The following is a 57671-nucleotide window of genomic DNA, read 5'->3' on the forward strand; positions in this document are numbered from 1 at the left end:
ATGGCTCCGTGGTCAAGCGGTTAAGACACCGCCCTTTCACGGCGGTAACACGGGTTCGAGTCCCGTCGGAGTCATTTTACATAATGGAGGATTAGCTCAGCTGGGAGAGCATCTGCCTTACAAGCAGGGGGTCGGCGGTTCGAACCCGTCATCCTCCACCATTTTGAATAATACCTTGGAGGGGTAGCGAAGTGGCTAAACGCGGCGGACTGTAAATCCGCTCCTTCGGGTTCGGCAGTTCGAATCTGCCCCCCTCCACCATTGATGGGCTATAGCCAAGCGGTAAGGCAACGGACTTTGACTCCGTCACGCGCTGGTTCGAATCCAGCTAGCCCAGTTTTTTGAGCCATTAGCTCAGTTGGTAGAGCATCTGACTTTTAATCAGAGGGTCAGAGGTTCGAATCCTCTATGGCTCACTCATTAATGAGACTCGGATTAACCAGTTACTAACTAGGTTAATCCGAGTTTTTTGTGTTTATCGTGTAATATGATTTGTGAGGTTTTCTAAATTTGAATATTTTATTTAATTAATCGTTGTATTTGTTTTTAATAGTGATAATTTATTAGTAGGGAATGAATTACTTTTACAGAATTACGATACAAAGGAGTCATTTTCTATGAATGATATGATCGTAGTGATATGTTGTGGGTTAGCAGCACTCGTTGGAGGTCTTATTACAGAAGTGACCTTAAAAAATAAACCTATACTTATTAGATTGCTATCTATTTTAATCATTTACATTGTTGTTTTGGTAATTTTATTATTGATGTGCTTTAAGTTATTTTAATATTGCCTCTTTATTCATTGCGTTTTAAACTATCAACTTCTAAGTCTAATGTTAGTGTGTCGTATCTATCTTACATTAGACTTTTTATTATTTTAAAACTTGATCCATTCTTTTCCATAAACTCTGATTGATCTCATTAACCACATATATTAAGTGGGCTATATCTTTATATCTTTTTGCTGTTTCATCCTCAAATACAAGTGCATAAATAATTCTCTTTAAAAAGCGCTATTATGCTTCTATAAGTTGTACTTAAAGCTATTATCCTTCTTACTTAAAAATTTTTCTTTTGAATAATCATACAGTTTATATTGTGTGAGTAAAGGTTTATATTAGAAAGCGCTTACATTTATTCTGTGTCTCATTTTTGACAATTGTATGTTCAATAATATTTATGGTTTTTTATGAATTTTGTATTGTTATATAATTCTTATTATAACTTGATATATAAAGTTAATTACCTTACTATAAATTTAATTGAGTATAAAAGGGGTTTTAGACATGAATAAAACAATAGACATCATCGGTGCACCTGTTGCATATGGACAAAGAAAACTAGGCGTGGACTTTGGTCCTGATGCGATTAGATACGCTGGATTATTAAATAGATTAAAGGCTTTAGAGCTTACATTTAATGATAAAGGAAATATTCCAGTCCCTAATATAGATTTAGAACGCTATTTAAGTGAACAAGAGGGCGCACGCAACTTACCTGAAATCATCGAAGTTTCAAAAACTTTAAGTGAGGCAACTTCAGAAAGTGTTGCTCAATCTCACTTTCCACTCACACTTGGTGGAGACCATTCTTTAGCGATTGGTTCTATTTCCGGTATTAGCCAACATTATGAAAATCTCGGTGTCATTTGGTATGACGCACATGGTGATTTAAATATTGCGGAAGAATCACCTTCTGGGAACGTACACGGTATGCCATTACGTACATTATTAGGTGAGGGCGATGAACAACTCGTTAATATAGGTAGTGAAGGTGCGAAACTTAAGCCTGAAAATGTTGTATTGATTGGTATGCGAGATTTAGACAGTGGTGAACGACGTTATATTAAAGAACAAAACATTAAAACATATACCATGGCCGATGTGGATCGCTTAGGCATCCAACAAGTCATTAAAGAGACGCTCGAATATTTAAAAGATAAAACAGATGGTATTCACTTATCATTTGATGTGGACGGCTTAGACCCATACGAAACACCAGGAACAGGCACACGTGTACCAGGTGGCTTAACATATAAAGAAAGTCACTTTGCGCTTGAACTGTTAAGTCAATCTAACTTAATTACATTTATGGACTTGGTTGAAGTGAATCCATTACTAGACCAAGGAAATAGTACTGCAGAACAAGCAGCCGTTTTATTAGGTAGTTTCTTCGGAAAAACATTACTTTAAAATATGCATATCCATTTTTAGCTGGAGCTCATATGGGCTTCAGCTTTCTTTTTGTGTTTTAAAAAGTTGAGTAACTTTTTGTCACCACATCACAAAAGATGAAAACACTAAAATATTCTCGTTAAAACCTGCTACAAAACTTGCCATCCATATTTTAAAAGAATCCGCATTTTCTCTCTGTTTTGTGTTTAAATTAATATGACAGGCGCCCTTGAGATTGGTATAATAAAAGAACGTGGGAACAGATTACCGGAGGAGATGCTATGGATTTATCCAATTTATTTGATAACTGGAGTACGCTTAAAATTATAACAACCGTACTCGATTTAATCATCGTTTGGTATGTACTTTATCTTCTCATTACAGTTTTTAAAGGTACGAAAGCCATTCAATTATTAAAAGGGATCGTTGTTATTGTAATCGGACAACAAGTCAGCAAAATGCTGGATTTAACTGCGACAGCTCGACTATTTGACTTAGTTATCCAATGGGGTGTACTCGCACTCATCGTCATCTTCCAACCTGAAATTCGTCGGGCTTTGGAACAATTAGGACGAGGTAGTTTATTTAAACGTTATACGGGTACAGTCAACGATACTGAGGATCAACTCGTTGAAGCTGTAACGAAAGCAGTACAATATATGGCTAAGCGTCGTATTGGTGCCTTGATTGTATTTGAAAAAGAAACCGGTCTACAAGATTATATTGAGACAGGGATTTCGCTAGATTCTGATATTTCGCAAGAGCTTCTAACGAATGTCTTTATTCCTAACACACCATTACATGATGGTGCGATGATTGTACAAGGTAAGAAAATTGCAAGTGCAGCGAGCTATCTACCACTATCAGACAGTGCGAAAATAGCCAAAAGCTTAGGTACTAGACACCGTGCCGCAGTTGGTATATCTGAAGTATCGGATGCGTTCACGGTCGTCGTTTCAGAGGAAACAGGTACCATTTCAGTCACATTAGATGGTAAATTACGTAAAGATATTTCAGCTGACGCATTTAAAGAATTATTAGCTGAACATTGGTTTGGCTCACACTTGAAAAAGAAAGGTGTGAAATAATATGATAGAGAGTAAATGGGGATTGCGCTTTATCGCTCTAGTCCTAGCACTTTTGTTTTTCTTATCAGTGAATAACGTATTTGGTAATATATTTGATATTGATAACATAGGTCAAAAATCAAACGAAACCGTAGAGGATGTACCTGTACAAGTTAAATATGATTACAAAACGTTATATGCAAGTAATGTACCTGAAAGTATTGACGTTGAGTTATCTGGTTCACATTCTCAAATTCTTAAAAATGCGAACAACGAAAACATTAAAGCCGTGTTAGATTTGACCGGCGAAGAAAAGGGTATACATTCTTCAAAATTTAAAGTAAGCGGACTAGAAGACGATATTAAATATTCAGTGAAACCGAAACAAGCTACTGTAAATCTAGAAGAAAAGGTAAGTAAAAATATTAAAGTCACACCCGATGTGAGTTCCAAACACATTGATGATAGATACAAAATCAGCGATCAATCAGTTTCTCCGGAAAATGTTAAAGTAACTGGTGGTCAAGAACAAATTGATAAAATTGCTTATCTTAAAGCAACATATAAAAACGACAGTAAAATCACGCAAGATACTACAGATGTAGCAAAAATCACCGCATTTGATAAGAATTTAAATAAACTCAATGTAGCGGTTGAACCTAAAGAGGTTAATCTGAGCGTTAAATTAGAACCTTACAGTAAAAAAGTTAAGCTCAAAACTAAAACAGTAGGTAGCTTATCTGATGGAAATAAATTAGATAACATTAAATTGAGTGATAAAGAAGTAGAAATTTTTGGTAATCGTGGGGACCTAGAAGATATAGATTCAATCACCGCTAAAATTGATTTAGATGACATTCACGAAACGACGGAACAAGATGTCGACTTAGAATTACCAGATAATGTATCAAAAGCAGAGCCAGACGAAACGACTGCTACGATAAACTTAAAATAACAGGAAAACGATAAAGGAGACATAGACAATGGGAAAATATTTCGGTACGGACGGCGTTAGAGGCGTTGCTAATAAGGATTTAACTCCTGAACTTGCCTTTAAATTAGGCCGTTTCGGTGGTTATGTACTCGCACATAATGAAGATAAGGATCACCCTAAAGTATTGGTAGGTAGAGACACACGTGTTTCTGGTGAAATGTTAGAATCAGCATTGATTGCCGGACTCGTTTCTATTGGCGCAGAAGTGATGCGTTTAGGTGTCATTTCTACACCAGGTGTTGCTTACCTTACAAAAGAGATGGAAGCAGAATTAGGTGTAATGATTTCAGCTTCGCATAATCCAGTAGAAGATAATGGTATCAAATTCTTTGGGTCAGATGGTTTTAAACTCTCTGACGAACAAGAATTAGAAATTGAAAAACTACTCGATGAAGAAGATCCTAATTTGCCACGTCCAGTAGGTGAAGATATCGTCCATTATTCAGATTACTTTGAAGGAGCACAAAAATACATCAGTTATCTTAAATCTACAATTGATGTTGATTTAGAAGGTATGAAGATCGCTTTAGATGGCGCAAATGGTGCTACATCTTCACTTGCACCATTCTTATTTGGTGATTTAGAAGCGGATACGGTTACAGTAGGTTGTAATCCAGATGGCTACAACATCAATAAAGAAGTAGGATCAACACATCCTGAAACACTAGCTGAGGCAGTCGTTGAAAATGAATGTGACTTCGGTCTTGCATTTGATGGAGATGGTGACCGTCTCATCGCAGTTGACGAAGATGGTCAAATCGTCGATGGTGACAAAGTCATGTTTATTCTTGGTCAAGCGATGGCAAAAAATCAAGAGCTTAATGATAATATGATTGTCTCTACAGTTATGAGTAATTTAGGCTTCTATAAAGCACTTGAAAATGAAGGTATTGAATCTTCTAAAACTAAAGTAGGTGACCGTTACGTTGTCGAAGAAATGCGTCGTGGTGGCTACAATTTAGGCGGCGAACAATCTGGTCACATCATTATGATGGATTACAATACAACAGGTGACGGACTTCTCACAGCGGTTCAACTTGCGGCAGTGATTAAAATGACAGGTAAAAAATTGAGTCAACTTGCTGACCAAATGAAAAAATATCCGCAATCATTAATCAATGTGCGTGTGACAGATAAACACGGTGTCACAGATAACATTGAAGTCCAAGCTGAAATGGAAAAAGTTGAATCCGAAATGAACGGTGAAGGCCGCACCCTCGTACGTCCTTCAGGCACAGAACCACTCGTTCGTGTTATGGTAGAAGCTTCCACAGATGAAGAAGCAGAATCTTATGCACAACGTATCGCAGACGTGGTTGAAGCACAAATGGGTCTAGACTAATAAAAACAAAAGCACGGCATTCCAGTTGTAGGGATGCCGTGCTTTATTTATTAAAGCGATTCATAAACATTTACAAAACACACAACTTATTACGGTAATTTCTCACTTTCATTACAATATTGTAAAAATGACACTATAAATAATTTGCAATGCGCATCCGAAACGTTGTAGAATTAGACATAATTAATGAAAGGAGGATAGGGGTATAAAAATAAAGCGCCTGTACAAGTCTCAAAGAGCTGTTTAACATTTAAAGTTTATAACAGAAACTTTAATAGACATCTCCGAGGAGCTTGTAGACGAGGAGGATAGTGATCGAATTTATCGGCGGATGCTATCCCGGATGTGGCTCATCCGAAATCTTATTAAGTAAAACATTGAGGCAACTCAGTGCACAAAGTTAATAAGTTAGCCGAAAGTAAGTAACAAATATAAAGAATTTGAGTAAAAGGGTGCAGTATGCCTTTTTAAGGTTTGTGAATTCATATGCATCTTGGGAAATTTAATCGAGAAACTTTGCATTTATGACTACATCACTTATATATAAAGCGCATATTGGCCGTTTTACCTAACTATTGGAGGTAAATTACTTATGTGTGGAATTGTCGGATATATCGGCTATGAGAATGCGAAAGAATTATTATTAACTGGATTAGAAAAATTAGAATATCGCGGTTATGATTCAGCAGGTGTGGCAGTTGTCAATGATGACGGCACACACGTATTTAAAGAAAAAGGCCGAATTGCAGAATTGAGAAAAATCGCTGATGAAGATGAAGCAGATGGCACAGTAGGTATTGGTCATACACGTTGGGCAACACACGGTGCACCTAACTATGAAAATGCTCACCCACATCAATCTTCTTCAGCAAGATTTACACTTGTACATAACGGTGTAATCGAAAATTATGAAGAATTAAAATCAGAATATATGCCAGATACAGAAGTGGTTTCAGACACTGATACAGAAGTCATTGTCCAATTAATTGAACACTTCTCAAACGAAGGCTTATCAACAGAAGATGCCTTTACAAAAGTCGTATCATTACTTGATGGTTCATATGCTTTAGGCTTACTAGATAGTCATGATAGAGACACATTGTACGTTGCAAAAAATAAATCTCCGTTACTTATCGGTGTAGGAGATGGCTTTAATGTGATTGCTTCAGACGCATTAGCTATGCTTCAAGCAACCAATGAATATAAAGAAATTCACGACCACGAAATCGTACTTGTCAAACGCGATTCAGTTACAATTAAAGACCAACAAGGTAATGTGCAAGACAGAGAAACTTATATTGCAGAAATCGATGCATCAGACGCTGAAAAAGGTGTTTATGATCACTATATGTTAAAAGAAATCCACGAACAACCTGCTGTTATGCGTCGCATTATTCAAGAATATCAAGATGATAACGGTAACTTAAAAATCGATCAAGAGATCGTAGATGATGTTGCGGAAGCGGATCGTATCTACATCATTGCTGCAGGTACAAGTTACCATGCAGGATTAGTCGGTAAAGAATTTATTGAAAAATGGGCAGGCGTACCTACAGAAGTACACGTGGCTTCAGAATTCGTATACAACATGCCACTTCTATCAGAAAAACCATTATTCATCTACGTTTCTCAATCAGGTGAAACAGCAGACAGTCGTGCCGTATTAGTTGAAACGAAAAAATTAGGCCACAAATCATTAACTGTCACAAATGTGGCTGGTTCTACGTTATCTAGAGAAGCAGACCATACACTACTCTTACATGCAGGTCCTGAAATTGCAGTAGCTTCTACGAAAGCTTACACTGCACAAATCGCTGTTTTATCTATTCTTTCACAAGTGGTTGCACAAGCACGTGGTAAAGATGTAGACGTAGAATTACTTCGTGAACTTGCAAAAGTGACTACAGCGATGGAATCTATTGTCGATGACGCAGAGTATATGGAACAAATTGCGAAAGACTACTTAGCTACAACGCGCAATGCATTCTACATTGGTCGTACAATCGATTATAATGTCAGCTTAGAAAGTGCGCTTAAACTCAAAGAAATTTCATATATCCAAGCAGAAGGATTTGCGGGCGGTGAATTGAAACACGGTACAATCGCATTAATCGAAGAGGGTACACCTGTCTTTGCGCTTGCAACACAAGAAGGTGTAAATGGTTCAATTCGCAGTAACGTGCAAGAAGTCGTCACACGTGGTGCCCATACATGTATCGTTTCAATGGAAGGACTCGATAAAGAAGGAGACACTTACGTGATTCCTCATGTCCATGAATTATTAACACCACTTGTTTCTGTTGTGGTCTTCCAATTAATTGCATACTATGCAGCTTTACACAGAGATCTTGATGTGGATAAACCACGTAACTTAGCAAAATCTGTAACTGTAGAGTAATTGCGAAACAACGTATTTTTTGATGATGAGCGATAAAAAGTTCAGCTTAAAATGATAAGAAAGGTCCAGTTGGCGTATCTTCGCTTTAAACTGGACCTTTTGATATATCAGCATTTTTTACAACGATAAGCTATAATAAAAATCAATATGCATCATAGAACAAAGGGGAGTTACACATGTTGATTAATCTCGCACATCTTTCGAAAACAAAAAGAGGTAAACAAATCTTAAAGGATATATCTTGGCAGATTCAGCCCGGTGAAAAGTGGTTACTATATGGTTTGAACGGTGCAGGAAAATCGACACTACTGAACATTTTAAACGGCTACGATTTCGCGACGACGGGTACTGTAGAATTGTTTGAAATGGAGCCAGGAAAAGTAGGATATTCTGCGGATCGTGTCAGACAACATATTGGCTTTGTGTCACATCAATTGATGGATCGCTTTCAAGAAGGTGAAAGTGTGCTTGACGTCGTGATTAGCGGTGCATATCAATCTATCGGTGTATTTCAAACGGTGACAGCTGAAGTTGAAACACAAGCACAACAGCGTTTAATAGAAGTCGGTATGGGAGATTTTGCTGAGGCATATTACGGGACCTTATCTACGGGTGAACAACAACGTGTACTCATCGCACGCGCCCTCATGGGTCATCCAGCGATGTTAATACTCGATGAACCAGCGTCAGGATTGGATTTTATCGCTAGAGAAACATTATTATCAGCATTGGAACAACTCTATATCCATCGACCTGAACTTTCAATAATTTATGTGACGCACTTTGTAGAAGAATTGACGCCCCATATGACACATGCGTTGTTATTGCGAGAGGGTCAATGCTTTAAACAAGGAGTAATACATGACGTCCTTAATGACACAGTATTATCTCAATTCTTTAAGCGCCCAGTACATTTAAAGCAACATGAAGATAGATTTGCTTTATTTTTACAGTGACAAAGATTGCACATACAGGTATCACGTGCCATACTTTATATAAACGACCATGAATGATAACGGAGGGAAATGAGATGGACGATGTTAAAGCAATATTTTTAGATATGGACGGGACATTACTCCATGAAAATAATCAAGTGAGCTTGTATACGAAGGAGATTATCGATCAATTACGGACTAATGGCTATAAAGTTTTTTTAGCGACAGGTCGATCACACGATGAAATTCACTTTCTAGTACCAGAACATTTTGAAGTGGATGGTATCATTAGTTCAAATGGGACATGGGCATACACTGGATGGTGTTTTGTTCAAACACACGTTGTCACAGACCCAAGTATTGGACATTGTTCAACGGGCAAAAGCAGACAGTATTTATTATGAAGTGTTCCCATTTGAAGGAAATCGTATCGTATTAAATGAAGATCGCACATGGATCGAAACAATGATTGAAGGGGAAACACCACCAAACAACGTCAGTGAGAGTGAGTGGTTATCTCGTAAAGATGCGTTAAATGGTAAGATCAATTGGCAAGATGCATTTTCAGGTGACGGTTACTCGAAAATATATTTATTTGCGCCTGATTATGATCGAATTGCTGATTTTCGTAAGCAATTACAAGAAGATCAAGATACATTACGTATCTCTGTGTCTAATTCTTCACGCTATAACGCTGAAACTATGGCTTATGGGATTGATAAAGGCTCAGGAATTAAAGAAATGATTGAGCATTTTGACATCAAACAACATGAAACGCTCGTTATGGGTGATAGTGACAACGATCGTGCGATGTTTGAATTCGGTCATTATACGGTAGCTATGAAAAATGCGCGCCCTGAAGTTCAAGCATTAGCCAAAGATATTACTTCATTTACGAACGAAGAGGACGGCGCAGCTAAATATTTAGCGCAGAATCTGTTAGGAGAAAAATAAGCAGAGATATTAAAAATCTAAACGAGGCGTTTTGAAGTATAAAAAAGGGCGGGAGCTGTATGTTCCCGCCCTTAAATTTATGATTATTGTTTTGGTTCATCTGATTCTGAAGTATCACGGTTTGATTGGGTTTGTGACTCATCTCCATTTGATTCTGTTTGATGGTTTGCTGTGTCGTCATTGGATGGTGTTGCATAATCTTCAGCGTTAAGACCTGATGATTGAATGTTTGAAGGTCCAACTGATGATTGTGCTGTTGTTGTATCATCACCACCGTTTAGTCGTCCGTTACGGTTGAAGTATTGTACGATTGCGATGATGTTGAAGTAGTAAATTAAGATACGTACAATGACTACGATGACCATAAAGATATTGATCAAGATAGACGCAACTGTTTGTGAAATACCACCTGTAGAGATTACAAGTGCTTGGTTAACAGGTCCATCTAAGATGAGTACGATTAAGTTAAGTAATAGGATACCGATAAAGAATGTGAACCAAGTTTTATTTCCGTTTTTAATACCTTTGAATCCTAATTTAACATCTTTCCAAGCGCCTCTTTTTGGATCTTCTGTATAAGCTGTAGTGTAGTTAACAATCACTATAGTGAAGAACCAAGTAATGATAGATTGGATGAATGCTAAGATTAACACTAAAATGACATTTAGTGTGAGTGCATAACCAATAAAGTGCTCAGATGTAGCAAGTTTAGCTTGGATTGCGCTGAATAAATGAGATACGCCTAAATTAGCGAGTTGTACTACGATGTATGTAATGACACCGAGTATAACTAGGAATAATAAAGTAAATAATGAAAGTTTTAAACTTTTACCATATCTACCTTTTCTAAAACTAGCTATGATATCGCTAAATGATACTTTTTCTTTATTGATTGCTTTTCGAATCGCATGAATGATGCCTGCTATTAATGGATAGCCAATGAAAACGTAAAGTAAGATTGGCAACAAAATAGCTAAAGCAATTAATGCGATCACTTTACCAGTAATTTGCTGCATCATGAGAGATAGGAAAAATGTTTGTACTGCAGCTGACACTGGAATGACAGATACAAACGCTAAAACAAATAAAATCACAAGACCAATCAACGTGATAAGTAACGTTTTGGCGTGTTGTGGTTTCATATTTTGTATAGCAAGCTTATGAAATTTAAACACTTTGCACACTCCTTTTTAGTGATATAAACACGATACCAAAAATTTTAGGATTTTAAAATAAATAGGTAGCCAAATAGCAAATAAATGTTATTATAATAAGAATGGAAATAATTTTAAAAGGGAGGTTTCATCATGAAATTCGCAGTTATCACTGATATACATGGTAACTTTGATGCTTTAGAGGCAGTATTGGATGATATTGATAGTAGAAGTAATGTCAAAAAGATTTATAACTTAGGCGATTTAGTCGGTATTGGTCATGAAACGAATAAAGTATTAGATGCTGTATTCGATAGAGATGATATGGAGATCATTGCCGGTAATCATGATGAGGCTGTGATGTCTATTATTAATGACACACCGTATCCCAAAGATTTGGAAGACAAATTTTATGAACATCATCAATGGATAGAAAGTCATATGGACGAAGATTATTATGAAGAACTTAACGCACTACCAAGAACAAGAGAGCTCACAGTTGAAGGTAAGAAAGTGCTTTTCATTCATTATGAAATACCGAATGATCAATTAGAAGTATCTATTGATGAACAACCATTTAGTCCGATTGTAACACCATCATTAGAAAATATGTCCGAGCTCTTTAGCGATAAAGATGCAGATCTTATCGTCTTTGGACATAATCATACCGTGCATATGTATGATGACAAAGAAACAGTGTACTTCAATCCTGGTTCAGTTGGTCTGAATAATGGGGCTTATGCTAGCTATGGTTTGGTGACTATTGATGAAAATGAATTTTCTATCGAACGTGTCAAAGTACCGTATGATAATGAAGAATTTATTGCAGGTTTTGATGAAAAACAAGTACCAGCAAAATCACTGATATTTGATCAATTTTTATAGCACGACAAAGTAAATCTGCAAAATGTTCAAGCACAAAAAATGATACAAAGAAAGACGTATTGATTTAGTCAACGCTACTTAGTCAGGCAATATAAGATTTGCCCATGTAGCTGCGAGATATCAATACGTCTTTTTATTGTTCACGGAATTCATCTACATTGTATTTAGTGATGGTGATGTGCATGTTTCGTATTATTAATAACAGAACAAAACGTTTCATCACCGTGATCATGGTTGGCCGTTTCTAACTGAATGGTCATGTGTTGGATATTGCGTTTTGCGAGTTTATGTTCGATGGATTTCAGTATCGCATCACATGCTTCAACCGTCAAACGTGGATCAATGACTGCATGACAGCTTACAGCGTTAATCCCATTTGAAATGGTCCAGACATGACAGTCGTGTACGTGTGTGACTTGAGGTTCAGATTTAATTGCATGGATGACTTGTTTAATAGATACATCTTCAGGTGTGCCCTCCATCAGTACATTGATTGAAGCGGCGATGATACCCCAACTGCTGTGCAAGATGAGTAAGGATACGATGATACTAATGATAGGGTCGAGGAAGTTCCATCCTGTAAGCCAAATACCCATTGCTGCAATCATTGCTCCGACAGATCCTAATAGATCGCCCATTACATGAATAAATGCGCCACGCATGTTAATGTTATGATCTGTATCGCCACTTTTAAACATTAACCAAGCGACGACGATATTTACGATTAAGCCGATTAAACTGATGAGGAACATCTCTATTGATTGAACCTCTTCCGGTTCGATAAAGCGTTGGATGGCTTCAATAATAATGATGATGCCTACGATGAACAAAGTAACCCCATTAAATAAAGCCGCTAGAATCTCAAAGCGTTTATAGCCAAATGTTTTATGGAACGTCACACGTTTTTCTGAGAAGTAGAAAGCAACGAGGGCAACTCCGAGTGAAACGGTATCACTGACTATATGTAGACCATCTGACATCAGCGCCAAACTGTTAGAAAGAAAACCACCGATGATTTCAACAATCGTAAATGAAAGAATAATAATAAAACTAATCGCTAAAATTGTTTTATTATCTGTATGCACATGTTGATGCATGTGATGATGTTGGTGATTACTCATAGTCGTCATCTCCAGTTATATTAATGTTCAGCATGATGTATTGCCTGATAAAGTAAATCAGTGACGTGGTGATCATCTACTTCGTAAATCATTGATTGACCTTGTCGTGTTGACTTAATCAACTTAGCTTGTTTTAAGGTGCGTAGTTGATGCGAAACGTTGGATTGCGTCATGTCGAGTGTCGTAGAGATATAATTGACACTCGCTGAACCTTCATCGAGTAAATGTAAGATACGCACTCTATTTTGATCACTCAGTGCTTTAAAAATTTCAGTTACTCGTGCAAGCGTGGTTTCGTTTAACACGTGGGATTGCTTTTTCATGATATCACCTTTTTAATATATTAGTATATGTTCATATATTAATCTTTATGTATGAGAAGGTCAAGTTTCAAAGATCGTCGTGTTTTATAAAGTGATAGCCGGGTAGAAAAAGGATAAATGATTGATGAAGGGAAGAGATATAAATGAGTATATTAGTCATAGGTGCAAATGGCGGTGTAGGTAGTAAAGTATTAGCTAAGTTACAAGCAGATGGTCAAGACGTCACTGCAGGTGTGAGAAGTGAAGAACAGTTAAGCGCATTAAAAGATAGTGGTCGTAAAGCAGTATTAATCGATGTAGAACACGATGATATCGATGCACTTACTGAAAAAATAAAAGGGTTCGACAAAGTGCTCTTCTCTGTAGGTTCAGGAGGTAGCACAGGCGCAGACAAGACAATTATTGTTGATTTAGATGGCGCCATCAAGACGATAGAAGCAAGCAAAGCGAACCATGTTTCACAATATGTGATGGTTTCCACTTTCGATTCAAGACGCCAAGCATTTGATGATAACAGTAATTTAAAACCATATACGATTGCAAAACACTATGCAGATGAATACTTGAAACAATCCGGTCTCAATTACACAATCGTACATCCGGGTACGTTAAAAGATGATCCAGGTAGCGGCAAAATCGAAAGTGAAGCCTTCTTCGATAAACATGGTGACATTAGCAGGGAAGATGTTGCTACAGTGCTAGAAAAAGTATTGACTGATTGGCAAGGTAAAAATAGTGAATTTCAAATTATCAACGGCGATAAAGAAATAGATACTGCACTTGAACCATTTAATAAATAATATTGTACGAATCATATGATGCCCACTAGTTATGTCTATGAGATGACATATTTAGTGGGCTTTTATAATGGAAAATTAAATGAAGGACTATAATTATAGGAAGAGAGTTGATATAATTAGGGGAGGTATATAGCTTAATTTTAATCATGTGAAATCTATTGATATGAAGGCTATAGCTCGTAACGCAATTAAGATTGCTCACATCATTCACAGACGACAGAAATTTTTATGATACATAAACGAGCTAAAAATCGTTTTGGAGGTGCGGTAATGCCGTTATTTTTGAAACCAGTATTACACGAAAAAGTTTGGGGCGGAAGAAGACTAGAGGACTTTGGTTATCGTCTACCCAACGATCATATAGGAGAGGCATGGGCAATATCTGCACATCCAAACGGTAAGTGTGAAATTGTGAACGGTCCTTATGCTGGTCATACACTGGATCAAGTATGGGAAGAGCATCGCGAACTGTTCGGTGATTTTCCTAGCAAAGATTTTCCATTATTAGTGAAAATGGTGGATGTACAGTCACCACAATCTATTCAAGTGCATCCAGACGATGCCTATGCGTATGAAAATGAAAATGGACAATATGGTAAGTCTGAAAGTTGGTATATCGTAGATGCAGAGCCGGGCTCTGAAATTGTTTATGGTGTGACTTCTGAGGATCGAGATGAAGCGATAGACAAGATTAAGCAAGATGATTACGAAACGGTGCTCAATAGAGTGACAGTAACACCAGGAGAGTTTTATTTTATTCCTGCTGGTACGATCCATTCGATTGGAGCAGGTGTTATCGCATATGAAACGATGCAATCATCTGACGTGTCTTATCGCATCTATGACCATGACCGAGATGCAGAAGGACTCGGTCGTGAATTAAATAAAGAAAAAGCATTGGATGTCATTGAAACCAATCAAAACTTAACCGCTGCAACGACAGATGTTGAATTCGTTGAAAATCACAAACGGACGAAACTCATCGCCAATGATTTCTTTACAATGGTGAAATGGGAAATATCAGGTACTTTAAACTATATGAAACCGAGAGAATTTGTATTGGTTTCTGTCATTGATGGTGGTGGAGAAGTTGTCGTCGATGGTGAGATATATAATGTGACGAAAGGCAGCAACTTTATTTTGACATCCCATGATTTAGATACTGTATTTGAAGGAGATTTTGTTTTACTCGTGAGCTTTTTATAGAAGAGAGAGGAAGGGTTCATCGTGGAAAAATTTTTATACGTCGCACTGTTTTGCGGAATTGTATCAGGTGGCGGGGTGTTTATGGGCATGCCTCCATTTCCATCGGTTGCATTGCCAATTATCATCAGTTTAATTGGAATTATATGTAGTTTGATTACGATCAAAGATAAAGATGTGAACGGCTTCTTAAAATTAGGTGGCGTGCTCATTAATATCATGCCGTTATTCGGTGCCTTCACCTTAATGAGATAAATAGCCCCAAGTACGCATTAGATGTTTAGAAAATGCACATGTAGCAGAATATGAGGTAATGATGTGACAAAATTAAAAGGACTGACGTTAACAGTAACTATTGCGGTAATTGCGACATTATTGGGCATGGTTTTTCCAGTGATTGGTAGTGCTATTTTCGCTATTATAATCGGTATGGTTGTGAATCATTTTATTCGATTACCTGACTCATTGACACCAGGAATTAAGTATAGTGGCAAGAAAATACTCCATTACAGTATTATTGTGCTTGGCTTTACATTGAGCTTTCAGGCCATTGGTGAAGTTGGGTTGCACTCATTACCAATTATTATAAGCACATTGATTGGCGCATTTATTTTAGTGTATGTTGTGATGAAATTATTGCGTCTTGATTCAAAGCTCAGTATATTAATCGGTGTAGGTACTGCAATTTGTGGAGGGTCTGCTATCGCAGCTACGAGTCCTGTCATTAAAGCCAGAGAATCACAAGTAGCTTACGCGATTTCAACTATTTTTCTCTTTAACATCATCGCAGTGTTTATTTTTCCACCGCTCGGACATTTATTACATATGAGTCAGACAGCATTCGGTTATTTTGGTGGCACAGCCATCAATGATACATCTAGTGTGGTGGCTGCGACAGCTAATTATGGCGAGCATGCATTAGCAACAGGAACTATTGTGAAGTTGACACGAACACTGATGATTGTACCAATCGTACTATTTTTTACATATTTGACCGTCAAGCAAGAGAAAGAGCGAGAAAGCAATGTTTCAATCGGTCACATCTTTCCATGGTTTATCGTCTGGTTTGTCTTAGCTTCACTCATAAGTACAGTGTTGAATTTTCCACCGATGTTAATCCAAGTTTTTCATCACATTGCGCTTTTTTTAATTACGATTGCGATGGCAGGTATCGGTTTAACTGTAGATATCAAGCAGTTTAAACAAGCGGGTGTTAAACCGATGATATTAGGCTTATTCACTTGGTTGGTCGTCATTGTAATCAGTCTCGTAATGATGAAATTTTTACAACGCTTTTAAAGGGAACACGTTCACGTGAATAGTTAAAAAGATTAGAAATAAAATTTTGTATAAAGGTAAGGGAGTATCCAAATGACAGAGGAAATCAATTATTTTTGGTTGAATTGCGGCTATAATCGTTGGGATCATCAATCGCAACTAGAAGGACAGACCACACTGTTTGAATCGGGTGCACATTTTAATCCGAGCCAAGGATTTCGTGCTTTTAAACATGCCAAAGTAGGAGATCAGGTGATATTTTACCAAGTACAAATGGATACGGGCCTCTTAGGATATGGTGAAATCACGTCAGTTCAAACCGGCGCTCAAAATAAAATTCGTGTGCAGTTTGAATTAAAAAAACAATTAAAACCGCTCACAACGGATTACTTAAAACGGAGTGAAACGTTAGAGTTTCGCATCAATAACATGAAAGAAACATTATTCAATCAAATAACGAAAGAAGAATTTGATTTAATTGTTCAACTTGGTGAGGGTGAAACGAAAATACCAAGATATTTCTTCTTAGCTGAATCCCAAGAATTTGAACCTGAAACACATTATACGATTTATACACATACGTATAATGGCATTAAACGTAATGGTTATCACTATTATACACAGCTGGAAGTGGGAGATCAGCTTGTGTTTTTCGATCGAAATGCGAACCAATCTGTCATCGGATTAGGTGAGGTGAGTGCGCATATTCACGAGAAAGCTCCAATACCTGGACGTACCAATAGCACAGCGATTGAAGTTTACTTTGAACGCGAAATCCCGCCTGTATCACTCGCAACATTAAATCAGCATCCTAAGTTGAAGAACTTGTATTTCTTACAAGAAAATGCAAAACAGGCCATCGCAGGGTTATCTTCGGCCCAGTATGAAGCTATTTTAGAGATGAGTGAAAATCAAGGCGTTAAGCCACAGTTTAAAGCTGTGAAACCGAATGAACAAGTCGTTGAAAATAATTCGGATGACGTTAAACCGTTTATTTTACTCGTGGTGGACAAAAAAGAAGAAGGACTTAAGTCTGCAGAAGATTTATTACAATCTACTAATGCGAATCCTGTTTTAACGACAGGTCATCCCGATTTTAGCGAAGACATGTTATATGGCAAATACTTACCAAATGAAACGGGTGCATTATATTACAGAGAAGGTTTTATCACGAACTTAATGCCAAGCCGTGATAAACGTTACTTAGTTATTGATAACTTTAATCGCATTGATCCAGATATATTTCAAACATATATTAACGTATTAGAAGGCTATGAAATGACATTGCCACGTTATAATAAAGACGGTTCTATGGTTAAATGGTCACGTAATAAAGATTCTTTCTATCATTTTAATCCGAACTGGCACATCATCGGCATTACCTATGATGATTTAGAAACGATTAAGTCTAAGTATTCTTCTCAATTCTTGAAATATACACGTATTGTCCGTGTGAATCAAGATTAATTAAATCAATCGAATCCAAGTGAGAGTAAGATATATCATCGCTGAGGGCGGGTGAATACACGCTGAATGATACATGATGACATTCAGTCGTGACACCTGGTTGATGAGTGAATGATATATTTCGCTCTCATTTTTGTTTGTAGAGGTATGAATTAGGTTATAGTAAGGATGAAAGTGATGTGTTAAAGCATAAGGAGTGAATCAAGATGCCAATTATTTATTATGATGGCAATTGTGTTTATTGTTTTAATTATACGATTTGGCTCATTCGTCATGGATTACCAAAAACGTACCAATTTGCACAATTACAAGGTCGCATCGGTCAACAGTTAGCACATAACTATCCAGAGACACAACAGTATGACAGCGTAATTTTACAAGAAGGTTCAGATTTTAAATATTATTCTGATGCCATTAAATCCATTTTACTTGTGTTACCTGTAGACTATAAAGGTCTGGGTCTCGCATTATCGCTATTTCCAAAAACTGTTCGCGACGTAGGATATAAGACCTTTGCGAATAACAGAGATAAAATGTGGAAAACGCACTGGCAACACGCAACACCTTATGAACAAACATTTTATTTAGATCGAGACGAAAATACAAACTTGAACAATTAAAGCATACAGGATGCATTGTTACATGTAGCACAAAGCGTTTAAAGTCAGACAGCTCAGCTAATTTGAAGGTTTGTATGGCGTCGTCAGTACTCGCGCATTTGAGCGAGCGATTGCTGATGTAAATGCATTTCATTATCAATTAGATGATATATATTATCAATTAGAGGGCAGAAAAATGTAGGTTGATTGTTTAAGTGTAGTATCATCATTAAAGTATAAGTATGTTTATACAAGCTGATATGAAGCACTATACACAGCTTTATAAAGTTTCTTAAAGTTATTGCTCAAAAAGCTTTACTTTCGATAATTATTATAATATAATAATTATTGTAAAGAACACAGATAGTGAATTAAAAATTTGAATTGGTATAAGGAGAGATTTTTAATATGGCAAATAACAGCGAAGTAGTACGCGTATTAAATCAACAAGTTGCAAACTGGACAGTGGCATTCACTAAAATTCATAACTTCCACTGGTATGTAAAAGGACCTAACTTCTTCTCACTACACGTTAAATTTGAAGAATTATATGATGAAGCAAGTCAATACATCGATGATTTAGCTGAACGTATTTTAGCAATCGGTGGTAACCCTGTTGCAACATTAAAAGAAAGCTTAGATATTTCAATCGTTGAAGAAGCAGGCAAAGGTTATACAGCTGCTCAAATGGTTGAAGAATTATCAAATGACTTCACTAACATCTCTAAACAATTAGACGAAGCAATTGAAGTGACTTCTGAAGCAGAAGACGATGTAACTGAAGATATGTTTATTAGCATGCAAAATTCAGTGGATAAACATAACTGGATGTTAAAATCTTTCTTAGGTGAATAATTCATCCAAGTTAAATAAGACCGGTGATTTTAATATTGCCGTAGCATAAAAGTGCGGGACAGTACCTCTATTAAAGAGGTGGCTGTCCCGCTTTTTTTCTAGATATGTGCTTGAACTTTCCAAAACAACTTTATACATAATGAAAGCACCGATTGAAGATGCTTCTCAACCGGCGCTTTGAACGATTCAACTGGTTTTTATCATTATTCAGCGATTTCTAATGCGATTTCCATCATTTGTGTAAATGAAGTTTGGCGTTCTTCAGGCGTTGTTGATTCATCGCGTAGTAGGTGGTCACTGACAGTAAAGATGCCCAGTGCTTTTTTACCTGCAGCTGTCGCATTGAGATATAACGCAGCTGATTCCATTTCAACGCCTAAGATGCCCATGCGTGTCCATGGTTCATTAAATGATTCATCTGCGTTATAGAATGTATCTGATGATAAGATGTTACCCACATGTGTTGTTGCACCGATTTCGTCTGCTTTCGCTTTAGCTTGTGTGATCAAATCAAAATCAGCTAATGGTGCGAAGTGTCCTGGGATATGATATTGATCAACATAGTTTGAATTTGTAGATGCACCTTGAGCAATGATGATGTCATAGAGGTTTACATTTTCTTGTAGCGCACCGCATGATCCAATACGGATAATTGTATCGACGTCAAAAAAGTTAAAGAGTTCATATGAATATATACCAATACTAGGAATTCCCATACCTGAACCCATCACTGATACGGGTTTGCCTTTATATGTACCTGTGTAACCAAACATGTTACGGACTTCATTAAATTGAACGACATCTTCTAAATAGTGTTCAGCGATGTATTTTGCACGGAGGGGGTCTCCAGGCATTAATACTGTTTTAGCAATTTTTGCGCCATTCGGTTGTATGTGTGGTGTACCTGTTGTCATTTGTATCGACTCCTTTAATTATTTATCAAAATAAAGATAACATTTGTTTATATTTTTTGCTAATTTTTGTAGTATTACTGTGAGGAACGTTTTAAAAAGACGAACTTTAATAAAACAAAAGACGTACTCATTTTTGAAAGTACAGGAGGCAAATGATTAATGAATATCGCAAAATATATAGATCATACGTTATTAAAACCTGAAACAACACGTGAACAGTTAGATCATGTTCTTGAAGAAGCAAAGGAATATAATTTTAAATCTGTATGTATTAACCCATCACACGTTAAATACGCAGCAGAAGCACTGAAAGATACAGATGTATTGGTATGTACAGTAATTGGTTTCCCACTCGGTGCTACCACTACAGCGTCAAAACAATTCGAAACCGTCGATGCGATTAAAAACGGCGCAAGTGAAGTCGATATGGTCATCAATATCGGCGCGTTAAAAGACGGACGTTATGAAGATGTTCAACAAGATATCGAAGGTGTGGTTGCATCAGCAGAAGGACATACGGTTAAGGTAATTATTGAAACATGTTTACTCACTGATGAAGAAAAAGTAAAAGCCTGTGAATTGAGCCAAGCCGCTGGAGCGAACTTCGTGAAAACATCCACTGGTTTTGCTTGCGGAGGAGCTACGCCTGAAGATGTAAAATTAATGAAAGATACTGTTGGGGATGCATTAGAAGTAAAAGCATCTGGTGGTGTGCGTACCGTTGAAGACTTTAATCAAATGGTTGAAGCGGGTGCTACGCGTATTGGCGCAAGTGCAGGTGTAAAAATTATCCAAGGATTAGAAGCAGATACGGATTATTGATTGAACAATAAAATAATCAATCAACGACTACATCTTCATAAGACGTGATCACGTCTAAGATGGGACGTTTGAAGGAGGCAACAATGATGAGAATGGTTGATATCATTGAGAAAAAACGAGACGGTAAAGCATTAACCAAAGAGGAAATAGAATTTTTCATTGAAGGATACACACAGGGAGACATTCCGGATTACCAAGCTTCTAGTTTAGCGATGGCGATCTTTTTCCAAGACATGGATGACGAAGAACGTGCAACCTTAACGATGGCAATGGTTAACTCAGGTGATTATATAGATTTATCTCACATTCAAGGCGTCAAGGTAGATAAACACTCGACAGGTGGCGTAGGGGATACGACCACCCTTGTACTCGCACCACTTGTAGCTGCTGTGGGGGTACCTGTTGCGAAAATGAGTGGTCGTGGATTAGGCCATACGGGTGGCACGATTGATAAATTAGAATCGATCGAAGGATTCCATGTCGAAATTTCTGAAGATCAATTTACGCAACTTGTGAATGATGATCGTATTGCAGTCATCGGTCAAACAGGCAACCTCACACCCGCAGATAAAAAATTATATGCCCTACGTGATGTTACTGGCACGGTGAATTCTATTCCGCTTATTGCTTCATCAATCATGAGTAAGAAAATTGCTGCCGGTGCTGACGCGATTGTCTTGGATGTAAAAACGGGTAATGGTGCTTTCATGAAAACGGTCGAAGATGCAGAAGCACTTGCACAAGCGATGGTGCGTATCGGTAATCAAGTAGGTCGACAAACGATGGCGATTATTTCAGATATGAGTCAACCATTAGGTAATGCCATCGGTAACGCTTTAGAAGTTAAAGAAGCGATAGCAACGTTACGTGGTGAAGGACCTGACGATTTAACTGATCTCGTTTTAACACTGGGTGCACAGATGGTCGTTTTAGGGCAACAAGCGTCAACCATCGATGAAGCACGTAACATGTTAGAGGAAGCAATCAAAGATGGTCGTGCCTTAGAAAAATTCAAGACGTTCATTTCAAATCAAGGCGGTGATCCGTCTATTGTCGATGATGTATCTCGTTTGCCACAAGCACAATATCAATACGAACTTGCGGCACCACGCACAGGGGTCGTCACTGAAATTGTGGCGAATGAATTAGGGATTGCTTCTATGATGTTAGGTGCTGGAAGACAGACGAAAGAAGACGAGATTGACTTAAGCGTTGGACTTGTATTAAATAAAAAAGTTGGAGACAATGTGAACGAAGGTGAATCGTTGTTGACCATCTATAGTAACCAAACAGAGATAGAAGAGGTTAAACAAAAACTGCTAGATAATATTACAATATCTGACAGTGGAGACGCACCCACATTGATATATAAAATGATTACAGAGTAGGGAGAGTTTGACATGACAACACCATTTAAACGCGTACATTTAATTGTAATGGACTCAGTAGGTATTGGCGAAGGCCCTGACGCAGAAGCGTTTGGTGACGAAGGAAGTCATACATTAAAACATACGCTAGAAGGTTTTTCAGAAACATTACCTAACTTAGAGCGTTTAGGACTAGGGAACATAGAAACATTGCCAGTGGTTTCATCCGTAGATGCACCACAAGCGTTTTATACTAAATTAAGTGAAGCTTCTGTTGGTAAAGATACGATGACAGGTCATTGGGAAATCATGGGCTTAAATATTATGCAACCATTCAAGGTTTATCCTAATGGGTTCCCCGATGAACTTGTACAAGAAATCGAAGCGATGACAGGCCGTAAAGTCGTGGCTAACCGTCCTGCCTCTGGTACGCAAATTATAGAGGAGTGGGGCGAACATCAAATGAAAACGGGAGATTTGATTGTATATACTTCAGCTGACCCCGTTTTACAAATCGCAGCTCACGAAGATGTCATTCCGTTAGAAGAGCTTTACGATATTTGCGAAAAAGTAAGAGAGTTAACGAAAGATCCTAAATACCTCATTGGACGTATTATTGCACGTCCTTATGTCGGTGAACCAGGTAACTTTACACGTACCTCTAATCGCCATGACTATGCGCTTAAACCATTTGGTCGTACAGTGATGAATGAGTTGAAAGATGCAGGCTATGATGTCATTGCATTAGGTAAAATCAACGATATTTATGATGGTGAAGGTGTGACTGAAGCGATCCGTACGAAAGATAACATGGATGGTATGGATCAATTAATACAAACCGTAAAACGTGACTTCAGCGGTTTAAGTTTCTTAAATCTCGTTGACTTTGATGCGAAATATGGTCATCGTCGTGACAAACCTGGATATGCTCAAGCGTTGAAAGACTTTGATAAACGCTTACCAGAGCTTATAGACGCACTGCAAGAAGATGACTTGGTTATCATTACAGCAGACCATGGTAATGACCCGATTGCAGATGGCACTGACCATACACGTGAATACATTCCGGTACTCATGTTTAGTCCGAAAATCAAGCAATATCATGCATTATCTCAAGATACCACGTTTAGTTCTATCGGTGCGACGATCGCGGATAATTTTGGCGTTACTCTACCGGAATTTGGTTCAAGCTATCTCGCTGAAATGGGTGAACGTGAATCATGAAACTATTACGTATGTTGATAGCAACGATTTTTACTGGTGCTGGCGTTTTACACTTTACGAATGAGTCAGGTTTTAGAAAGATCGTACCGCATTACTTGCCACTGCGCAAAACGGCTGTCTTAGTGACTGGGGTATTCGAAATTATATTTGGTTTGAGTTTATTTATAAGAAGACCCGGGCAAGCCATGAAAGGTGCGATGAATGCTTTCTTATTAGTTGTATTCCCAGCTAATATTTACATGGCGAGAAAGCAAGTGCCATTAGGTGACTTACATCTACCGAAATGGATCTTATACGGGCGTCTGCCACTACAATTTGTATTAATGAAAATCATTAAAGCATTATAGATATAAAAAAAGCCTTATCCTAATGACAAGCTAGGACATCCGATGATGTCACGATAGCGTCGTATATAGGATAAGGCTTTTATGATGTTTGGACGTTATTATTCTCCTGTACCGTAAATGTCATGCCATTTATCACGGTGATCTAAAAAGTCTTGTGCAATGGCTTTCGCACCTTCTAATGAGTGACTTGCTGCCCAGCCACATTGTACTTCATTGCATGCAGGAACTTCTGTAGCATCTAACACATCGTTCAGTGTTTGTTCCACGATGTTTAACACATCATCATAGTCATCGTGATTAATGAAAGAAACGTAGAATCCTGTTTGACAACCCATTGGACTTAAATCGACAACTTTGTCAGTATGGTTTCTAATGTTTTCAGCCATTAAGTGTTCAAGTGAATGAAGTCCTGGCATATCCATGTGTGCTTTGTTCGGTTGTTTAAAGCGAATATCATATTTGTGAATTGTATCGCCATTTAACCCTTCTACTGTGCCTGCTAAGCGAATAAATGGTGCTACAACTTTAGTGTGGTCTAAGTTAAAGCTTTCAACGTTCATTTTTGTCATGTCTAACCCTCCTAAGTTAAATCCTACCGTCATTGTATCAATTGCTATACACTTTTACAATTTCACTAACCCCGTGTAGTACATACATTTTAACCTAAATAATAGAAAATTGTTGCAAAAACGATGATATCCGATAAAATAGGTAATAATTAAAAATTCACAAGGAACCAACTTTAAAGCGACATATTTAATAATTATTTAACAACATTGTGTACGTTGGTAAAGGAGAAATAATATATGGAGATTAAGCAATTTATCTTAGATTTTATAGATAATCATCGATCTGACTACATTTTGATGAGCCATCGCATTCACCAACGTCCAGAATTAGGAAACGAAGAAATTTTTGCTTCAAGGACACTTAGTGAACAATTGAGTAATCATGGCTTTGAGGTAGAGACGGATATAGCGAGTCATGGTACTGGTTTTATTGCCCGTTATGACTCTGGAAAAGAGGGGCCGAATATCGGCTTTTTAGCGGAATACGATGCGTTACCGGGATTAGGCCATGCTTGTGGCCATAATATTATCGGTACGACGAGTATTTTAGCAGGGATTGCGTTATCTAAAGTCATTGATGATTTGGGTGGACAAGTGATTGTGTATGGTTGTCCAGCTGAAGAAGGTGGAGAGAATGGCAGTGCGAAAGCCTCATATGTCAAAGCGGATATTTTCGATGATTTGGATGTGGCGCTCATGGTACATCCAGGGAATGAAACGTACGTGACTGGGCCGACACTTGCCGTAGATGTCTTGGATATTAAATTTTACGGGAAAAGTGCCCACGCTTCTGAAAATGCGCCAGAAGCACGCAACGCTTTAGACGCGATGATTTCTTACTTTAACGGTGTCGCACAACTGAGACAACATATCAAAGAGAACCAACGCGTACACGGCATCATTATCAATGGTGGCAGTGCCGCAAATATTATACCGGATTTCACGCACGCACGATTCTATACTCGTGCAACGTCACGCGAAGAACTCGATGTGCTCACAGACCGTGTAAGACAGATTGCTAAAGGCGCTGCACTTCAAACAGGATGTGATTTTGAATTTGCGCCGATACAAAACGGCGTCAATGAATTTATCATTACACCCAAATTAGATGATCTATTTCGCAAATATGCAATTGAGATGGGAGAACGAGTGGTGGATGAAGACTTTGGTTATGGTTCGACTGATACTGGGAACGTCAGTCATGTGGTACCAACGATTCATCCGCACATCAAGATTGGTTCACGTAATCTCGTGGGTCATACCCATCGTTTTAGAGAAGCAGCTGCAAGTGTACAAGGGGACGAAGCTTTAATTAATGGCGCTAAAATACTCGCGCTGATGGGTCTGGAATTAATCAGTAATCCAGCATTACTCGCTGAAATTCAGACCGAGCATCAACAAATAAAGGGGAATTAGTATGACAGAACTTCGGGGATTACATCCTAAACTAACGTTAAGTGACTTATACGATAGCAATGTCGTTTATACATCGAGACCATCTTATACTTCTAATCCGTGGCTTGAACCAGCCGAACATCAATCTAATTTTTTGACGGGACGTGAATTGTTAATTGCTAATCAGATGCCAGTCATCGTACATGAAGCGAGTGTCACAGATAAATTATCACAATTATTTGACGCAATTGGCTTCTCAATACCTGATTCGATTTATCGTTTTCACGATCAAGAGAGTTATGAATCCTTAATCCAGCGTCTAGCTTTGAATGAGGATAAAAAGATTTATTTTCAATATGTTCATGGGGATGAGGTATTAGATGCGGAACACTATGCATTGAATAAAGAAACGTTTATTGCACTAAATAATAAAGCACGCATCGAAGAATGGACAGGAGGCCGTTATCTACCTCGGCGACAAATTGTTACGCTTGCAGACTTTGATGGCGTGATTAAAGAGTGGGATTTTCCATTTGTATTAAAACCAGGAGATGATCTTCCTACTGCAGGAGGCTATGGTGTGATGATTTGTTATGACGAAGCGGACTTGGAAAAAGCGTCACGACGCATTCATCAAGCTGAAGAAGCGACGCAACACATCATTATTGAACAAAAAGTAGAAGCTGTAGCAAATTACTGTGTGCAATATGCCTATAGTGATGAGTTAGGGCTACAATACTTAGGAACTGCAGAACAACTTACCGATCGTTATGGTTTTTATAAAGGCAATCAGAATGTCAAAGACGTACCACAAAAAGTAATTGATGCGGGGCGTGAAATCATGGAATTGGGTGTCGAAAAAGGGTTCTTTGGTGTAGCAGGCTTTGATTTGTTACTCGATGATCAGAAAGAAGTTTATGCGATAGATCTCAACTTTAGACAAAATGGTTCGACAAGTATGTTATTACTCGAACCAGAACTCAATAAAGGGTATCACAAATTCTATAGTTATATTTCGCCATGTGATAACACACACTTCTTTGAAACGATTTTAAAATATGTGAAACAACATGTGTTATTCCCACTTTCTTACTATGATGGCGAGTGGTATACCTCTGAAGCAGTACCATCCCGCTTCGGCTGTATCTGGCACGCTGAAAGTAAAGAGGAAGTGGAGCGACTCGAATCACAATTTTTAGCTGAACTGGAGTCGTAAGATTCACAGCACGGTGGCTTTTTTAAGATCATCCTTTCATGCGAAAGCGTTTGAAGTTTCTCAATACTTTAAATGTACCATCTAGTGTCATTTGAATCCTCGTGTCAAACGATGTTGTTTGACTACCATATAGGAGTCATATATATTGTTAATTGCATACAAATTTATGAAACGAGGGTTAAATTATGTCGTATAAAGAACAGTCATTTTTTCGTGATATACTGGTAACAGAAATCTTTTACATCGCTACAAAAGACAAAAAAATGATTCGCGCTAAAGATTCAGACTACATTTGCGCATGGTCTGATCGTGATTTAGCAGAAAGTTATTTAAAAGATGCACAAGTGCCTTATGACAAGATTCATGAAATGGATATCGATCGTTTTGCGACGTATGAAGTAGATGAGGTCTTTGATAAAGGGGATCATGTGTTAATTAATCCTTCAGCTGACGAAGAAGGGACACAAATTGATATTGTAGAAGTCACTGAAGAGTTAATGACTGAATTAGATAACATCCGCGTGAAAGAATTCGCCAAAGATGTTGCGAAAGAAGATTCAGTATACGGTTTAACACGTAAAGATGAAAACCACTTCATCATGATTGGTGATAAACCAGATGAAAAACCGCACATCATGCCTGTTTGGAGTATACGTAACAGAGCAGCGAAAGTGCGTGACCATGACTTTGAAGAATGTGAAGTTATCGAAATTGAAGGAGAAGTCTTTGCTGAATGGTTAGATGAACTCCGCGATGATGATAATGCGGTTGGCGTAGACCTAAAAGCTGGGGTAGTTGGGACAGTCGTATCTGCCCAAACATTAGCAGATGAAATGTATTAATCCGTCATAAATGAAAGAGTAGGATAAAAACCTAGTGATTATCACAGGTTTCATCCTACTCTTTTTTTGATTTAAGCGTTGAGATAAATCGTACCGAGGGCACCAGAAAAAGCACCATGGTCAATGTAATACGGTTTGCAGCCACGTAATATTGTATAATCTTCTACGACTTTACGTAATAATGAGTCATTGTGGAATGATGAGCCGATATAAACGACATTTTCAGTTTGATATTCGCGAGCAACAGTAATGGACATGGTTGTGACGACTTCACCCACGACACCTACGACAGACGCAAGCTTATCTGCATCTGAAAAATCTTCATCCATATGTTGCATGACATGGGCGAAGTTTGCGGCAGTTAAGTCACCTGAAATAGGCGGTTCAGAATCTTTATAAATGTGTTTTACTTTCAAGTCTATTAATTCTCGATCACCTTGTTGTGCTGTATCAGTCAGTGTTTTGTAGTCTTTGATACCAGTGAGTAAGAAGCCTAAACCTTGTATCATACCGCCACCTGTACCGATACCACCGACACGTTGTTGTGCTTTACCATCATAATAATGGATAGAAGTGCCTGTACCGACATTTGAGAAAATATAATCATCTAGGTGGTAACCTTGTTCTTCTAATAAAATATGTAATCCTTTAGCCGCAGCATCAAATTCTACAAATGTGTTTGCGTCTTGTTTGAGTTGATCTTTAATGACGCCTGCATTACCTCCTGTTAAGTTGATAGATTCAAACGTTTCACTATTCAACCATTGAATCACTTCATCGATATTTGTTGTTAAAGTTGTTTCATAACTCCGTTCATTATCTTGGACTTTGACGATTTTAATTAATGTCCCACCTGCGTCAATGCCTACTTTCATGACTAGACCACTCCTAAGTAATTTTAAACCATGCAATAGGTTGCAATGATATTAAGTTAAATCAATATTATATTAACGAAAGAAGCATCATCATGTAAAGATTTTCGTAAGCGCTTTACTACCTGATTGTACTTCATTCTAATTGCACACAATCATAAAAACACAGTCATATGTAGTGATGCCACGATGAATAGGTACAATTGTGAAAAAATGATGACGCTTTACTTTACTAATGTATATTTTTCGCAACATTTATCGTTTCAAATCATTGAATTAAGCTCATTCACGCATGATTAAGGATTATTACGGTGAAGAAGGGGAATAAATAATTAAGTTGTGTTTCATCCTATCGAAAGAGCGGTTATACGATAAAACAAATTTGAAGTATGACCACACGATGAAATTTATTCATTATATTACACTGATGAAAATTTTAAAATGATAAACCAATCAATAAAATGGGGGATATAAAGATGTTTGTAAAAGAACAATATGAAGATATAACAGTACAAGTTTATGAGGAACGCTATAGAGATGCGTTGTATGATTTTGTATTAAGTGAAAGACAACAAGTCTATTCTTCTTTACCTAAAGAGGTATTGGACGATGCGCTTAATGATGAAGATCGCACGGCAAATATCGTATTAAATGATGAAGACGAAGTTGTAGGTTTCTTTGTTTTACATCAATATTATCAACACGAAGGCTATGATACGCCGAATCATGTCGTCTATGTGCGCTCTTTATCTATCAACGAAGCACACCAAGGGAAAGGGTATGGTACGAAAATGATGATGTATTTACCTCAATATGTGCAAACTTTATTCCCTGATTTTAACCACCTATATCTTGTCGTAGATGCTGAAAATAAAAGTGCATGGAACGTGTATGAACGTGCCGGTTTCATGCATGCAGCTACGAAAGAAGAAGGACCAATTGGAAAAGAACGTTTATATTATTTAGATTTAGATTCTAAATATGTGTCTTCGCTTAGATTAAAACCGAATGACGACGCGTCCATGTCAGAGATTACGATTGTAGATTTAAATAAAGATGATGAACAAGTAGGATTTTTAACGCTTGAGCAGCAAGAACAAACCCTCGTCATTCACGCGATAGAAGTAGTAGAAACCGAACGTGGTAATGGCATTGCTGAAAGTGCCTTAAGACAATTAGCTACTTATGTACGTAAACATTTTGAAACGGTGAAACAGATTCGCATCACGCTTTACGGTGAAGAAAATGAATTCAAACCGCTCTGCCATGCAAGTAACTTCGTAGACGTCGCAAGTAACGCATACTTTACCGTTTTTGAAAAATACATAAACTACTAATATGCGTTGCGAAATCACGTGTTGTCATTTATAATTTAAATTTGTTACCATAAATAGAGTTACGACGACAATGAATTTTTGATAAATGCCTGTGAAAGGAAGTATATGTAGTATGAAAATTCAAGATTATACAAAAGAAATGGTTGATGAGAAATCCTTCATTGATATGGCTCATACAATGTTAGAAGAAAAAGGTACTACAATGAACTTGTATGACATGATAGATGAGCTTAAAGCTTTAGGCGAATATACAGATAAACAAATTGAAGACCGTATCGTACAATTTTACACAGACTTAAACACAGATGGTCGATTCTTAAATGTTGGAGAAAATGAATGGGGCTTACGTGACTGGTACTCTGTCGCTGACATTGAAGAAAAAATCGCTCCAACAATTCAAAAATTTGATATCTTAGACGATGAAGATGAAGAAGATAAAAACTTAAAATTATTAGGTGACGATGATCACGACGATGACGATGACATCCCAGCAAGTACAGATGATCAAGAAACATTAGATGCAGCAGAAACACCTAATGATGACAGCCAAACTGAAGAAGAAATTAACGATTCTGATATCGTGATCGATGAAGACGAAGATGATGAATTAGAAGAAGATGAAGCAGCTATTGCTGATCAAGAAGAATCATCAGACGATGAAGATTTCAATGAAGAATCATCATAATTTTTAATTGACTTTTTGACGCAAAATGATAGAATTTAGTTTGGGCTCCTTTAAATAGGACAACGTGTATAAACCATACGCTCCCCCTTACAATACGTGAGAGGGAGCGATTTTTTTATTAATAATCATGATGTGAAAAATAAACGCATTAAAAACTAAAAATTACGATTCAATGCGATGAATAAGTCGTGGAGATTAACGTTTGGAAGTAGGAGGACTAGAAATGACAAAATTTATATTTGTAACTGGTGGGGTAGTTTCTTCATTAGGTAAAGGAATCACCGCAGCTTCTTTAGGTAGATTGTTAAAAGATAGAGGATTAAACGTAACCATTCAAAAGTTTGACCCATACCTCAATGTCGATCCGGGTACGATGAGTCCGTATCAACATGGGGAAGTGTTTGTCACTGATGATGGTGCAGAAACGGATTTAGATTTAGGCCATTATGAACGTTTTATCGACATTAACCTAAACAAATATTCAAACGTTACAGCAGGAAAAGTTTACTCCCATGTATTGAAAAAAGAACGCCGTGGTGATTACCTAGGTGGTACGGTTCAAGTCATTCCACATATTACCAATGAAATTAAAGAACGCTTATTACTAGCTGGTGAAAGTACGAATGCTGACGTTGTCATTACAGAAATTGGTGGGACAACAGGTGATATCGAATCACTCCCATTCATTGAAGCGATTCGTCAAATTCGTAGCGACTTAGGTAGAGAAAATGTCATGTATGTTCACTGTACATTATTACCTTATATTAAAGCTGCTGGTGAGATGAAAACAAAACCGACACAACACAGTGTGAAAGAATTACGTGGCCTTGGTATTCAACCAGACCTCATCGTCGTAAGATCTGAATATGAAATGACACAAGACTTGAAAGATAAAATTGCGTTGTTCTGTGACATCGAAAAAGAAAGTGTCATTGAATGTCGCGATGCTTCTTCACTTTATGAAATTCCGCTACAACTTAGCGATCAAAACATGGACGATATCGTCATTAATCGCCTTCAATTAGAAGCGAAGTATGACACACAACTAGATGAATGGCAATACTTATTGGATACCGTGAATCACTTAGAAGGTAGCGTTAACATCGCGCTTGTAGGTAAATATGTCAGCTTGCAAGATGCTTATTTATCTGTCGTAGAATCATTACGTCATGCTGGTTATCCATTCAAAAAAGATATCGAAGTAAACTGGATTGACTCTAGCTTACTTACACCTGATAATGCGGCTGAATATTTATCAGAAGCGGATGGTATTTTAGTGCCAGGTGGCTTTGGTTTCCGTGCGAGCGAAGGTAAAATTGCGGCGATCCAATATGCACGTGAAAACAATGTACCGTACTTTGGTATTTGCTTAGGCATGCAACTTGCAACCGTAGAATACGCACGTAATGTGTTAGGTTTAGAAGGTGCACATTCTGCAGAATTAGATCCAGAAACACCATATCCAATTATTGATTTACTACCTGAACAAAAAGACATTGAAGATTTAGGTGGTACATTGAGACTCGGTCTATACCCAGCACATATTAAAGAGGGAACAATGGCGAGTGAGATTTATTCAGAACAAGATATTGCAGAAAGACACCGTCACCGTTACGAATTTAACAACGATTACCGTGAACAATTAGAAGATGCAGGATTAGTATTCTCAGCTACTAGTCCAGATGGTCGTTTGATTGAAATGGTTGAATTGCCAAAAAATGACTTCTTCATCGCTTGTCAATTCCACCCTGAATTCTTATCAAGACCTAACCGTCCACATCCAATCTTTAAATCATTTATCGAAGCAAGTTTAAACTGTCAACAACGTAAATCATAAAATGAGCATGATAGGGCTAAGTCTCGACACACAAAAATGTGTGAGGCTTAGCCTTTTTTAATTAAAATCACAATTGCACGGTCCTTTTATAGCCGAAAATACTGTTCCAAATAGCCAATAATTAAAAGTACAAAATAAAAGCGTTTTCATTTAAAAGTATTTCTGTACATGAGGTGGAATTCTGGTATAATCAGTTTGAATTTGAAAAAGATGTGCGTGATGCACGAATAGGAGGAACAACAATGCCTTTAGTTTCAATGAAGGAAATGTTAATTGACGCGAAAGAAAATGGTTATGCGGTTGGACAATACAATTTAAACAATTTGGAATTTACACAAGCGATCTTAGAAGCTTCTCAAGAAGAAAATGCACCGGTGATTCTTGGTGTGTCTGAAGGCGCAGCACGTTATATGAGCGGATTTTATACAGTAGTAAAAATGGTGGAAGGATTAATCCATGATTTAAACATTACTGTGCCTGTGGCGATTCACTTAGACCATGGTTCTAGTTTCGACAAATGTAAAGAAGCGATTGATGCAGGTTTCACATCTGTCATGATTGATGCTTCTCATGAATCATTTGAAGATAATGTTGCAATCACTTCAAAAGTAGTGGAATACGCACATCAACACGGTGTTTCAGTAGAAGCTGAACTCGGTACAGTAGGTGGACAAGAAGATGATGTGGTGGCAGATGGCATCATCTATGCAGATCCAAAAGAATGTCAAGAACTTGTTGAACGTACAGATATCGATACACTTGCACCTGCTTTAGGCTCCGTACACGGACCTTATAAAGGTGAACCTAAACTAGGTTTTAAAGAAATGGAAGAAATCGGTGCTTCTACTGGTTTGCCACTCGTACTTCACGGCGGAACAGGTATTCCAACGAAGGATATCCAAAAAGCAATTCCGTTTGGTACAGCTAAAATTAATGTGAACACAGAAAATCAAATTGCATCTGCTAAAGCAGTACGTGATGTCCTCAATAACGATAAAGATGTTTACGATCCACGTAAATATTTAGGGCCTGCACGTGAAGCAATCAAAGAAACGGTCAAAGGCAAAATCAGAGAATTTGGCACTACAAACAGAGCCTAAACCTCATCTTATTCATAACAACAAAATCTCATTATTTTAATTAACGAGATCTAGACGCAACCCTTTTTCGGCTAGCCACAGTGCGTAGACACCTTACGATGACTATACGTGGTACTCATGCAAAGCAAAAGGAACACGCGTGAGATCTCGTTTCTTTTTGTGCAACTCTATCATTCAGTGTATAGCTTAAATTGTGCTATAATAATTTATGCTAAAGTACAACTTTGTGCTACATACGAAACCATTTACCTTGCATGAGTGACTGTTGTTGCACGATTTATGTGTTAGGGTCATCATAAATCGTTGGCCGAAACAAAATGAAGCCTGTCGTTGTTTTCTCGTTTTGCAAACCGTATTCTTTTCATTTATAATGCTCATGATGTAAAAAATAAGTAGGACAAATATAAAGGAGATTAAGCTATGGCTCAAGAAGTGATTAAAATTAGAGGTGGTCAAACACTTAAAGGGACAGTAGATATTCACGGTGCTAAAAACAGTGCAGTAGCGATTATTCCTGCTACTATTTTAGCGGAAGAGCCTGTGACAATTGAAGGCTTACCTCAAATTTCAGATATAGATACGTTAGTCAGTTTATTAGAGGATTTAAATATTAAAACTGAGATTGATGGCACAACTTTACATGTAGATCCTACTGAAATAAAAAATGCACCCCTTCCAAATCATAAAGTACAATCTTTACGTGCGTCATATTACATGATGGGGGCTATGCTTAGCCGTTTCAATAAATGCGTGATTGGTTTACCAGGAGGATGCCCACTTGGACCAAGACCGATTGACCAACATATTAAAGGGTTTAAAGCATTAGGTGCAGAAGTTGATGAATCAAGTAGCACATCTATGAAGTTAGAAGCAGAACACTTAGCAGGTGCTGAAGTTTATTTAGACGTAGTTAGTGTGGGTGCCACAATTAATATCATGTTAGCGGCAGTTCGAGCTGAGGGACGTACAGTCATTGAAAATGCTGCAAAAGAACCAGAAGTTGTTGACGTTGCAAACTTCTTAATGAGTTTAGGTGCCAATATTAAAGGTGCAGGTACAACTTCAATTAAAATCGAAGGTACGGATCATTTACACGGTACAACTCATACGGTGATTCCTGACCGTATCGAAGCAGGTACCTACATGTGTATGGCCGCAGCTTGTGGTGAAGAGGTGCGAATCAATAATATTATCCCTAAACATATGGAACCTCTCACAGTGAAATTACAAGAATTAGGTGTCAATGTAGACGTCCAAGAAGATCATGCAGTGATTAGTAAAGGTGATACGTATCAAAGTGTAGACGTTAAAACAGCGGTTTATCCTGGCTTTGCGACAGATTTACAACAGCCGATCACACCGTTACTTACGATGTGTGACGGTATCTCTACCGTGACAGATACGATTTATCCAAAACGTTTCAAACACGTTGATGAATTAGAACGTATGGGCGCATCTATTACGACAGACGATGGTACTGCTACAATCAAACCTTCAACGTTATCTGGTGCTGAAGTTTATGCGAGTGACTTACGTGCAGGTGCTTGCTTAATCGTTGCTGGTTTATTAACCCAAGATGTCACAACCATCTACAACGTTAAACACATCTACAGAGGTTATACAGATATTGTGAAGACATTGAAATCTCTAGGTGCAGATGTATGGACTGAAGAAGTTTAAGATTTGTGGTATCATTGTATAATAAAAGTGATAATAAGTGAAAATATACAATGATATTGGGAATGAACCAATTGGGAGAGGTGATATTGATGGAAGTTTGCCCATATCTAGAAGAAACTTTTAAAATTGTCGGTAAAAGCTGGAATGGTCTTATCATCAACTACTTGTCTCAGTGTCCAGAGCAGACGGCACATTTTTCAGAAATCAAACGAGATTTAAAAAAAATTACACCACGCTCTTTAAGTATGAAACTGAGTGAGTTAGGTGGATGGGGATTAGTTGAAAAACAAATAACATCTAAACAGCCAGTACAAATTAGATATCAGTTAACAGACAAAGGTGTCGCACTGGCAGAAGCGTTAAAACCATTGGAAAATTGGGCACACACGTTTATTAATTTAGAACAAGAAAATGCACAAGATGACGAAAATGCGCAGTAATTCAGCGAGCATCGTGTAGGGTGTCTCAATGGTCTAACGCGCCTATATTAATAATAATCATGAGCGATTAAATCGTTTCAACCGTAGAAAATTTTGCTGAAACCATGGGTGTTGAGTGAAGGTTCTAGGTTGCTTATTAAGATTTAATCGTTCTTTTTTTATGTTTAGAAAAGCGAAAGCATGTCAATATAATATATATGATTAAGAATTAAGGAGTGTTGAGATAATGAAAAACTACACTAAACAGTATATTAATGGTGAATGGGTAGATAGTAATAGTAACGAAACACTTGAAGTTATCAATCCAGCAACTGAAGAAGTTATCGGCACAATTGCAAATGGTAATAAAGAAGACGTTGACCAAGCAGTTAAAGCCGCAAAAGACGTATATTTAGATTTTCGCAACACACCAGTAAAAGAACGCCAAGACTTATTAGATCGTATCGTTAAAGAATATCAAAATAGAAAAGATGACATTATCGATGCCATCACAGAAGAATTAGGTTCTCCTTTATCAGTATCTGAAAACACACACTATCAAATGGGCTTAGATCATTTCACTGCTGCTAGAGATGCTTTAGATGATTTCCAATTTGAAGAAAAACGTGGAAACAACTTAGTTATGAAAGAAGCAATCGGAGTTGCAGGTTTAATCACTCCATGGAACTTCCCAACAAACCAAACAGCATTAAAATTAGCAGCAGCATTCGCAGCAGGTTGTTCAGTGGTACTTAAACCATCTGAAGAAACACCTTATGCCGCTATTATTTTAGCAGAAATTTTCGATAAAGTAGGCGTACCTAAAGGTGTATTCAACCTCGTTAATGGTGACGGTGAAAACGTTGGTAACCCAATCGCTGAACATCCAGATATTCGCATGGTATCATTCACAGGTTCAGGCGCAGTTGGTTCTAAAATCATGCAAAAAGCTGCAGAAGATATCACAAAAGTTTCTCTTGAATTAGGTGGTAAATCACCATATATCATCCTTGATGATGCTGATATCACTGAAGCAGCTAAAGGTGCAACAAGCAAAGTTGTTAACAATACAGGTCAAGTTTGTACAGCAGGTACACGTACACTTGTACCAGAAAGCAAAAAAGAAGAGTTCTTAACTGCAGTTAAAGAACAATTCAACAACGTTAAAGTGGGCGATCCTCGTTCTGAAGAAACAGACGTTGGTCCAATTATCAACAAAAAACAATTTGATCAAGTTCAAAGCTACATCGACAAAGGTGTTGAAGAAGGTGCAGAATTATTCTTCGGTGGTCCTGGTAAACCTGAAGGCTTAGACAAAGGTTACTTCGCACGTCCAACAATCTTCAACAATGTTGATAACAAAATGACAATTGCTCAAGAAGAAATCTTCGGTCCAGTAATGTCTATCATCACTTACAATGACTTAGACGAAGCAATTGAAATTGCCAACGATACTAAATACGGCTTAGCTGGTTATGTATTTGGTAGAGATCAAGAAACACTACAACGTGTTGCACGTTCTATTGAAGCAGGTACGGTTGAAATCAACGAATCAGGTCGTACACCAGACCTTCCATTCGGTGGTTATAAACAATCTGGTTTAGGTCGTGAATGGGGCGACTATGGTATTGATGAATTCTTAGAAGTGAAATCAATTGCAGGTTATTCTGAAGAATAATCAGACACAATCCCATACCAATGTAAGTTAAAGTTAAGTGGCTGAAACATCGTGGTTATGTTTCCAGCCACTTTTTTTATTCTATTTTAAAATGAATTTACGTATATATTTTTTATATATTGAAGCGGGTTAACAATTTAAATTCGTTTTGTGTTTGTATGGAAAATTTGCTATAGTTAGTGAGGTACATGAGATTAATTTTGATCAGTTCAAAAAATATTAAAATATGAAATGGGTGCAAGATTATGCCTGGAAAAGAACGTACATCTCCTCAATATGAGTCTTTCCACGAATTATATAAAAATTATACGACAAAAGAACTCACACAAAGAGCGAAGTCACTCAAGCTAGTTAATTATAGTAAATTGAATAAAAAAGAATTAGTCCTGGCCATCATGGAAGCACAGATGGAAAAAGACGGCAATTATTATATGGAAGGCATCTTAGATGATATTCAACCTGATGGGTATGGCTTTTTAAGAACAGTCAACTATTCCAAAGGTGAAAAAGATATTTACATCTCCGCAAGCCAAATCAGACGTTTTGAAATCAAACGCGGCGATAAAGTGACCGGAAAGGTTAGAAAACCTAAGGACAATGAAAAGTATTATGGTCTCTTGCAAGTTGATTTTGTCAATGATGAAAATGCCGAAGAAGTTAAAAAACGTCCCCACTTTCAAGCTTTAACACCTCTCTATCCCGAAGAACGCATTGTTCTTGAAACTACAGCAGAAAATTATTCAACGCGCATTATGGATTTAATTTCTCCGATTGGTTTTGGTCAACGTGGTTTAATCGTGGCCCCACCTAAAGCAGGTAAGACATCCTTATTGAAAGACATCGCAAATGCAATTGCTGAAAATAAACCCGACGCAGAATTGTTCATCTTACTTGTCGGTGAACGCCCTGAAGAGGTAACAGATATTGAACGCTCTGTAGAAAGTGCTGAGGTCGTGCATTCTACCTTTGATGAGCCACCTCAACACCACGTGAAAGTTGCAGAGTTATTACTTGAACGTGCAAAACGTCTTGTTGAAATAGGAAAAGACGTGATCATCTTAATGGATTCTATTACCCGTCTAGCTCGTGCATATAACTTAGTCATTCCACCGAGTGGTCGTACACTGTCTGGTGGCTTAGATCCAGCGTCACTTCATAAACCTAAAGCTTTCTTCGGGGCAGCGAGAAATATTGAAGCAGGTGGAAGCTTAACGATTCTTGCAACTGCACTTGTCGATACCGGCTCACGCATGGATGACATGATTTATGAAGAGTTCAAAGGAACCGGTAACATGGAACTGCACTTAGATCGTAAATTAGCTGAACGCCGTATCTTCCCAGCTATTGATATTAGACGGAGTTCTACGCGTAAAGAAGAATTGCTTATCTCACCAAAAGACATGGAATCACTATGGCAATTGCGTAATATGTTTACAGATTCTGTAGACTTCACTGAACGTTTCATTCGAAAATTAAAACGCACGAATGATAACGATGAATTCTTTAAACAGTTACAAGAAGCTGCGAAAGAAAGTACAAAAACCGGCAAACCGATTATTTAAGGCGATTTACTAAGCTTGCGTTTAACCATAGAAATTTTACAATAATGGGTTGCGTTTTATATCGCTAACATTTATAATAATTTAGTATTGGGTAAGAAACTCACAAATAACTCTGTTCCAGATGGTTCAGGGCAAAGGAGCTGAAAATAATGAAACAAGGCATTCATCCCGAATACCACAAAGTTATCTTTTTAGATACAACTACAGATTTTAAATTCTTAAGTGGTTCAACTAAAACATCATCAGAAACTATGAAATGGGAAGACGGTAACGAATATCCAGTTATTCGTTTAGACGTGTCTTCTGATTCACATCCATTCTACACAGGACGTCAAAAATTCGCTGCTGCGGATGGTCGTGTAGAACGTTTCAACAAGAAATTCGGATTCAAATCAAGCAACGACAACAATTAATATTGTTTTTTCAACAGGCTGGGGCAGTTTATCGTCCCAGCCTTTTATCGTTCTTAAACATAATGATAATGTCTTTGTGGGAAGTCATTTTAAGTGTAACGTGTTGTAAGATGCTCAGGATGAAATGCGATAACGTTTCCGCAAGTATCGAAGGACCTTGTATCAACAATATGCTCCTATTTTGTATTTTCAAAATACGATGAAACGGAAGATAAATACATACAAAATATGATATAATGAATCGATTATGTTTTGAAAAGGGTGGAACTGACGATGAATGAAGCGCACCAATGTGGTTGGATAGAATGTATTACAGGCAGCATGTTTAGCGGTAAATCAGAAGAATTGATTCGTCGCTTACGACGCGGCTTGTATGCAAAGCAAAAAGTGATCGTTTTTAAACCCGCTATAGACGATCGCTATCATAAAGATAAAATTGTGTCACACAATGGTAATTCAGTCGAAGCGTTTAATATTACGACAGCTTCTGAAATATTCAAACAAGATTTAACCGATGTAGATGTGATCGGTATTGATGAAGTACAATTTTTTGAAAAGGAAATCGTTCATATTGCACAAAAACTTGCAGATCAAGGTCATCGCGTCATTGTGGCAGGATTAGATCTCGATTTTAGAGGAGAGCCTTTTGAACCTATGCCACAATTGATGGCCGTCAGTGAAGAAGTGACGAAATTACACGCGGTATGTTCTGTGTGTGGTGGTCCTGCAAGTCGAACTCAACGTTTAATTAACGGCAAACCAGCGAGAAGAGATGACCCGATTATTTTAGTCGGTGCAGACGAAAGTTACGAAGCGCGTTGTCGTGCACACCATATTGTATTACCATCTATAGAAGAGGAGGAGAACGATTAATGTTTGATCAATTAGAGATAGTAGAAGATAGATATGAACAACTCAATGAAATGTTAAGTGACCCAGATGTAGTCAATGATTCTGAAAAACTACGTCAATATTCTAAAGAACAAGCAGATTTACAACAAACGGTCGATGTATATCGTCAATATAAACAAGTGAAAGAAGATATTGAAGAAATCGAAGCGATGTTACAAGAGACAAGTGATAAAGATGAAATCGACATTTTAAAAGAAGATTTAAATGCTTCTAAAGAACAAATTCCTGAACTTGAAGATCGTTTGAAATTCTTACTCATCCCTAAAGATCCTAATGATGATAAAAACGTAATTGTTGAAATCCGCGCGGCAGCAGGTGGGGATGAAGCGGCTATCTTTGCTGGTGATTTATTACGTATGTATTCTCGCTATAGTGAAACACTCGGTTACAAAACAGATATCGTAGAGATGAACGCCAGTGATCACGGTGGCTATAAAGAAGTAAGTTTCATGATTCAAGGTCAAGGTGCCTATTCTAAACTGAAATATGAAAACGGTGCGCATCGTGTACAACGTGTGCCAGAAACAGAATCTGGTGGTCGTATCCATACATCTACAGCGACCGTTGCGGTGTTACCTGAAGCGGAAGACGTAGAAGTTGAAATCCGCAATGAAGATATTAAAATCGATACCTATCGCGCAAGCGGTGCTGGGGGCCAACACGTTAATACAACGGACTCTGCCGTACGTATCACTCACTTACCGACGAATACAGTCGTGACTTCTCAAGATGAAAAGTCACAAATTAAAAACCGTGAAAAAGCGATGAAAGTATTAAAAGCACGTGTGTATGATATGAAAGTTCAGGAAGAAGAGGAAAAATATGCCTCTGAACGTAAATCAGCTGTGGGTACAGGGGATCGTTCAGAACGTATCCGTACGTACAATTATCCTCAAAACCGTGTGACAGATCATCGTATTGGTTTAACAATTCAAAAATTAGACCAAATCATGGAAGGTAAACTAGAAGAAATCATCGATGCACTAACGATGTCAGAACAAACCGAAAAACTGAAAGAATTGAACAATGGTGAGCTATAAGACAGTCCTTGAAGCTGCACAGCAACAAGCACAACAGCAAGGGTTTGAAGCTTCACGTGCAGAGTGGTTGTTGCTCGATCTTTTACACTGGAATCGGACTCAGTTTATTATGCATTTAAATGAAGAGATGCCAGAAAATCAGGTCGATATGTATAAACAGGCCGTAGAGCGCATGTTAAAAGGGGAACCGATTCAATATATCGTTGGCTTTCAATCCTTTTATGGTGAAACATTTGAAGTAACACCAGATTGTTTAATCCCTCGACCAGAAACGGAAGAAGTCATGCTTTACTTTCTGGAACAGCTTAACGAAGGCGAGCGTGTCGTAGATATAGGAACTGGAAGCGGTGTGCTGCCAATTATGTTGAAGCGATTAATGCCCTCACTCGATGTTTATGCGACTGACTTGTACCGAGCACCACTCGATGTAGCTGCGCGTAATGCAGATACACATCAAGTGGACATTCATTGGCTACAGGGTGATGTGTTAACACCATTGATAGAGCAAGATATTAAGGTAGATGGTCTCATTTCAAATCCACCTTATATTTCACAGGATGAACGTGAAGTGATGGATCAATCTGTTATCGATTACGAACCAGCACAAGCATTATTCGCAGGAAATAAAGGCTATGCGATTTATGAAAAAATGCTGCAACAGTTACCGCAAGTACTAAATCCTGATGCACAAGTGGTGTTTGAAATAGGTTACAAACAAGCGCATGATCTTACACAAATGATTCATGAATTATATCCAACCATCGACGTCAATATTGTTAAAGATATGAATAACAATGATCGTATTCTTGCTTTTCAGTGGCATTTAGCGTCGTAAACGGGGCTTTAGCGTATCACGACTAAAAATGAAGAAAGGAGTGTGGCACGAAGATGAAAACTAAAGTTTGGGATCTGAGACCGTATCGTGAAGACATAACAAGATATCCGGGCGTAGATGAGATTCAACAAATATATCGGCAAGGTGGTTTGATTGCATTACCAACCGAAACAGTTTATGGGCTCGGTGCCAATGCTTTGGATGAAGCTGCGGTTCGTCATGTGTATGAAGCGAAAGGAAGACCTTCTGATAACCCGCTCATTATTCATGTACACAGCGAGGATCAATTAAATGACTTTGTGTCACATATCCCAGCTGATACGCAAAAATTGATGGATGCATTTTGGCCAGGACCTATCTCATTCATTTTACCCTTAAAAAAAGGATACTTATGTGACCGCGTTACAGGCGGATTAGATTCTATCGCTGTCAGAATGCCAAGTCATCCTATTGGTCGACAAGTGCTACAACTCGTTGATCTTCCCATTGCAGCACCAAGTGCGAACTTAAGTGGGAAACCTTCACCTACGACATTTGATCACGTCTATCATGATTTAAATGGTCGTATCGATGGTATTATACAAGGAGATCAAAGTGAAGAAGGGCTTGAAAGTACCGTATTAGATTGTACCCAAGTGCCATTCCGCATTGCGAGACCTGGTGCCATTACGGCTGAAATGATTGAATCAGTGATAGATCAACAGGTAGAACGTATCGGTATGGTCGATCAAGAACGTCCGATTGCTCCAGGGATGAAGTACAGACATTATGCGCCAGAAACGCCAGTGACAATTGTGTACTCGCTAGAAGAAGCCAAGTCGTTACAAGGTGATAGTGATTGGAGTCAAATGGCTTTGATTTTTCCTGATAATTATCAAAGTGAAATCCCTGAAGAAGCATCATTTATTTCATTGTGTCAAAATGAGCAAGATATCAAAGGTGCGAATCACAACTTATACCATGTCTTACATCAGATTGATATGAGAAGCGACATCAATCAAGCGTATATTTTTGGGTTTAAACCGAGCGATCAAACAGCTGCCATTATGAACCGTATGGAAAAAGCAGCGACACCATCTGAAGCGAAAGGAGAATAAGAAACATGCATATCATATTTGTTTGTACAGGCAATACATGTCGGAGTCCTTTAGCTGAGAGCATTGCTAAATCTCAATTAGAAGATCATGAGATTGAATCTAGAGGGGTATATGCGATTGATGGTCAACCTATAGCTTCAGAAAGTCGCACGCTTATCGAAAATCATGACCTTCCTATGCCGGACGCCGCGCAAAACTTCAGCGCTAAAGATTTGTCTGCAGATTTGATACTGACTATGACTCAAACTCATAAAATGGTGTTAAAGACACAGTATCCTGAAGTTGCCAATGTATACACATTGAAAGAATATGTCGATGAGCAAGGAGATATCGCAGATCCGATTGGTGGCGGTCCAGACACATATCGAGCGGTCTATAGAGAATTAGATGAACTTATACAAACACTTGCGCGAAAAATAAAATAGATAGATTTAACGTATTGGGTTAGTATTCATACCATTCAGTGTGAATGATGTGGAAGCTAGCCCATTTTTTATATTTAAAGGGATTCAATTCAAAGTTAGAAAAAGCGTCCCTACTTTAATCGTTGAACAAAAGTTGCTTAGTTAGATTGCATTCTTATACGAGACTTCTGAAGCATATAGCGGAAATTGGCCATTCATTTTATCCAAATGTGAAACGCAATGGTAAATCAGTATGAGAACGTGTATAAATACGTTATAATATTTATTAATAGCAGCGTTGCTATTGCATTTCAGTCAAGCGTCAGAGACTACATAAGGATTAAATAAAGAAGGGGGTGGGCATATGGAAGATTTAAACACATTGCTCAATGAATTAAAGTCACAAAATTTTTTCAAAAGTGAAGAACTATGCATCATTGGTTGTTCAACCTCAGAAGTACTCGGCGAACGTATCGGAAGTGTCGGTTCAATGGACGTCGCCAAATCTATATTTGAAGCGTTAAAAGCAGTTGAAGAAGAAACAGGGGTCTCATTCGTATTCCAAGGATGTGAACACATCAACCGCGCTGTTACGATTGAACGCAAACACTTTAACCCATTAACGATGGAAGAAGTGACAGTCGTTCCAGATGTACACGCTGGTGGGAGCTTAGCTACATATGCTTATCAACACATGGATGATCCAATGGTAGTGGAACATATCACAGTACCAAAAGGAATAGATATCGGCCAAACGTTGATTGGTATGCACATTAAACATGTCGCTATTCCCGTACGTACCTCAGTGAAAAACATCGGTGAAGCTGTAGTGACAATAGCTTCTTCAAGACCTAAAAAAATTGGTGGAGAACGCGCGAAGTATAACTTAGACGAAGTGAGGGGATAGAATGTCATATATTCAAGAACAAGATGCTAAACTTTATGAAATCATTCAGAAAGAATTTAACCGTCAAAATAATAATATCGAGTTAATTGCTTCTGAAAACTTTGTTTCAAAAGCAGTGATGGAAGCACAAGGTTCAGTACTTACAAATAAATATGCGGAAGGTTATCCGAACCGCAGATATTATGGTGGCTGTCAATTTGTTGATGAATCAGAAACATTAGCCATTGAACGTGCGAAAGAGCTTTTTAATGCTGAACACGTCAATGTTCAACCACATTCAGGTTCACAAGCAAACATGGCTGTTTATTTTACAGTACTTGAACAAGGGGACACCGTATTAGGTATGAACTTAAACCATGGTGGTCATTTAACACATGGTTCAAAAGTTAACTTCAGTGGTCAATTCTATAACTTTGTTGAGTATGAAGTCGATAAAGAAAGTGAATACATCGATTATGATAAAGTGTTAGAAATTGCGAAGGAACATCAACCTAAATTAATCGTAGCTGGTGCATCTGCGTATCCTCGTGAAATCGACTTTGCAAAATTCAAAGAAATTGCAGATGAAGTCGGCGCTAAATTAATGGTAGATATGGCTCATATTGCAGGTTTAGTTGCTGCAGGTTTACATCAAAATCCAGTAGAACATGCTGATTTTGCTACTACAACTACTCATAAAACATTAAGAGGCCCACGTGGTGGTATGATTTTATGCAAATCTGAATACAAAAAAGATATCGACAAAAAAATCTTCCCAGGGGTCCAAAGTGGTCCGTTAGAACATGTGATTGCAGCAAAAGCAGTTGCGTTTGGTGAAGCATTACAACCTGAATTTAAAACATATCAACAACAAATCATTAAAAATGCGCAAACATTAGCATCTACGTTAGCTGATGAAGGATTCCGCATTGTATCAGGCGGCACTGACAATCACTTAGTCTTAGTTGATGTTAAAGGTTCTACAGGTGTCACTGGTAAAAAAGCGGAAGAAGCATTAGATGAAGTCGGTATTACATGTAATAAAAATACGATTCCATTTGATGAAGAAAAACCATTTATCACTAGTGGCTTACGTATTGGTACACCAGCAGCTACAACACGTGGATTTAAAGAAGAAGACTTTGAAGAAGTAGGTAAGATCATTAGTTTAGTACTTAAAAATCCTGAAGATCAAGATGCGATTGAAGAAGGCAAATCACGTGTGAAAGCATTAACAACAAAACATCCATTATATCAATCATAGTAGGAGGCATTTAACAATGGGTAAAGTTCACGTTTTTGATCATCCATTAATACAACATAAATTAAGCTATATCAGAGATAAACATACAGGTACGAAAGAATTCAGAGAGCTTGTAGATGAAGTAGGTATGCTCATGGCTTATGAAGTGACGAGAGATTTAGAGCTACAAGACGTGGAAATCGAAACACCTGTCACAACGATGACAGCAAAACGATTAAGTGGTAAAAAACTCGCTTTCGTTCCGATCTTAAGAGCAGGCTTGGGTATGACATCTGGTATTTTAACATTGGTTCCTGCAGCACGTGTGGGACACGTTGGTTTATACCGTGATCCACAAACGCTTGAAGCTGTAGAATATTTTGTTAAATTACCACAAGATATTCAAGAACGTGAAATCATCGTCGTTGATCCGATGTTAGCGACAGGTGGTTCAGCTATCGCAGCCATTGATTCACTTAAACGTCGCGGTGCTAAAAACATTAGATTTATGTGCTTAATTGCTGCACCTGAAGGCGTGGAAGCATTACAAAAAGCGCATGAAGATGTAGATATTTTCATAGCAGCATTAGACGAAAAATTAAACGACAAAGCTTACATTACGCCAGGCTTAGGTGATGCAGGCGATAGATTATTCGGTACAAAATAATCATGTAGGAGTTGCAGCACATGAAGAGAATAATGACAGTTTTTGGCACGCGGCCAGAAGCGATTAAGATGGCACCACTTGTACAGGCCTTAAAAGCGGATCAGATGTTAGATCCCATCGTTGTTGTCACGGCACAACATCGAGAAATGTTAGATACTGTGCTACAACAATTTAATATTGTACCTGACTATGATTTAGATATCATGAAGCCCAATCAATCCCTTTCTGAAATCACTGCTTCAGTCGTACCTCAATTAGAACAAGTGATTCAACATGAACAACCCGATATGGTATTAGTGCATGGGGATACAATGTCAACATTCACCGGTAGCTTAACGGCCATGTATAATCAGATTCCTATCGGCCATGTTGAAGCAGGATTACGAACATGGGATAAAAGAGCACCATTTCCAGAAGAAATGAACCGGCAGATGGTAGGAGTCATGGCAGATTTGCATTTTGCTCCTACCGATAATGCTGCCAGTAATCTTGAAAGGGAAGGTAAGTCAAAAGAGACGATCGTCGTGACGGGTAATACAGCGATTGATGCTATGCAAACGACGATTTCCCTGCATTATCATTCCAGCATCATCTCTCAATATCATCAAGCGAAGGTCATATTATTAACTGCACATCGACGTGAAAATATTGGGCAACCGATGTCACACATTTTTAAAGCGGTTCGACGTATTGTTGAAGACCATGAAGACGTAGTGGTCGTTTATCCAGTTCACAAGAATCCTAAAGTACAAGCGTTAGCGCAGCAATATTTAGGAGAACATGAACGCATTCATCTCATCGATCCACTTGATGTGGTTGATTTTCACAATTTCGCAAATCAAGCTTATCTGATTCTTACAGATTCAGGTGGTGTGCAAGAAGAAGCACCTTCACTTGGCAAACCTGTGCTTGTGCTTCGCGATGTGACTGAACGACCTGAAGGGGTCGCAGCCGGTACGCTGAAAATTGTAGGGACTTCAGAAGCCTCAGTTTATGATGCCACACAATTGCTATTGAATGATGAAAAAATCTATCGTAAAATGAGTAGTGCTACGAATCCATATGGAGATGGGTTCGCTTCTCGACGCATTTGTGAAAATATTAAATATTTCTTTGGTTTAATAGATAAAAAACCGTTACCCTTTACATAACCGATTGATATTCAAGTCAAAAATGTGGTTTTTAAAAGAATTTATCACAACTATTTGAATAGAATTGACACGGAATATCACGTATATTATGATAGAAAATGTGTGAGTGGAACGGTTTTTATTTGTGGATTTAACAATGAAATGAGGCACATTTTTTGAAACCTTTCAACATCATTTTTAAGCAATACATTCAGTACTATATCTATGCAGTTATTGTGCTGGTTATTGTGTACTTTTTCACAAACTCACCATTTATATTAGGATTAATTGTCGGTACAATCGGTTCAATGTTAAATACGTATACGTTTGAATACTATTTAATGAAGGCGAAAAGATCCGATACGTTACATATTTCGACAGGTAGTGTATGGAGATACTTGATTATACTTCTCGCTTGTATTATATGGTTAGTCTTCAGATCTCGTATGAATATTTTTGGTGTAGTTGTCGGTTTAATGATTTCTTATGTATTGATGGTCATACGGCCATGGTTACATAGAGAAAAATAAGATACGAAAGAGGTGTGAATATGGATCACGACGGAAAACCTACTGTGAGTTGGAATCTCTTTGGTGTAGACATCGTGTTTAACCTGTCATCGATTCTGATGATGGTTGTTACAGCGCTTATCGTTTTTGTTATAGCTATTATCTGTACACGAAACTTACAAAAACGGCCATCAGGTAAACAGAACTTCATTGAATGGGTCTTCGATTTCGTTCGAGGAATCATCGAGAGTAACATGGCTTGGTCCAAAGGTGGCCAATTCCATTTCCTAGCAGTTACTTTGATTTTATTCATATTTGTAGGTAACATGTTAGGTCTTCCATTTGCTATAGTTGTGAATGGAGACACCTGGTGGAAATCTCCTACAGCAGATGCCACTGTTACTTTAACGTTGTCTACATTGGTAGTGTTATTAACACACTTCTATGGACTAAAAATGGGTACCAAGAAACAGTATGTGAACAACTATACTAAACCGAGTTTCTTATTACCAATTAACTTATTCGAAGAGTTTACTTCTACGTTGACGTTAGGTCTTCGTTTATTTGGTAATATCTTTGCAGGTGAGCTCCTACTAGCATTATTAGCAGGGCTTGTTGTAAATCACGCCTCATGGGGTTGGATCATCGGTATACCAGGCTTAATCGCTTGGCAAGCGTTCTCTATCTTTATCGGTACCATCCAAGCATATATCTTCATTATGCTATCAATGGTTTACATGTCTCATAAAGTACAGAGCCATTAATTAAGTTACAAATAAACATTATATTAGGAGGATTTTTAAATGAATTTAATCGCAGCAGCAATCGCAATTGGTTTATCAGCATTAGGTGCTGGTATTGGTAACGGTCTTATTGTATCTAGAACAGTTGAAGGTGTAGCACGTCAACCAGAAGCACGCGGACAATTAATGTCAATTATGTTCATCGGTATTGGTTTAGTTGAAGCATTACCAATCCTTGGTCTTGTAATTTCATTCATCGTAATGTTCATGTAATTACACACTAGAAAGGGCGAAGTCAATAGGCTTTCGCCGTTCGTTTTATCTATAAGTATTACGTTCATAATGAATGAAAGGAGTGTCTAAGTAATTGACTGCGACGATAAATACATTCGTGCTTGGTGCAAACCTTAATGTAGAATGGGGCACAATGATTATTACCCTTATTACATTCTTAGTTTTACTTGCGCTTTTGAAAAAGTTCGCATGGGGTCCGTTAAAAGACATCATGGATCAACGTCAAAATGATATCAATAAAGATATCGATGACGCTGAACAAGCAAAACTAAATGCACAAAAGCTTGAAGAAGAAAACAACCAAACATTAAAAGCAACACAACAAGAAGTGCAAAAAATATTAGAAGACGCAAAATTACAAGCACGTGAACAACAAGAACAAATAATTCATGAAGCAAATACGCGTGCAAACGGTATGATTGAAACTGCACAAAATGAAATCAACAGCCAGAAAGAACGCGCACTTGCAGATATCAACAACCAAATCTCACAACTGTCAGTTTCAATTGCAGCTAAAGTGTTAAACAAGGAAATTTCTGAAGAAGATCAAAAAGCCTTAGTTGATAAGTATATCAAAGAGGCAGGCGATAAATAATGGCAAACATTGAACAAAAATACGCAAAAGCATTATTTGATGTCGCATTAGACACTAACACTTTAGAAGAAATGTACGAGGATTTCAGTGCGATTAACGAAAGCGTACAACCGTACATTTCACAGTTCAAAGCAATCGATCAAAACCCTCAACAGACAAATGAACAACGCCACCGTTTTGTAGGCATTGTTTTTGGTGGTGCCAATAAATACTTGTACAACATGTTTATGGTTCTAGCGAACAATCGTCACTTAAGCATCATTGGCAAAGTGTTTGAGGTTTTTAATAGTTTATATAACAAATACTATAATCAAGACACTGCTGTTGTCGAATCTGTATACGAATTGTCAGACGAGCAATTGACACAGATTGAAAATGTGATTAAAGATCGTACAAATCTCGACAGAGTAATGATTGAAAACAAAATCAATCTTTCATTAATCGGTGGGGTACGTATCACAGTGGATACAACAGTCATGGATGCAAGTATCGAGAACGAATTAAAAAATATGAAACAACAAATGCTTAGATAAACAATAAATCAAAAAGGAGTGACATTGATGGCCATTAAAGCTGAAGAAATCAGCGCATTACTTCGCTCACAGATCGAAAACTATGAGACGGAAATGTCAGTTACCGACGTAGGTACGGTCCTACAAATTGGTGACGGTATCGCCTTAATCCACGGTCTTAACGAAGTCATGGCTGGTGAGCTAGTAGAGTTTAGTAACGGCGTACTAGGCCTAGCTCAAAACTTAGAAGAATCTAATGTTGGGGTTGTTATCTTAGGACCATATTCCGACATTAAAGAAGGCGATGAAGTTAAACGTACTGGTCGCATCATGGAGGTACCAGTAGGAGATGAATTAATCGGTCGTGTCGTTAACCCATTAGGTCAACCACTTGATGGACAAGGCCCAGTGAATACGACAAAAACACGTCCTGTTGAGAAAAAAGCAACAGGTGTTATGGATCGTAAATCAGTTGAAGAACCATTACAAACTGGTATTAAAGCGATCGACGCATTGGTACCAATTGGTAAAGGTCAACGTGAGTTAATCATCGGGGACCGTCAAACTGGTAAAACAACAATTGCAATCGATACAATCTTAAACCAAAAAGACCAAGGTACAATTTGTATCTATGTCGCTATTGGTCAAAAAGAATCTACTGTACGTGCGAACGTAGAAAAATTACGTCAACAAGGTGCGTTAGACTACACAATCGTTGTGTCAGCATCTGCAGCACAACCAGCACCATTGCTTTACATTGCACCATATGCCGGTGTATCAATGGGTGAAGAATTCATGTTCAACGGTAAACACGTATTAATTGTTTATGATGACTTAACTAAACAAGCCGCTGCTTATCGTGAACTGTCATTACTATTACGTAGACCACCAGGCCGTGAAGCTTATCCAGGTGATGTCTTCTACTTACACAGTAGATTGTTAGAAAGAGCTGCGAAATTAAATGATGAACTTGGCGGTGGTTCAATTACAGCACTACCAATTATCGAAACACAAGCAGGCGATATTTCTGCCTACGTACCAACCAACGTTATCTCAATCACAGATGGACAAATCTTCTTACAATCTGATTTATTCTTCTCAGGTGTAAGACCAGCGATCAACGCAGGTCAATCTGTTTCTCGTGTCGGTGGTTCAGCTCAAATTAAACCGATGAAAAAAGTTGCCGGTACGTTACGTTTAGACTTAGCTTCTTATCGTGAATTGGAATCATTCGCTCAATTCGGTTCTGACCTTGATGAATACACAACTCAAAAACTTGCACGTGGTGAACGTACAGTTGAAGTATTAAAACAAGATCAAAACCAACCACTACCTGTAGAAAATCAAGTATTGATTATCTTTGCTTTAACAAATGGCTATTTAGATGATATCCCTACAAAAGATGTAACACGCTTTGAAAGTGAGTTAAATCAATGGGCTAAATCAAATGCGAGCGATTTATTAAACGAAATTAAAACTTCTGGCAAACTTCCAGAAAGTGATAAATTCGATTCAGTACTTAGTCGTTTTAAAGAAACTTTTAGCAAATCAGAAGACTAGTCGTTAAAGTAATTACAAAGGTGGTGAGATAATGGCATCTCTAAAGGAAATAGATAGTCGTATTTCTTCAACGAAAAAAATGAAGCAAATCACAAAAGCGATGAACATGGTTTCTAACTCTAAATTGCGTCGTGCTGAAGAAAACACTAAATCATTTAGACCTTACATGGAAAAAATGCAAGATGCGATCACAGCTGTCGCAGGCGCAAGTAAAAATAGTAATCATCCTATGTTACAACAACGTGATGTGAAAAAAGTCGGCTATTTAGTCATTACGAGTGATAGAGGTTTAGCAGGCGCTTATAACGCAAATATCTTAAGAACTTTAATTAATGATATTAATGAAAGACACCAAAGCTCAGATGAATATGAGTTATTAGTACTTGGTCGTACAGGCGTTGAATTCCTTGAACACAAAGACTACGAAATTCGTGATACTTTACTACAAGTACCCGATCAACCGTCTTTTAATGAAATTCAAACGTTAGCTAAAAAAGCAATTGATATGTACAATGACGAAGAAATTGATGAGCTTAAAATCTACTATAATCACTTCGTAAATATACTAGAATCTAAACCAAGCAGTAAAACGGTTCTTCCATTATCTCCAGAAGATTCTAGCCAAGGACAAGGTCAAATGTCATCTTATGAATTTGAACCAGACAAAGAATCAATATTAAGTGTGATTTTACCGCAATATGTGGAATGCTTAATATATGGAACGATATTAGATGCGAAAGCAAGTGAACATGCTTCACGTATGACAGCAATGAAAAATGCATCTGATAATGCGACAGAACTTATTGATGATTTATCTTTAGAATACAACCGTGCGCGTCAAGCAGAAATCACGCAACAAATCACTGAAATAGTCGGTGGTTCTGCAGCACTTGAATAACGATTAAAGGAGGAAATAAACATGGGAGTAGGCCGTGTAACACAGGTTATGGGTCCAGTCATTGATGTTCGTTTTGAACATAACGAAGTGCCTAATATTAATAACGCCTTAGTACTCGATGTTGAAAGAGAAGACGGAACAGTGTCTTTAACTTTAGAAGTAGCTTTACAATTAGGCGATGACGTTGTTCGTACCATTGCAATGGATTCAACTGATGGTGTTAAACGTGGTAATGAAGTCAAAGATACTGGTAATAGCATTAGCGTACCAGTCGGAGACGAAACTTTAGGACGTGTCTTTAACGTTCTAGGTGAAACAATCGATTTAGAAGATGAACTTGATGATTCTGCGCGACGTGACCCTATACATAGAGAAGCGCCAGCGTTTGATCAATTATCAACTCAAGTTGAAATCTTAGAAACAGGAATTAAAGTTGTTGACTTATTAGCACCTTATATCAAAGGTGGTAAAGTTGGACTCTTCGGTGGTGCCGGTGTTGGTAAAACCGTTTTAATCCAAGAATTAATCAATAACATCGCTCAAGAACACGGCGGTATTTCAGTCTTTGCCGGTGTAGGTGAACGTACACGTGAAGGTAACGACTTGTACTATGAAATGAGCGACAGTGGTGTAATCAAGAAAACAGCCATGGTCTTCGGACAAATGAACGAACCGCCTGGCGCACGTATGCGTGTTGCTTTATCTGGTTTAACAATGGCTGAATATTTCCGTGATGAACAAGGACAAGACGTATTGTTATTCATCGACAATATTTTCCGTTTCACACAAGCCGGTTCAGAAGTTTCTGCCTTACTAGGTCGTCTACCATCAGCCGTTGGTTATCAACCTACATTAGCAACAGAAATGGGACAATTACAAGAACGTATTACTTCAACAACAAAAGGATCAGTTACTTCAATCCAAGCAGTCTTCGTTCCTGCCGATGACTACACTGACCCTGCGCCAGCAACCGTATTCGCTCACTTAGATGCGACAACAAACTTAGAACGTAAATTAACTGAAATGGGTATTTATCCAGCCGTAGACCCATTAGCTTCAACTTCAAGAGCGTTAGAACCATCAATTGTTGGTCAAGAACACTATGATGTTGCCCGTGAAGTACAATCTACTTTACAAAAATATAGAGAATTACAAGATATTATCGCTATCCTAGGTATGGACGAATTATCTGAAGATGACAAACAAACCGTTGACCGTGCACGTCGTATTCAATTCTTCCTATCTCAAAACTTCCACGTAGCGGAACAATTTACAGGTCAAAAAGGTTCTTATGTATCAGTAAGTAAAACAGTTGAAGACTTCAGAGCGATCTTAGATGGTAAATATGACCATATCCCTGAAGATGCTTTCCGTCTCTGTGGTGGCATGGAAGATGTACTTGAAAATGCTAAAGATATGGGTGTTGAAGTCTAATAAATTAGGAGGTAAAGATAATGGATAATGTATTCAGTTTAAATGTTGTCACTCCTAATGGTTCTGTTTATGAACGTGAAGATGTTGTACTCGCTGTGTTAAAAACAACAGCCGGAGAACTTGGTGTCATGAAAGGGCACATTCCAACAGTAGCAGCACTTAATATGGGCTATGTCAAAGTTAACTTAGACAATGGCTCTGAATATCTCGCAGTTAGTGATGGATTTGTTGAAATTAGACAACAGAAAGTTTCAATCATTGTCCAAACTGCAGAACCTGCGAACGAAATTGATGTAGCTAGAGCAGAATTGGCTAAGTCAAGAGCAGAATCTCACTTAAATAGTGATGATGAAAATAGTGACATCGAAAGAGCGAAACGCGCTTTAGCACGTGCGAATAACCGAATTCGTGTTGCAAACTTAGTATAACCAAGTCAGATTGAAGTTAGTAAAGAGGTTGAAGCTTTTACTAGCTTCAATCTTTTTTTATGTCTTCATTGATTTTGAAATCTTTTCTACTATAATTACCGTCGCATTCATTAGAAGTTATGATTTAATTCATGTAAAATAAAAGTACAGTGAATAAACGAGGAGATACAAACATGGAATATTTAAGTCAATTTGCGATCGTCCATTTAGTGTTACATGTGCTATGTATATGTGTTGCTTATTGGGCGTTAAATGCATTGAGATTAGATCAACTTTTTAAAAAGGGTTATGCGTTACAAGTGCAAGTGTGCATGATTTTCTTTGCCATTTTACTTGGAACGGCAGTAAGTAATTTCCTTGTAGACCTTTTACAATATTCAACTCAATTAAAATATATACTTCAGTAATTCAAATACTTTTCATGGATTTGTATTAAAGATATAATTGTTTAGAACTTATTTAGAAAGGCAATGATTTAAAGGATATAAAGTGGAGGATTTTAGATGGATATGAGAGATAAAATCGTGATCAATGGAGGACATAAACTCACGGGGGAAGTCCAAATTGAAGGCGCAAAAAATGCTGTTTTACCTGTATTGACTGCTTCATTATTAGCAGCAGAAGGTACAAGCGTATTGAGAAACGTTCCAGCACTTAGCGACGTTGATACAATCAATAACGTGATTTCAAATTTAAATGCAGATGTCAAATATGATCAAGCACAAGGTACTGTAACTGTGGATGCAACTCAAGAATTAAACGAAGAAGCTCCTTACGAATACGTCAGTAAAATGAGAGCTAGCATCCTAGTGATGGGGGCATTACTTGGACGTTTAGGACATGCGAAAGTTGCTTTACCTGGAGGTTGTGCGATTGGTGCGAGACCGATTGAACAACACTTAAAAGGGTTTGAAGCATTAGGTGCAGAGATTCATATGGAAAATGGTTTCGTTTACGCTGAAGCTAAAGATGGCTTAAAAGGTACAACGATTCACCTTGATTTCCCAAGTGTAGGTGCAACTCAAAATATTATTATGGCTGCGTCATTAGCAGAAGGTAAATCAGTACTTGAAAATGTTGCTAGAGAACCCGAAGTTGTTGATTTAGCGAATTACATCAATGAAATGGGCGGTAATATTACAGGTGCAGGTACAGATACCATCACTATTCAAGGTGTTGATACCTTACATGGTGTCGAACATTCAATTATTCCTGACCGTATTGAAGCAGGCACCTTCTTAATTGCGGGTGCGATTACACGCGGCGATATTCTTGTTAAAGGCGCAATTAAAGAACATATGAAGAGCCTTACTTATAAATTGGAAGAAATGGGCGTGACATTGGATGATCAAGGTGATGCAATCCGAGTTACAGCTCCTGACGAATTACAACCTGTGGATGTTAAAACATTACCACATCCAGGTTTCCCAACAGACATGCAGTCACAAATGATGGCCTTATTACTTACAGCAGAGGGTCATAAATTGATGACTGAAACCGTCTTTGAAAACAGATTTATGCACGTCGCAGAATTTAAACGTATGAATGCGAACATTTCTGTAGAAGGTCGAACAGCGAAGATTGAAGGCAAAAGTGAACTACAAGGGGCTCAAGTGAAAGCAACTGACTTACGTGCGGCCGCTGCCTTGATTTTAGCAGGTTTAGTTGCTGAAGGTACAACAGAGGTCACAGAACTACAGCACTTAGATCGCGGTTATGTTAATTTCCATCATAAACTTGCAGAACTTGGTGCAGATATTAAACGCGTTTCTCAATAAAAAACGCAGCTTCGAAATAACAAATTGTAATTGTTGGAGGTTATATCAATGGAAACGATTTTTGACTACAATCAAATTAAAGACATTATCCCTCATAGACAACCTTTCCTATTAATAGATAAAGTGGTTGAATATGAAGAAGGACAAAGCTGTACAGCAATCAAACAAGTCTCTGGTAACGAACCATTTTTCCAAGGACATTTTCCAGAATATGCAGTGATGCCTGGCGTGCTCATTACAGAAGCATTAGCTCAAACAGGTGCCGTAGCGTTATTAAACACTGAAAACAATAAAGGAAAACTTGCATTATTTGCTGGCATTGATAAATGTCGTTTTAAACGCCAAGTCGTACCTGGTGATACATTGCGATTAGATGTAGAAATTACTAAAATGAAAGGACCTATCGGAAAAGGAAGCGCAAAAGCAACCGTTGACGGAGAATTAGCTTGTAGCTGTGAACTTACTTTCGCTTTACAAGATCCACAATAAAAGGTCTATATTATACGAATGTATCATTTAAATAAAAGGACAATGTGCAAACGATGATAAAAAATTATCACGAGGCGCACATTGTCCTTTTTTATTTATTTTCGTTTTTTTCAGCTTTAAGCCGTGGTTTCGATTGCATCATGCGGACAAACGCTTGTTTGAGTTCTTCACCTGTAAGTCCATCATCCACTAATTGTTCTAATAAACTTTCAGCATAGACTTGTCTTAACGTATAAATATGGCATTCAAAAATGACTGAAATGGTAGATTCTAACTTTTTAATATGTTTAATCGTAGCATCGAATAATGCGGGGTCATTCGCAGGCCGCGTAATGACAACCCGAATTTCTAACAATGTATCATCCTCATAATACTGTTTCATTTGA

General features: G+C 37.8%; 58 protein-coding genes, 5 tRNA genes and 1 pseudogene (1 of these 64 running past the window's edge). 57 read left to right on the forward strand and 7 right to left on the reverse strand.

What is annotated here, in order from left to right:
- Positions 1–2: 2 nt before the first annotated feature.
- The 12 genes and pseudogenes from ACSBRB_RS09270 to ACSBRB_RS09325 all read left to right on the forward strand — a co-directional run bounded on the left by ACSBRB_RS09270 (position 3) and on the right by ACSBRB_RS09325 (position 9867).
- Positions 3–74 (forward strand) — tRNA-Glu (locus ACSBRB_RS09270).
- A gap of 11 nt (positions 75–85) precedes the next feature.
- Positions 86–161: transfer RNA gene (locus tag ACSBRB_RS09275), tRNA-Val, on the forward strand.
- Positions 162–177: 16 nt separating this feature from the next.
- Positions 178–261 (forward strand) — tRNA-Tyr (locus ACSBRB_RS09280).
- A gap of 4 nt (positions 262–265) precedes the next feature.
- Positions 266–337: transfer RNA gene (locus tag ACSBRB_RS09285), tRNA-Gln, on the forward strand.
- Between the two features lie 6 nt (positions 338–343).
- Positions 344–416, forward strand: a tRNA-Lys gene (locus ACSBRB_RS09290).
- Positions 417–1289: 873 nt separating this feature from the next.
- Positions 1290–2195: an arginase gene (gene rocF / locus ACSBRB_RS09295; protein ID WP_435032562.1), complete on the forward strand. Its 906-nt coding sequence runs from the start codon at positions 1290–1292 to the stop codon at positions 2193–2195.
- A gap of 263 nt (positions 2196–2458) precedes the next feature.
- Entirely contained in the window at positions 2459–3265 is an 807-nt protein-coding gene (cdaA, locus tag ACSBRB_RS09300) for a diadenylate cyclase CdaA (protein WP_059107933.1), read from the forward strand.
- Position 3266: 1 nt separating this feature from the next.
- Positions 3267–4199 carry a CdaR family protein gene (locus tag ACSBRB_RS09305; protein WP_435032563.1) on the forward strand — a complete coding sequence of 311 codons (933 nt, stop codon included), beginning with the start codon at positions 3267–3269 and terminating at the stop codon, positions 4197–4199.
- Between the two features lie 28 nt (positions 4200–4227).
- Positions 4228–5580: a phosphoglucosamine mutase gene (gene glmM / locus ACSBRB_RS09310; RefSeq protein ID WP_435032564.1), complete on the forward strand. Its 1353-nt coding sequence runs from the start codon at positions 4228–4230 to the stop codon at positions 5578–5580.
- Between the two features lie 592 nt (positions 5581–6172).
- Positions 6173–7978, forward strand: a complete 1806-nt coding sequence (gene glmS, locus ACSBRB_RS09315; RefSeq protein WP_435032565.1) for a glutamine--fructose-6-phosphate transaminase (isomerizing) — start codon at positions 6173–6175, stop codon at positions 7976–7978.
- Between the two features lie 176 nt (positions 7979–8154).
- Positions 8155–8934, forward strand: coding sequence for an ABC transporter ATP-binding protein (locus tag ACSBRB_RS09320; RefSeq protein WP_435032566.1), 780 nt, complete (start codon positions 8155–8157; stop codon positions 8932–8934).
- Between the two features lie 74 nt (positions 8935–9008).
- Positions 9009–9867 (forward strand): annotated as a pseudogene (locus tag ACSBRB_RS09325) (HAD family hydrolase).
- Between the two features lie 83 nt (positions 9868–9950).
- Here the strand turns inward: ACSBRB_RS09325 and ACSBRB_RS09330 are convergent.
- The gene (locus tag ACSBRB_RS09330) at positions 9951–11042 is read right to left on the reverse strand and encodes a DUF975 family protein (protein WP_435032567.1); all 1092 of its coding nucleotides are present in this window, start codon (positions 11040–11042) and stop codon (positions 9951–9953) included.
- A gap of 132 nt (positions 11043–11174) precedes the next feature.
- On the opposite strand from ACSBRB_RS09330, the gene ACSBRB_RS09335 reads away from it, so the two are divergent.
- A complete protein-coding gene (locus ACSBRB_RS09335) occupies positions 11175–11906 on the forward strand; it encodes a metallophosphoesterase family protein (RefSeq protein ID WP_435032568.1) in 732 nt (243 codons plus the stop codon).
- A 164-nt stretch (positions 11907–12070) separates the two neighbouring features.
- Here the strand turns inward: ACSBRB_RS09335 and ACSBRB_RS09340 are convergent, their stop codons facing one another.
- On the reverse strand, positions 12071–13036 hold the full coding sequence (locus ACSBRB_RS09340; RefSeq protein WP_435032569.1) for a cation diffusion facilitator family transporter: 966 nt from the start codon (positions 13034–13036) through the stop codon (positions 12071–12073).
- A gap of 11 nt (positions 13037–13047) precedes the next feature.
- Positions 13048–13350 carry an ArsR/SmtB family transcription factor gene (locus tag ACSBRB_RS09345; protein WP_435032570.1) on the reverse strand — a complete coding sequence of 101 codons (303 nt, stop codon included), beginning with the start codon at positions 13348–13350 and terminating at the stop codon, positions 13048–13050.
- Between the two features lie 143 nt (positions 13351–13493).
- Here ACSBRB_RS09345 and ACSBRB_RS09350 point away from each other — a divergent pair, with 143 nt between their 5' ends.
- The 7 genes from ACSBRB_RS09350 to ACSBRB_RS09380 all read left to right on the forward strand — a co-directional run bounded on the left by ACSBRB_RS09350 (position 13494) and on the right by ACSBRB_RS09380 (position 19552).
- Positions 13494–14150 (forward strand): SDR family oxidoreductase, encoded by a 657-nt coding sequence (locus tag ACSBRB_RS09350; RefSeq protein ID WP_435032571.1) that lies wholly within the window; start codon positions 13494–13496, stop codon positions 14148–14150.
- Positions 14151–14420: 270 nt separating this feature from the next.
- Entirely contained in the window at positions 14421–15356 is a 936-nt protein-coding gene (locus tag ACSBRB_RS09355) for a type I phosphomannose isomerase catalytic subunit (RefSeq protein ID WP_435032572.1), read from the forward strand.
- 21 nt (positions 15357–15377) lie between these two features.
- Positions 15378–15608 (forward strand): hypothetical protein, encoded by a 231-nt coding sequence (locus tag ACSBRB_RS09360; protein ID WP_435032573.1) that lies wholly within the window; start codon positions 15378–15380, stop codon positions 15606–15608.
- A 63-nt stretch (positions 15609–15671) separates the two neighbouring features.
- A complete protein-coding gene (locus tag ACSBRB_RS09365) occupies positions 15672–16652 on the forward strand; it encodes a YeiH family protein (RefSeq protein ID WP_435032574.1) in 981 nt (326 codons plus the stop codon).
- 72 nt (positions 16653–16724) lie between these two features.
- Positions 16725–18098, forward strand: coding sequence for an EVE domain-containing protein (locus ACSBRB_RS09370; protein WP_435032575.1), 1374 nt, complete (start codon positions 16725–16727; stop codon positions 18096–18098).
- Between the two features lie 206 nt (positions 18099–18304).
- Positions 18305–18718 carry a thiol-disulfide oxidoreductase DCC family protein gene (locus tag ACSBRB_RS09375; protein ID WP_435032576.1) on the forward strand — a complete coding sequence of 138 codons (414 nt, stop codon included), beginning with the start codon at positions 18305–18307 and terminating at the stop codon, positions 18716–18718.
- A 387-nt stretch (positions 18719–19105) separates the two neighbouring features.
- Positions 19106–19552 (forward strand): Dps family protein, encoded by a 447-nt coding sequence (locus tag ACSBRB_RS09380; protein WP_059107918.1) that lies wholly within the window; start codon positions 19106–19108, stop codon positions 19550–19552.
- 203 nt (positions 19553–19755) lie between these two features.
- On the opposite strand, the gene deoD is transcribed toward ACSBRB_RS09380, so the two are convergent.
- Positions 19756–20466 carry a purine-nucleoside phosphorylase gene (deoD, locus tag ACSBRB_RS09385; protein WP_435032577.1) on the reverse strand — a complete coding sequence of 237 codons (711 nt, stop codon included), beginning with the start codon at positions 20464–20466 and terminating at the stop codon, positions 19756–19758.
- Between the two features lie 159 nt (positions 20467–20625).
- Between deoD and deoC the strand changes: the two genes are divergently transcribed.
- The 4 genes from deoC to ACSBRB_RS09405 all read left to right on the forward strand — a co-directional run bounded on the left by deoC (position 20626) and on the right by ACSBRB_RS09405 (position 24226).
- Positions 20626–21288 (forward strand): deoxyribose-phosphate aldolase, encoded by a 663-nt coding sequence (gene deoC, locus ACSBRB_RS09390; RefSeq protein ID WP_435032578.1) that lies wholly within the window; start codon positions 20626–20628, stop codon positions 21286–21288.
- A gap of 86 nt (positions 21289–21374) precedes the next feature.
- Complete coding sequence (locus ACSBRB_RS09395) at positions 21375–22676, forward strand: pyrimidine-nucleoside phosphorylase (protein ID WP_435032636.1); 1302 nt, start codon at positions 21375–21377, stop codon at positions 22674–22676.
- A gap of 12 nt (positions 22677–22688) precedes the next feature.
- Positions 22689–23879, forward strand: a complete 1191-nt coding sequence (gene deoB / locus ACSBRB_RS09400) for a phosphopentomutase (RefSeq protein ID WP_435032579.1) — start codon at positions 22689–22691, stop codon at positions 23877–23879.
- Positions 23876–24226, forward strand: coding sequence for a DoxX family protein (locus ACSBRB_RS09405; RefSeq protein WP_435032580.1), 351 nt, complete (start codon positions 23876–23878; stop codon positions 24224–24226). The genes deoB and ACSBRB_RS09405 overlap by 4 nt, the downstream gene beginning before the upstream one ends.
- A gap of 98 nt (positions 24227–24324) precedes the next feature.
- On the opposite strand, the gene ACSBRB_RS09410 is transcribed toward ACSBRB_RS09405, so the two are convergent.
- Entirely contained in the window at positions 24325–24795 is a 471-nt protein-coding gene (locus ACSBRB_RS09410; RefSeq protein WP_435032581.1) for an S-ribosylhomocysteine lyase, read from the reverse strand.
- Between the two features lie 237 nt (positions 24796–25032).
- Between ACSBRB_RS09410 and ACSBRB_RS09415 the strand changes: the two genes are divergently transcribed.
- The 3 genes from ACSBRB_RS09415 to ACSBRB_RS09425 all read left to right on the forward strand — a co-directional run bounded on the left by ACSBRB_RS09415 (position 25033) and on the right by ACSBRB_RS09425 (position 28248).
- Positions 25033–26211, forward strand: coding sequence for a M20 family metallopeptidase (locus tag ACSBRB_RS09415; protein ID WP_435032582.1), 1179 nt, complete (start codon positions 25033–25035; stop codon positions 26209–26211).
- Between the two features lies 1 nt (position 26212).
- Positions 26213–27406 (forward strand): L-aspartate--L-methionine ligase LdmS, encoded by a 1194-nt coding sequence (gene ldmS / locus ACSBRB_RS09420; protein ID WP_435032583.1) that lies wholly within the window; start codon positions 26213–26215, stop codon positions 27404–27406.
- Between the two features lie 185 nt (positions 27407–27591).
- A complete protein-coding gene (locus ACSBRB_RS09425; protein ID WP_059107911.1) occupies positions 27592–28248 on the forward strand; it encodes a DUF2750 domain-containing protein in 657 nt (218 codons plus the stop codon).
- A 71-nt stretch (positions 28249–28319) separates the two neighbouring features.
- Here the strand turns inward: ACSBRB_RS09425 and coaW are convergent, their stop codons facing one another.
- The gene (coaW, locus tag ACSBRB_RS09430) at positions 28320–29123 is read right to left on the reverse strand and encodes a type II pantothenate kinase (protein WP_435032584.1); all 804 of its coding nucleotides are present in this window, start codon (positions 29121–29123) and stop codon (positions 28320–28322) included.
- Positions 29124–29596: 473 nt separating this feature from the next.
- Between coaW and ACSBRB_RS09435 the strand changes: the two genes are divergently transcribed.
- From ACSBRB_RS09435 to fabZ, 30 genes are all read left to right on the forward strand, one after another.
- Positions 29597–30457 carry a GNAT family N-acetyltransferase gene (locus tag ACSBRB_RS09435; protein WP_435032585.1) on the forward strand — a complete coding sequence of 287 codons (861 nt, stop codon included), beginning with the start codon at positions 29597–29599 and terminating at the stop codon, positions 30455–30457.
- A gap of 112 nt (positions 30458–30569) precedes the next feature.
- The gene (rpoE, locus tag ACSBRB_RS09440; protein WP_435032586.1) at positions 30570–31142 is read left to right on the forward strand and encodes a DNA-directed RNA polymerase subunit delta; all 573 of its coding nucleotides are present in this window, start codon (positions 30570–30572) and stop codon (positions 31140–31142) included.
- A gap of 223 nt (positions 31143–31365) precedes the next feature.
- Positions 31366–32979 carry a CTP synthase gene (pyrG, locus tag ACSBRB_RS09445; RefSeq protein WP_435032587.1) on the forward strand — a complete coding sequence of 538 codons (1614 nt, stop codon included), beginning with the start codon at positions 31366–31368 and terminating at the stop codon, positions 32977–32979.
- A 242-nt stretch (positions 32980–33221) separates the two neighbouring features.
- Positions 33222–34079, forward strand: coding sequence for a class IIb fructose-bisphosphate aldolase FdaB (gene fdaB / locus ACSBRB_RS09450; RefSeq protein ID WP_435032588.1), 858 nt, complete (start codon positions 33222–33224; stop codon positions 34077–34079).
- A 420-nt stretch (positions 34080–34499) separates the two neighbouring features.
- Complete coding sequence (gene murA / locus ACSBRB_RS09455; protein ID WP_435032589.1) at positions 34500–35759, forward strand: UDP-N-acetylglucosamine 1-carboxyvinyltransferase; 1260 nt, start codon at positions 34500–34502, stop codon at positions 35757–35759.
- An 89-nt stretch (positions 35760–35848) separates the two neighbouring features.
- Entirely contained in the window at positions 35849–36199 is a 351-nt protein-coding gene (locus ACSBRB_RS09460; protein ID WP_435032590.1) for a winged helix-turn-helix transcriptional regulator, read from the forward strand.
- Between the two features lie 226 nt (positions 36200–36425).
- Positions 36426–37856, forward strand: coding sequence for an aldehyde dehydrogenase family protein (locus ACSBRB_RS09465; RefSeq protein WP_435032591.1), 1431 nt, complete (start codon positions 36426–36428; stop codon positions 37854–37856).
- Positions 37857–38101: 245 nt separating this feature from the next.
- Positions 38102–39418 (forward strand): transcription termination factor Rho, encoded by a 1317-nt coding sequence (gene rho, locus ACSBRB_RS09470; protein WP_107392112.1) that lies wholly within the window; start codon positions 38102–38104, stop codon positions 39416–39418.
- Between the two features lie 149 nt (positions 39419–39567).
- Entirely contained in the window at positions 39568–39831 is a 264-nt protein-coding gene (locus ACSBRB_RS09475) for a type B 50S ribosomal protein L31 (RefSeq protein ID WP_059107901.1), read from the forward strand.
- 273 nt (positions 39832–40104) lie between these two features.
- The gene (locus ACSBRB_RS09480) at positions 40105–40704 is read left to right on the forward strand and encodes a thymidine kinase (RefSeq protein ID WP_435032592.1); all 600 of its coding nucleotides are present in this window, start codon (positions 40105–40107) and stop codon (positions 40702–40704) included.
- Positions 40704–41783, forward strand: coding sequence for a peptide chain release factor 1 (prfA, locus tag ACSBRB_RS09485; RefSeq protein WP_059107899.1), 1080 nt, complete (start codon positions 40704–40706; stop codon positions 41781–41783). Before ACSBRB_RS09480 ends, prfA begins: the two co-directional genes overlap by 1 nt.
- Positions 41770–42618, forward strand: a complete 849-nt coding sequence (gene prmC / locus ACSBRB_RS09490; protein ID WP_435032593.1) for a peptide chain release factor N(5)-glutamine methyltransferase — start codon at positions 41770–41772, stop codon at positions 42616–42618. The genes prfA and prmC overlap by 14 nt, the downstream gene beginning before the upstream one ends.
- Before the next feature lie 53 nt (positions 42619–42671).
- Complete coding sequence (locus tag ACSBRB_RS09495) at positions 42672–43715, forward strand: L-threonylcarbamoyladenylate synthase (protein ID WP_435032594.1); 1044 nt, start codon at positions 42672–42674, stop codon at positions 43713–43715.
- 5 nt (positions 43716–43720) lie between these two features.
- Positions 43721–44140, forward strand: a complete 420-nt coding sequence (locus ACSBRB_RS09500) for a low molecular weight protein arginine phosphatase (RefSeq protein ID WP_435032595.1) — start codon at positions 43721–43723, stop codon at positions 44138–44140.
- Positions 44141–44483: 343 nt separating this feature from the next.
- On the forward strand, positions 44484–45026 hold the full coding sequence (locus tag ACSBRB_RS09505) for a TIGR01440 family protein (protein ID WP_107398049.1): 543 nt from the start codon (positions 44484–44486) through the stop codon (positions 45024–45026).
- A gap of 1 nt (position 45027) precedes the next feature.
- Positions 45028–46269: a serine hydroxymethyltransferase gene (gene glyA, locus ACSBRB_RS09510; protein ID WP_435032596.1), complete on the forward strand. Its 1242-nt coding sequence runs from the start codon at positions 45028–45030 to the stop codon at positions 46267–46269.
- Positions 46270–46285: 16 nt separating this feature from the next.
- Positions 46286–46915 carry a uracil phosphoribosyltransferase gene (gene upp / locus ACSBRB_RS09515; protein ID WP_435032597.1) on the forward strand — a complete coding sequence of 210 codons (630 nt, stop codon included), beginning with the start codon at positions 46286–46288 and terminating at the stop codon, positions 46913–46915.
- Between the two features lie 20 nt (positions 46916–46935).
- Complete coding sequence (gene wecB / locus ACSBRB_RS09520; protein ID WP_435032598.1) at positions 46936–48066, forward strand: non-hydrolyzing UDP-N-acetylglucosamine 2-epimerase; 1131 nt, start codon at positions 46936–46938, stop codon at positions 48064–48066.
- Positions 48067–48221: 155 nt separating this feature from the next.
- The gene (locus ACSBRB_RS09525; RefSeq protein WP_435032599.1) at positions 48222–48575 is read left to right on the forward strand and encodes an ATP synthase subunit I; all 354 of its coding nucleotides are present in this window, start codon (positions 48222–48224) and stop codon (positions 48573–48575) included.
- Between the two features lie 20 nt (positions 48576–48595).
- Positions 48596–49318, forward strand: a complete 723-nt coding sequence (atpB, locus tag ACSBRB_RS09530) for a F0F1 ATP synthase subunit A (protein WP_435032600.1) — start codon at positions 48596–48598, stop codon at positions 49316–49318.
- A 39-nt stretch (positions 49319–49357) separates the two neighbouring features.
- Positions 49358–49570 carry a F0F1 ATP synthase subunit C gene (gene atpE / locus ACSBRB_RS09535; protein ID WP_002510315.1) on the forward strand — a complete coding sequence of 71 codons (213 nt, stop codon included), beginning with the start codon at positions 49358–49360 and terminating at the stop codon, positions 49568–49570.
- A 94-nt stretch (positions 49571–49664) separates the two neighbouring features.
- Positions 49665–50186, forward strand: a complete 522-nt coding sequence (locus ACSBRB_RS09540) for a F0F1 ATP synthase subunit B (RefSeq protein WP_435032601.1) — start codon at positions 49665–49667, stop codon at positions 50184–50186.
- The gene (locus ACSBRB_RS09545; RefSeq protein WP_435032602.1) at positions 50186–50719 is read left to right on the forward strand and encodes a F0F1 ATP synthase subunit delta; all 534 of its coding nucleotides are present in this window, start codon (positions 50186–50188) and stop codon (positions 50717–50719) included. The genes ACSBRB_RS09540 and ACSBRB_RS09545 overlap by 1 nt, the downstream gene beginning before the upstream one ends.
- Positions 50720–50746: 27 nt before the next feature.
- Positions 50747–52258, forward strand: a complete 1512-nt coding sequence (gene atpA / locus ACSBRB_RS09550; protein WP_107392123.1) for a F0F1 ATP synthase subunit alpha — start codon at positions 50747–50749, stop codon at positions 52256–52258.
- A 31-nt stretch (positions 52259–52289) separates the two neighbouring features.
- The gene (atpG, locus tag ACSBRB_RS09555) at positions 52290–53156 is read left to right on the forward strand and encodes an ATP synthase F1 subunit gamma (RefSeq protein WP_435032603.1); all 867 of its coding nucleotides are present in this window, start codon (positions 52290–52292) and stop codon (positions 53154–53156) included.
- 21 nt (positions 53157–53177) lie between these two features.
- Positions 53178–54590, forward strand: a complete 1413-nt coding sequence (atpD, locus tag ACSBRB_RS09560) for a F0F1 ATP synthase subunit beta (protein WP_435032604.1) — start codon at positions 53178–53180, stop codon at positions 54588–54590.
- Positions 54591–54610: 20 nt separating this feature from the next.
- Positions 54611–55018: a F0F1 ATP synthase subunit epsilon gene (locus ACSBRB_RS09565; RefSeq protein ID WP_435032605.1), complete on the forward strand. Its 408-nt coding sequence runs from the start codon at positions 54611–54613 to the stop codon at positions 55016–55018.
- Positions 55019–55191: 173 nt separating this feature from the next.
- Positions 55192–55425, forward strand: a complete 234-nt coding sequence (locus ACSBRB_RS09570) for a DUF1146 family protein (RefSeq protein WP_059107883.1) — start codon at positions 55192–55194, stop codon at positions 55423–55425.
- 102 nt (positions 55426–55527) lie between these two features.
- Entirely contained in the window at positions 55528–56796 is a 1269-nt protein-coding gene (gene murA / locus ACSBRB_RS09575; RefSeq protein ID WP_435032637.1) for a UDP-N-acetylglucosamine 1-carboxyvinyltransferase, read from the forward strand.
- 48 nt (positions 56797–56844) lie between these two features.
- Positions 56845–57285: a 3-hydroxyacyl-ACP dehydratase FabZ gene (fabZ, locus tag ACSBRB_RS09580; protein ID WP_435032606.1), complete on the forward strand. Its 441-nt coding sequence runs from the start codon at positions 56845–56847 to the stop codon at positions 57283–57285.
- 91 nt (positions 57286–57376) lie between these two features.
- Here the strand turns inward: fabZ and ACSBRB_RS09585 are convergent, their stop codons facing one another.
- Positions 57377–57671: the 3' portion of a YwpF family protein gene (locus ACSBRB_RS09585; protein WP_435032608.1), read on the reverse strand. 149 nt of this gene lie beyond the right edge of the window; only the last 295 of its 444 coding nucleotides appear in the window; its start codon lies beyond the right edge, outside the window; its stop codon occupies positions 57377–57379.

The sequence above is a fragment of the Staphylococcus auricularis genome (assembly GCF_051172115.1).
Lineage (GTDB): Bacteria > Bacillota > Bacilli > Staphylococcales > Staphylococcaceae > Staphylococcus > Staphylococcus auricularis_A.

What these genes read in the sequence shown, in the direction of transcription:
- ACSBRB_RS09545 (WP_435032602.1), top strand. Translation starts at nt 50,186, where the DNA reads ATGGCAAACATTGAACAAAAATACGCAAAAGCATTATTTGATGTCGCA.
- murA (WP_435032637.1), top strand. Translation starts at nt 55,528, where the DNA reads ATGAGAGATAAAATCGTGATCAATGGAGGACATAAACTCACGGGGGAA.
- atpE (WP_002510315.1), top strand. Translation starts at nt 49,358, where the DNA reads ATGAATTTAATCGCAGCAGCAATCGCAATTGGTTTATCAGCATTAGGT.
- prmC (WP_435032593.1), top strand. Translation starts at nt 41,770, where the DNA reads ATGGTGAGCTATAAGACAGTCCTTGAAGCTGCACAGCAACAAGCACAA.
- ldmS (WP_435032583.1), top strand. Translation starts at nt 26,213, where the DNA reads ATGACAGAACTTCGGGGATTACATCCTAAACTAACGTTAAGTGACTTA.
- ACSBRB_RS09355 (WP_435032572.1), top strand. Translation starts at nt 14,421, where the DNA reads ATGCCGTTATTTTTGAAACCAGTATTACACGAAAAAGTTTGGGGCGGA.
- ACSBRB_RS09405 (WP_435032580.1), top strand. Translation starts at nt 23,876, where the DNA reads ATGAAACTATTACGTATGTTGATAGCAACGATTTTTACTGGTGCTGGC.
- prfA (WP_059107899.1), top strand. Translation starts at nt 40,704, where the DNA reads ATGTTTGATCAATTAGAGATAGTAGAAGATAGATATGAACAACTCAAT.
- glmM (WP_435032564.1), top strand. Translation starts at nt 4,228, where the DNA reads ATGGGAAAATATTTCGGTACGGACGGCGTTAGAGGCGTTGCTAATAAG.
- deoB (WP_435032579.1), top strand. Translation starts at nt 22,689, where the DNA reads ATGACAACACCATTTAAACGCGTACATTTAATTGTAATGGACTCAGTA.
- rpoE (WP_435032586.1), top strand. Translation starts at nt 30,570, where the DNA reads ATGAAAATTCAAGATTATACAAAAGAAATGGTTGATGAGAAATCCTTC.
- pyrG (WP_435032587.1), top strand. Translation starts at nt 31,366, where the DNA reads ATGACAAAATTTATATTTGTAACTGGTGGGGTAGTTTCTTCATTAGGT.
- ACSBRB_RS09435 (WP_435032585.1), top strand. Translation starts at nt 29,597, where the DNA reads ATGTTTGTAAAAGAACAATATGAAGATATAACAGTACAAGTTTATGAG.
- ACSBRB_RS09495 (WP_435032594.1), top strand. Translation starts at nt 42,672, where the DNA reads ATGAAAACTAAAGTTTGGGATCTGAGACCGTATCGTGAAGACATAACA.
- wecB (WP_435032598.1), top strand. Translation starts at nt 46,936, where the DNA reads ATGAAGAGAATAATGACAGTTTTTGGCACGCGGCCAGAAGCGATTAAG.
- deoC (WP_435032578.1), top strand. Translation starts at nt 20,626, where the DNA reads ATGAATATCGCAAAATATATAGATCATACGTTATTAAAACCTGAAACA.
- atpD (WP_435032604.1), top strand. Translation starts at nt 53,178, where the DNA reads ATGGGAGTAGGCCGTGTAACACAGGTTATGGGTCCAGTCATTGATGTT.
- upp (WP_435032597.1), top strand. Translation starts at nt 46,286, where the DNA reads ATGGGTAAAGTTCACGTTTTTGATCATCCATTAATACAACATAAATTA.
- ACSBRB_RS09340 (WP_435032569.1), bottom strand. Translation starts at nt 13,036, where the DNA reads ATGACGACTATGAGTAATCACCAACATCATCACATGCATCAACATGTG.
- ACSBRB_RS09345 (WP_435032570.1), bottom strand. Translation starts at nt 13,350, where the DNA reads ATGAAAAAGCAATCCCACGTGTTAAACGAAACCACGCTTGCACGAGTA.
- ACSBRB_RS09425 (WP_059107911.1), top strand. Translation starts at nt 27,592, where the DNA reads ATGTCGTATAAAGAACAGTCATTTTTTCGTGATATACTGGTAACAGAA.
- ACSBRB_RS09335 (WP_435032568.1), top strand. Translation starts at nt 11,175, where the DNA reads ATGAAATTCGCAGTTATCACTGATATACATGGTAACTTTGATGCTTTA.
- cdaA (WP_059107933.1), top strand. Translation starts at nt 2,459, where the DNA reads ATGGATTTATCCAATTTATTTGATAACTGGAGTACGCTTAAAATTATA.
- ACSBRB_RS09410 (WP_435032581.1), bottom strand. Translation starts at nt 24,795, where the DNA reads ATGACAAAAATGAACGTTGAAAGCTTTAACTTAGACCACACTAAAGTT.
- ACSBRB_RS09505 (WP_107398049.1), top strand. Translation starts at nt 44,484, where the DNA reads ATGGAAGATTTAAACACATTGCTCAATGAATTAAAGTCACAAAATTTT.
- fdaB (WP_435032588.1), top strand. Translation starts at nt 33,222, where the DNA reads ATGCCTTTAGTTTCAATGAAGGAAATGTTAATTGACGCGAAAGAAAAT.
- ACSBRB_RS09415 (WP_435032582.1), top strand. Translation starts at nt 25,033, where the DNA reads ATGGAGATTAAGCAATTTATCTTAGATTTTATAGATAATCATCGATCT.
- ACSBRB_RS09465 (WP_435032591.1), top strand. Translation starts at nt 36,426, where the DNA reads ATGAAAAACTACACTAAACAGTATATTAATGGTGAATGGGTAGATAGT.
- glyA (WP_435032596.1), top strand. Translation starts at nt 45,028, where the DNA reads ATGTCATATATTCAAGAACAAGATGCTAAACTTTATGAAATCATTCAG.
- ACSBRB_RS09500 (WP_435032595.1), top strand. Translation starts at nt 43,721, where the DNA reads ATGCATATCATATTTGTTTGTACAGGCAATACATGTCGGAGTCCTTTA.
- ACSBRB_RS09480 (WP_435032592.1), top strand. Translation starts at nt 40,105, where the DNA reads ATGAATGAAGCGCACCAATGTGGTTGGATAGAATGTATTACAGGCAGC.
- ACSBRB_RS09475 (WP_059107901.1), top strand. Translation starts at nt 39,568, where the DNA reads ATGAAACAAGGCATTCATCCCGAATACCACAAAGTTATCTTTTTAGAT.
- ACSBRB_RS09565 (WP_435032605.1), top strand. Translation starts at nt 54,611, where the DNA reads ATGGATAATGTATTCAGTTTAAATGTTGTCACTCCTAATGGTTCTGTT.
- rho (WP_107392112.1), top strand. Translation starts at nt 38,102, where the DNA reads ATGCCTGGAAAAGAACGTACATCTCCTCAATATGAGTCTTTCCACGAA.
- ACSBRB_RS09320 (WP_435032566.1), top strand. Translation starts at nt 8,155, where the DNA reads ATGTTGATTAATCTCGCACATCTTTCGAAAACAAAAAGAGGTAAACAA.
- ACSBRB_RS09380 (WP_059107918.1), top strand. Translation starts at nt 19,106, where the DNA reads ATGGCAAATAACAGCGAAGTAGTACGCGTATTAAATCAACAAGTTGCA.
- rocF (WP_435032562.1), top strand. Translation starts at nt 1,290, where the DNA reads ATGAATAAAACAATAGACATCATCGGTGCACCTGTTGCATATGGACAA.
- atpA (WP_107392123.1), top strand. Translation starts at nt 50,747, where the DNA reads ATGGCCATTAAAGCTGAAGAAATCAGCGCATTACTTCGCTCACAGATC.
- atpG (WP_435032603.1), top strand. Translation starts at nt 52,290, where the DNA reads ATGGCATCTCTAAAGGAAATAGATAGTCGTATTTCTTCAACGAAAAAA.
- ACSBRB_RS09350 (WP_435032571.1), top strand. Translation starts at nt 13,494, where the DNA reads ATGAGTATATTAGTCATAGGTGCAAATGGCGGTGTAGGTAGTAAAGTA.
- atpB (WP_435032600.1), top strand. Translation starts at nt 48,596, where the DNA reads ATGGATCACGACGGAAAACCTACTGTGAGTTGGAATCTCTTTGGTGTA.
- fabZ (WP_435032606.1), top strand. Translation starts at nt 56,845, where the DNA reads ATGGAAACGATTTTTGACTACAATCAAATTAAAGACATTATCCCTCAT.
- coaW (WP_435032584.1), bottom strand. Translation starts at nt 29,123, where the DNA reads ATGAAAGTAGGCATTGACGCAGGTGGGACATTAATTAAAATCGTCAAA.
- ACSBRB_RS09395 (WP_435032636.1), top strand. Translation starts at nt 21,375, where the DNA reads ATGAGAATGGTTGATATCATTGAGAAAAAACGAGACGGTAAAGCATTA.
- ACSBRB_RS09460 (WP_435032590.1), top strand. Translation starts at nt 35,849, where the DNA reads ATGGAAGTTTGCCCATATCTAGAAGAAACTTTTAAAATTGTCGGTAAA.
- ACSBRB_RS09375 (WP_435032576.1), top strand. Translation starts at nt 18,305, where the DNA reads ATGCCAATTATTTATTATGATGGCAATTGTGTTTATTGTTTTAATTAT.
- ACSBRB_RS09370 (WP_435032575.1), top strand. Translation starts at nt 16,725, where the DNA reads ATGACAGAGGAAATCAATTATTTTTGGTTGAATTGCGGCTATAATCGT.
- ACSBRB_RS09305 (WP_435032563.1), top strand. Translation starts at nt 3,267, where the DNA reads ATGATAGAGAGTAAATGGGGATTGCGCTTTATCGCTCTAGTCCTAGCA.
- glmS (WP_435032565.1), top strand. Translation starts at nt 6,173, where the DNA reads ATGTGTGGAATTGTCGGATATATCGGCTATGAGAATGCGAAAGAATTA.
- deoD (WP_435032577.1), bottom strand. Translation starts at nt 20,466, where the DNA reads ATGACAACAGGTACACCACACATACAACCGAATGGCGCAAAAATTGCT.
- ACSBRB_RS09570 (WP_059107883.1), top strand. Translation starts at nt 55,192, where the DNA reads ATGGAATATTTAAGTCAATTTGCGATCGTCCATTTAGTGTTACATGTG.
- murA (WP_435032589.1), top strand. Translation starts at nt 34,500, where the DNA reads ATGGCTCAAGAAGTGATTAAAATTAGAGGTGGTCAAACACTTAAAGGG.